We start from the raw sequence: 57,671 nt of genomic DNA, 5'->3' as shown, positions 1-57,671 counted from the left end.
GCTTGCAACAAAAGGAATCCGTACAGCATTTGTTATCTTTGGAGTATTGGCAGTTATCGTAGGAATTATCACATTTTTCTGGGCGAAAAATGAACCGGCAGATGTGAACTGTCTTCCGGACAATATGGAACTGGATGAGACAGTTTCCACGCAGGAGCTGGTACTGGATAACGAGAAATATTCTATTAAAAATATTTTGAAAAACAAAAACACCTGGTTGATCGTATTTGGTTATGGATTTTTATGGATGGTTCTGGTTGGAATCATTTCACAGTTTGTACCACGTATGATGTCCGTAGGATATACAAATGCAGAGGCACTGACCTTTATGTCAATTACTTCTATTATTGCAATCCCGGGAAGTTATCTCTGGGGATGGCTGGATTCCAAATTCGGAACAAAGAGCATTTCCATTGTATTTGCATTTTCCTATGTGGCTGCACTGGTATTGCTGATCACATCCTTTAACATTGTATGTGTATGGCTTGGATGTATTTTTGCCGGACTTGGAATCGGAGGACTTCTGAACCTTCTGGCTTCTATGATCATTTCCGTATTCGGAAGAGATGGGTTTATGTCGGCCAACAGTATCATTTACCCGCTGGCAAACGTTGTGCGTACACTGGCATTTATCCTGATGGCTATGCTGCTGAAAGTTTCCGGAGGAAGTTTTACACTGCCATATGTTGTATTTATTGTAATTGACATTATCGGAGCAGGACTGATCATGTTGATTCCATATAAGAAAGCATAAAGATACATAATAGAACAATATTGCAAAACACTTAATTTTTAATATACCTAAAGTCAGAGAAAAACCGTCGCGAATGTGGCGGTTTTTCTGCATTTTGAACGCAGGTTGCAAAGCGACTGCGTTCATGAGCAAGCAGCGAAAGCGGATTGCGAATGTCAGTTTTAATTCAAAAGAGAGAATAGAAAAATCTTTCTATACTAGTGTAGAAAAATGACAATTTTTTTCAACAGAATACTATGAGATACTGGCAGTTAAAACACTCTATACTAAAGGTATCAAAAAAAGAAAAAGGAGATTTGGTATGGAGGCAAAAAAACACAGTTGGCACGGTCCAAAACAGATTGGTATGATGATCTACACAGCAATCCTGTTCCTGATCGGAACAAGTATTATCGGAGGAAATAACAATACGGTATTTCCAATGTTTTCAGAAATCAGAGGATGGGATGTCAATGTAATCAACGTAGTATCCGGCTTAGCCTGTATCGCAAAGGCAATCGGTGTATTGGTTCTGGCAAGAGTTGTAAGAAAGACAGGGGCTAAGAATCTTACGACAGTGACATTGATTCTTTCTGCTTTGTTACTGATCGTATTTGGAACGACAAAGAGCTTACCGTTATTCCTGATTGTCATTTTGATTATCGGATTCTTGGGCGGCGGTTATGAGAAGAACGGTGGCATGACACTGACAGCAAGCTGGTGGCCGACAAAGAAAGGTATCGTACTTGGATTTACAACGATGGGTATTGTGGCAATGAACTTCCTGTATGTACCGATGATGCCGAAACTGCTTGGCAAGCTTGGTCTTGGCGGAGGAATGACAGTTATCGCAGTGATTCTGATTATTGTGGCAATTATTACCGCAATATGTGTAAAAAATAACCCGGAGGAAGCCGGAGAATATCCGGATGGAGATCCTACCTATGCAGTAAACGGAGCTGAGATCGCACAGATGATGAAAGAATACAAGAGTCCGTTTACAATTGGAAAAGTATTAAAAGATAAAAATACATGGTTTATCGGTCTTGGCTCAGCACTCGCATTTTTGGCTGTTATGAGTTATATTGCATCCGCAATTCCGGCAATGCTGGCCATTGGATACGCATATACACAGGCAGCTGCAATTTTCGCCGTTGGTGGAATCATGGGAATTGTCGGAAGTTTTATCTTTGGTATTATAGATCAGAAAATCGGAACAAAAAAAGCATTCGTAGCATATTTCGTATTTATTATTATCGGATTTGTGGCATTACTCGGTATGCCAAAAGGTTTGACATTCTGCTGGATTTCCGGTGTTGTTATTTTTGCTGCACAGGGTGCGTTATGTAATTTGCTGCCATCTTATGTAGCCAGCAAATATGGACGCTGGGATTATACGGCAGGTTACCAGGTAATTGGAACAATTTTTGAAATCGGAGCTGGTATCGGCGTTATGATGACAGGTTTCTTTGCCGGCAATATTATGGGTATGTATATCTTTGATATTGTAGTACTGGTGATCGGATTGATCTTTATGGCACTTTCCAGTGATAAATTTATCGGAAAACGATAGGAAACAGAAAAATGGAGGAAAAACGAATGATTGTTGAAAACAGGGGACAGCAGCAGAGTATCCGCTATGTAATAGATACAGACCGTTGCTGTGGATGTAAAAAATGTATCCGCCGTTGTATGGAAAATGTATGGCAGTGGGATGAAGAAAAAAAATATGCTTATCCGAAATATCCGGATGAATGTGTATTGTGTTATCAGTGTGAGATGGATTGTCTGAACAATGTCATTGATATTCAGGTTATTTCCGCTCTTCAGGTGGATCCGTTGGAATACAGTGCGGAACTGATGAAGAAGCAGGGCGAGTAGGAGGTAGAGATAATGGCAGATATCAAAGATTATGGTGAATTATATACTTCGGATATACTCGTTGTTGGCGGCGGTATGGCAGGCCTTGTAACGGCCATCCGTGCAAAGGAAAATGACCCGACACTTGATATCCTTGTAATTGATAAAGGTATTATCGGATGGAATGGACAGGCTACAAAAGCAGGAAACGGAATCCGTTCCACATCCAAACATCCGAATGGTGTAAAAAATGCACTGGAATATCTGGTGCATGCACATACCCCGTTCTTAAACGACCAGGAGTTCCTGAGAGATTATCTCGTATATCACAGAGATAATATTGATTATATGAAACACTGTGGTGTTATCACATCTTGTAATGAAGATGGCGAAGCTACTCCGCTTCCGTTTATCCCGGATGCACTGGATATGGGCGGTGTTTCCATCAATGTATGTGCACAGTTGCGTCAGATGGCATTGAAATTAGGCATTCGTTTATTAAGCAGAGTGAATATTTTTGAACTTCTGACCAACAAAAAAGGAAAAGTTATCGGAGCCATCGGTTTTGATATGGATCATATGGAATGCAAGATCTTCCATGCAAAAGCAGTGGCAATGGCAACACAGGGATGTCACTTTAAGAAAATCGGTCTGGAATTTATGGGATATGGAACCGGTGTCGGTGCTATGTACCGTGTTGGCGCATTAATGCGAAACGTAGAATTTTCTACACAGGTAGACGTTGTATTTAAGAAAACAAATACACCGATTTATGGTGGATTTAACATGATCTGCAATAAAAATGGTGAGAACCTGACAGATAAATATATCGGTCATAAAGAGTGGGAAGTAACACCTGCACTGGTTGACGCCATGGTAAAAGAAGTAGCGGCTGGAAATGGTCCGCTGACAGTAGATCTGGCGCATCCGGATGAAGTCCGCATGATGATCGGCGGAACAGATATGGATGAGTCTACCCAGCGAATGTTCCGTGACAAAATGGCATGGGAACATCTGGTATTCAGTAAAACACAGGAAAATCTGGGTGTTATGGGCGAAGTAGTAGATACTACAATCAAGACAGTTATTCAGGTGGAACCGATCAAAGTAGATAAAGAAATAAAAACAGATGTAGAAGGACTTTGGGCACCTGGAAAAGTAACCACACAGGGAAATGCATATTTTGGCTGGACCCGCGGTGACGGACTTGGAAATGCTTCCACTACTGGTATGATGGCTGGCGACAGCATTGCACCATATGCGGCAAAAGCAGAGTGGGATGAACTGGATCTGGAGCAGGTGGCAGCTTTAAAAGAAAAAATTTATGCTCCATTACACAGAGAAGATACCCATCATTTCAAAGAGATTTACGATATGATCGAGACGTATATTTTCGATGTACATAAATGTATTCTGAAAGATGAGGCTGAGATTCAGAAAGTGTATGCTGATATCGAGAAGATGAAAGCAATCGTACCGCATCTGACTGCTGATGATCCGCATTCTCTGTCAAAATGTCTGGAAGCAGCAGATACGATCCTTTGTCTGGAAATGATCTTCCGTTCTGCGGAAATGAGAAAAGAAACCCGTGGTATCATGTATCCGCATTACCGCGCGGACTATCCTCAGACAGATAATCAGAACTGGCTGAAATGGATCAATATCCGTCAGGGAGCAGATGGTGAGATGGAATTATTTACCGAAGATATTCCGATGTGGAGATATCCGGTGCGTCCGCAGGGCTATATCATTCCGGAAGGACATACGGATGAATATGATGAAGCAGAATTTTATGCAAATTGTTAAGAGGAGGTTCGAAGAGTGAGTACAGTGAATATCAAGATCAACGGGTATGATTATACCATGAAAAAAGGAATCACCATTCTCGATGCTTCCTTTGAAACATTAAAAATGCAGCGTGAGTTTATGCAGCAGTCAATTCCGACACTTTACTATCTGAAAGGCGTGCAGGATGTGGATCAGTCCGGTGTCTGTATTGCAGAGGTGGATGGGGAGATTGTAAATGCATCTACCACCAGAATCAAAGAGGGCATGGAGATCCAGACAAGAACCCCGACTGTTATGGAAGCCAGAAAGAAAGCACTGGCAGCAATTCTGGAGCAGCACAACAAATCCTGTCTGTATTGTTTCCGTTCCACAAGCTGTGAACTGCAGGACTTATTGAAAGAATATGGATTTACCGATGAGCCGGATCTGCCAAAGACCAATCTGGAACAGCTGGATCTGAGTTCGAAAGTATTAATTCGTGATAATAATAAATGTATCAAATGCAAACGATGCATCAACGTGTGTGCAAAAATGCAGGCTGTATCTGCCATTGTATGTACCGGTGACGGTCTGGACGCAAAAATTGAACCGGCTTCTCCGGCCGGACTGGCAGCTGCAAGCTGTGTGAACTGTGGACAGTGTGTGGCAGTCTGCCCGGTTGGAGCACTGACAGAGAAGACACAGATGGATGAGGTAAAAGAAGCACTGAATGATCCGGAAAAATACGTGGTTGTTCAGGTGGCGCCGGCTGTCAGAGCGGCACTTGGCGAAGCTTTCGAATTCCCGATCGGTGTAGACGTAGAAGGCAGAATGGCTGAGGCACTTCGACGTCTTGGATTTGACAAAGTATTTGATACAAAATTTGGTGCGGATCTGACCATCATGGAGGAGTCCAATGAGCTGATCGAGCGTCTGAACAACGATGGAGAACTTCCGTTGATTACTTCCTGCTGTCCGGGCTGGATCAAATATGCAGAGCATTTTTATCCGGATATGCTGGAGAATATTTCTTCCTGTAAATCCCCGCATCAGATGCAGGGAGCAATTGTAAAAACATACCTTGCAAACCAGGAACACATTGCGAAAGAAAATATCGTTATGGTATCTGTAATGCCGTGTACCGCAAAGAAATTTGAGATTACCCGTGAGGATGAGTGCGGAGCTGGTGTTCCGGATGTAGATATTGTCATCACAACAAATGAACTGGCTCAGATGCTCAAAGATGCAGAAATCCAGTTGGAGGCTATGAATCCGAATTCTAAATTTGATCTTCCGCTTGGATTTGGTACCGGAGCGGCTGTTATCTTTGGTGTGACCGGTGGTGTTATGGAAGCTGCACTGAGAACTGCAGTGGAGAAACTGACAGGAAAAGATACTGTTTTAGAGTACACAGATGTGCGTGGCATGAATGGAATCAAAGAGGCATCCGTGGACGTAAATGGAACAACTGTAAAAGTAGCTGTTGTATCCGGCCTGGCAAATGCAAACCAGCTGCTGACAGCAATTAAAAACGGTACCGCAGATTATCAGTTTGTGGAAGTGATGGCCTGCCCGGGTGGCTGTGTAAACGGTGGTGGACAGCCACATCAGAACGCAGCAACCAGAGTACTGAATGATGTGCCGAAAATGCGTGGCGCTGCGTTATACCAGAATGATGCAGGTAGTGCCATCAGAAAATCACATGAGAATCCGGTAGTGAAAGAAGTTTATGAATCATTCTTGGGTGAACCGGGATCTGAAAAAGCGCATGAATTGCTGCATACAAGCTATCAGATGAGATAGCAGAGTCTTATTGTTGAACAGTAAGAGATAGAAATTACAAAAGAGAAATAGAACAGGATGCTGTTACTTTGTAGAAACGAAGTGATGGTATCCTGTTTTTTTGTCCGAAATAATAGTATAATACTAGAAGAAATACAAGAAGACGAGGACATATACGTTGGAAAAGAATGATTTCAGGACAGAATTGAATCCTTTTGAAATGCTGGAAGAACTGCTCTGGCAGGATCAGTTTGAATTGATTTTTCCAGAAAAATCAGATAATGAAAATTGTGGTGCACAGGAAAAAGGAGAAGCAGACAGAGCGGAAAATAAAAATGAAAGCATAATACAGAAAGATACATATACAGGTAAGAACGGCGTAAAATCAGAACTCCGTCTTGTCTATCTGATGAACGACGCAGTGGAAAGTTTTTTGGTCTTTGTTAATGCCAGAATGACCGGGCACTATCAGCCGGATTATGAGGGCGAACTGGAAGCAGAATTAAGCAGGGAAGATACGGATGACAGCTGTATTTATGTACTTGTAGTTCACCAGGGTGACAGTGTCGTGACAATTTTTTTTGAAAATTTAAAAGTGGAGATACACCTGTACCGTTACGGAGATCTTGGACATTTTTGGGTGAAGGGCTATGAATATCTGCGGCAGTTGGAGTACCGAATTGCGATTCTGCATACAAAATGTGAGTATCTGGGAGCGGATGCAGCCAGTGAGGAAGAACGGAAGCTGTCAGAATTGGTACATTTTCCACCGTTGAATTATGCCTGTTATCCGGCAGTCCCAGCGAAATATATCGTGCCAATGGCGGATGTGTGGGAGCCGACGGAACAGGCCATTTCAATCATGGAAGAACTGTCATCGGAAGCCGGAGATTACAGCCTGCTTCGGTGGCTGGCATTTTATCGGAAGCATCATGGAAAAACAATGAGCAGATTACTTGCATGGATGCTCCACAAGGTTAGTCATGGAGTCGTGGTGGATCTGCTGATGGAAAAACTGATGCTGGCAAGCGAAGGTTACCCGGTGCGTACCTATAAAACAGAAAAGCTTAAATCAGAAGACTCCAAATTCAAGAAGGAAGAAATTGGAAAAAGAGAAGTATATGATACAAAAGCATCAGAGCAGAGAACGGTATCTGCAGTCGGAGGAATATCACAGCAGTTATATGAGAAAATTCTGATGCAGGCAGCACAGCGTAAAATGGAGCTGGAAGCTCAGGGAAAGCAGGTCACACTGGTGAGGGAAGAACCTTTCACAACAGCGCAGGATTCCGTGGAATATAACGTATATCTGATGATCTGGAAGAAAAAGTGGGGAAATCGAATCGTAGAAGTAGAACATATTTTTTGACAGACAATAAAAATCCGACCTAAAAAAATGTATAAAAATAATTAATATTTGTTCGTTGTTGGAAAAAGATTATCCATCATTAAATCATACTATTCCGATAGGAGTGAAAACGTTTTCACAATCTTGGTTTGAAAACTGGAAGAAATTTCTGTATAACTGTAGGAAAGAAAGGACAGGAACATGAATTTTAATACACAACTATTACACGGAAAATCGGTGGGAGCGTATTCCTTTGGAGCAACCTTACCATCCATCAGTCAGGTGAGTGCTTATACCTACGAGACATCAGAACAATTGGAAAAGGTCTGTCAGAACAGGGCAGCAGGTTTTGCTTATACCAGAATCGGAAATCCGACGGTGGCAGCGTTTGAACGGCGCATCTGTGAGATGGAAGGCGGCTTTTCAGCAACAGCTTGTGCATCGGGTTTAAGTGCAGTGGTATTTTCTTTATTAAATATTTTGCAGAGTGGAGATGAGATCATTGCCAGCAGCGGAGTGTTTGGCGGAACGATCGACGTATTCCGGGATCTGCAGAATTTTGGTATTCAGGTGCATTACATCCCTTATCTGTCAGAAGAAAATATTACTCCGTTATTGAATGACAAGACGAGAGCCGTGTTTGGTGAAGTTATCAGCAATCCGGGACTGGATGTAATAGATGTGTCAGCGGTAGCCGCTTTTGTACATACGCATCAGGTTCCTTTGATTTTAGACAGCACGACAGCGACACCGTTGCTGATCCGGCCATTAAAACTGGGAGCGGATGTTGTGGTTCATTCCAGTTCAAAATACATCAACGGAAGCGGCAATTCCATCGGTGGTGTGATCGTGGATGGTGGAAAATTCCGATGGAATCCTCAGCGTTATCCGGTGCTGGCAGAGTACAAAAAGTTCGGTCCGGCAGCGTATACCGCACGGTTGAAAAATGATACGTTACGAAATTTTGGTTCCTGTATGGCTCCGATGAATGCTTATCTGAATACCGTAGGTCTGGAGACTATGGGACTTCGGGTACAGAAGGAATGTGAAAACGCATACGCGCTGGTAAAAGCGTTAGAACAGCTGCCAGATGTAACTGTTAATTATCCACTGCTTGAGACTTCTCCTTATCAGAAGCTGGCAACAGAGCAGCTTGGCGGTTATGGCGGTGCGATCTTAAGTCTTCGGGTTGGCAGCAAGGAACGGGCATATCGTCTGATGAATCATTTGAAATTTGCACATATTGCGACAAATATCGGAGATCTGCGGACGCTGGTTATTCATCCGGCTTCTACGATCTACATTCACAGTACCGAAGAAATGATGCATGCCGCAGGTGTATACGATGATCTGATCCGTGTCAGTGTCGGAATTGAAGACGCCAAAGATCTGATCGCAGATTTTACCGAAGCAATCGCACATGCGGATGAAGAAGCAGAGTAACAATCGATATAAGAAACGGATAATTTTACAAAAAACGATTGTGCAGAGAACTCTGAACAGATAGTATAGAAAATGACAAAAGAAAAACGGTTCGACTTGAATAAAAAGGAGAAATGTCATGGCAGTTGATTACGCAACCTTAAAAAAAGGCGGTTTTATGCGCCAGAAACAGAAAAATAATTTTTCCCTGAGAATCCGTGTCGTTGGCGGAACCCTGACGGCAAAACAGCTGGCAGTGGTTTCAGAAGTTGCAGAGACTTACGGAAAAGGATATGTACATCTCACCTCCCGTCAGGGAGTGGAGATTCCATTTATCAAATTAGAGCAGATTGACGAAGTAAAAGACGCACTGGCAAAAGGTGGCGTTGTTCCGGGTGTCTGCGGACCGCGTGTCCGTACCGTAACAGCCTGTCAGGGCGCTGCGGTCTGTCCGAGCGGATGTATCGATACCTACGCGCTGGCACAGGAGCTGGATGCGAGATATTTTGGTCACGATCTGCCGCATAAATTCAAATTCGGTGTCACCGGATGTCAGAACAACTGCTTAAAAGCAGAAGAAAACGATGTGGGAATCAAAGGTGCGATTCGCGTAAACTGGATTCCGGATGCATGTATTCAGTGTGGCGTCTGTGTGAAAGCCTGTCGTACTGAGGCAATTACGTTAGAGGACGGCAAGATTACGGTAGATGAATCCAAATGTAATTATTGTGGACGATGTACAAAATCATGTCCGACCAGTGCATACGAGGAGACACACGGATATATCGTATCTTTCGGTGGAACCTTCGGAAATCACGTCCATAAAGGAAATGTGATCATTCCGTTTATCGAAGATCATGACAAATTAATGAAAGTCTGTGACGCAGCCATCGATTTCTTCGCAGACCATGCAAATGCAGGGGAGCGTTTTAAATTCACCATTGACCGCGTCGGCGCAGACAAATTTGAACAGGCAATCAGGGAGGCATATGAAAATGAGTGAGATACAGTTTGATGATCAGGTAGATATCACAGATGTGGTATGCCCGGTAACATTTGTAAAAGCAAAAGTAGCATTAGAGGAACTGGACGACGGAGAAATTCTTGCAGTCCGCATGAATGACGGCGAGCCGGTGCAGAATGTGCCACGCAGCATCAAAGAGGAAGGACATCAGATCCTGAAATTGCTGGATAACGAAGATGGCACTTATACACTTTTTGTGAAAAAAGTGGAGGAGTAAGAAAATGGCAGAACGAATCAGTCAGGATAATTTTGATACAAAGATTTTGCAGGCAGAAGGTGTGGCCGTCGCAGATTTTTATTCCGACAGCTGTGTTCCGTGCAAACGGATTTCACCATTGCTTGCAGATCTGGAAGAAGCACACGACAATGTGTATGTGGGAAAAGTAAACATTGCTTATGACAGAGATCTGGCAGAAAAATACCAGGTGGCATCTACACCGACGCTTATCTTTTTCAAAAATGGAGCAGAAGTGAAACGGCTACACGGTATAGTGAAAAAAGCAGAGTTGGAAGAAGCAGTTGCAGAAGCTGCTGAAAAATAGAAGCACATAAGCGGTAAAATTCAAGTCGAACGCACGTGAGACTTGGTGCGTGATTCTGGTCAGCGAAAGCTGACATATTCTTCTCAGAATCACTGCACTCTACACTCCGTTCCGGTCGGCGCAAAACCATTGTCTCCCAGACAATGGGCGCCCCCGCGGAGCGTTTATCTCAGTCGGAGATTGTACTCCCACTGAGAAAGACTTGTTATTACTCACCACTTGCAGAAGTGGGAGTCTTCTCGACTGAGATAAAAGCTATCCAAAAAGCAGCAGTTGAACTGTAAAGATAAAAGCTATAAAAATAACAACAGTTGAGCTATAAAAATAAAGTTGTGAAAAGTGAGGACAAAAACATGAAATTAAACGTAGCAGGAGAAAACAAAGAATACAAAGAGGGACTGACTGTCAAAGAACTGATCGCACTGGAAAACGTAGAGACACCAGAGTATGTAACAGTTTCTCTGAACGATGAATTTGTAGATCAGGGCGCTTTTGAGTCTACTACATTAAAAGATGGCGATGTTGTTGAGTTCATCTACTTCATGGGAGGTGGAAAATAATGGCATTCAGTAACGAGCAGCTTGAGCGTTACTCCCGTCATATCATTTTGAAGGAAGTAGGCGCCAAAGGACAGAAAAAACTGCTGAACGCAAAGGTTCTGATCATCGGAGCCGGCGGACTTGGTGCACCTTGTGCCATGTATCTGGCAGCAGCCGGTGTGGGAACCATTGGTATCGCAGATGCGGATGAGGTAGATCTCTCCAACCTGCAGAGACAGATCATCCACAGTACCGATGATCTGGGAAAAGCAAAAGTACAGTCTGCAAAAGAGACTATGAATCATCTGAACCCGGATGTAAACGTGATTACTTATCGTACTTTTGTTACTTCTGAGAACATTATGGATCTGATCAAGGATTATGATTTTATCATTGACGGAACAGATAACTTCCCGGCAAAATTTCTGATCAATGATGCCTGTGTTATGGCGAAAAAACCATTTTGCCATGCAGGAATCATCCGTTTCAAAGGTCAGCTTATGACCTATGTACCGGGAGAAGGTCCGTGTTACCGTTGTGTATTCAAAAATCCACCGCCAAAGGATGCTGTTCCGACCTGTAAACAGGCAGGTGTCATCGGAGCCATGGGCGGTGTCATCGGAAGCCTGCAGGCTATGGAAGCCATCAAGTACATTCTGGGACAGGGCAAACTCCTGATCGGAAGTCTTCTGACTTACGATGCGTTGGATATGGAATTCCGCAAGATAAAATTACCGAAAAATACATGCAACTGTCCGGTTTGCGGTGATCATCCGACCATCACAAAATTAATTGATTACGAACAGGCAGAATGTGAGGGAATTTAAATGCAGATCAAATTAGCACAGAGTGATTTTGATACGATGGTGGACTGGGCAAAAGAACATCTGCCGGAGGAGAGCTGTGGACTGCTGGGCGGTACAAAAGACGGTGATGTCCGTACCGTAAAAAAAGTGTACTATCTGACAAATATTGATCACACCAACGAGCATTTTTCCATGGATCCGAAGGAACAGTTGAAAGCCATCAAGGACATGCGTGTCAACGGACTGACACCGCTTGGGAACTGGCATTCTCATCCGGAGACACCGGCGCGTCCGTCTCAGGAAGATATCCGTCTGGCTTATGACAGTACAGCGTCTTACCTGATCTTGTCTTTGATGGATGCTGAGCATCCGGTGTTACATGCATTTACAATTGTGGACGGCACACCGACAAAGGACGAGATCGTATACGAAGCATAATTTTATAGTTACAGTTCACTCATCACATGTATTCAGGTAATGATCATGCTTGCATGAGGAATTAGCTGGATACATAGTGATGAAGGGAGCGCCTTTTTATGAGCAAAAGTAGTAGCGAAGCTGCGGGGGAGCCCGAAAGGGCGTTTTGCGAATGGCGCGTGTGAACTGTAACAGTTTATAAATTAGGGTGTAAAATTACAATAACAGGTAGTTTTACACCCTGTTTGTATATCAGATGGGAGCTAATCCCCCATCTGATATAGCCTCCGGCAGGATTACAGAGGTGCGCAGTTGAAGTATGTCATGCAATTGCATGACGCGCACCTCGCAACAAGAATGCCGGAGCATTCTTGAATATACTTGGTAAAAATAAGTTGTTGTAGTAAAATCCAAAGATACAGAAGGAATCATATCATGTATATTGGAACGAATAATGAGGAATAAATGATATGTCAATCAAAGAAATTGCAAAACGGGCAAATGTTTCTCCGGCGACGGTATCCCGTGTCTTGAACAATCCGGATTATAACTGTTCTTCCCCGGAAGTGCGTGAGCGCATACGAAAAGCTGCCATGGAGCTGAATTATGTGCCGAACGAGGCAGCCCGTCGTTTGAAACAGGGAAAAAATGAAAAGACAGAGAAAACATATTACATTAATGTACTGATCACACGTACCGATGGTGCAAACGTGGATCCGTTTTTTGATGCACTGCTGCGTGTGATTGAGACAGAAATCCACAGAAGTAACTGCATTTTGTCAAATATCTGGTATCGTTCCATTTTCTCTGATGACAAGCGTTGTGCACGGGAGAGCATCAAAACAATTGTGGAACAGATGCAGCAAGAGGCGGTACAAAAAGCAGACGGTCTGATTGTGATTGGAAAATGCAATAAAGAAGCTCTGCTGGAGATGAAGCAGCACTATCACAGTGTTGTGTGCGTGAATCGCAATGCTACAAGCGGGATTACGGATGAGGTGGTCTGTGATGGGCGCAAAATCGCGCAGATGGCAGTGGAATATCTGATCGGTCTGGGACATCAGAAAATCGGGTATGTGGGCGCCTGTGGAACCAATGCACGTTATCAGGGGTATTTACAGACATTGCGGGAGCATGACATTGAAGTAGAACCGGAATTTATCATGAAGACAAGACAGACAGAAGTGGAAGGCTTCAAAATGATGGAGCGTCTGCTGGAGTCAGAGGAACGTCCAACTGCTATTTACTGTGCCAATGATATTTCCGCGGTGGGTATGCTAAAATGCATGGCAAATAATAAAAAGTGCGGATATACGCCATCCATTATCGGAAATGACGATATTGAGGCGGCGCAGGATACAAAGCCGATGCTGACAACCGTGCGTCTGCCAAGAGATGAGATGGGAAAATTTGCCATGTACCTGTTATTAGATCATTTGCGGGGCGGACATCGTTCCGCGGTGAAAATGGAACTGGAAGGACAGCTTCTGATTCGAAACAGCTGTATCCGGGTGAACGACAGCAGTTGGAGTGACTACTGCATTTAGCCCACAGTTAATCTGTGTAGAATTTTTCTATTCTATATACGAGCATGTTTAGGTAAACAGGAGTATTGGCACGAAAGAACGTGGATTTCACAATTCTTTCACAATATCAACAAAATTTTACTACAATTATCAGATATGATATACTCATCAAAGATGAGGAGGCAGAAAGAAATGCTTGAGAATGAAGAAAATAAAATGAACACAGAAAATAATGAATCAGAAGTAAAAAATGATAGTAATATAGAAAATACAGAAAGTAAAAAAACAACAGAGGAGATGTTTGAGGAATCCGATTTCGTGACACCGCCACAGGAGAGCGAACCGGAGCGGTCAGCATCTTCTGCACAGGAGACTGTTACAGCAGAGACAGCAAAGGCAGAGAACAGTTCCTCCGCTGCTCAGGAAACAGGAGCAACAGAGAGCACTTCTGACAGTCATATCAAAGGAACAGAAGGTGCTTCCCAGTACCGTTATTCCTACATCCAGAATCATAAAAAACAGGATCAGGTGAATGGTGATCAGCATAACGATCATCAGGAGACATCAAAGCAGAAAAGAAAACACAAACGCAGCATGAACCTGTATGCAAAAGTAATCTGCTGTGCAATTCTGTTCGGTGCAATTTCCGGTGGTATGGTACTGGGATCTTTCATGATCGGAAAAAATGCAGTAAAGACAACTGCTTCTTCTACCACATTAGAAACGAACGCTGCAAAACTGAGCACAAGCTCCGGCAGCAAGAACGGTTCATCCAGTTCTTCTGGAGATACTTATACTGTAGCTCAGATTGCAGAACAGTGTAAATCTTCTGTTGTAGCAATTACCAACCAGAGTGTACAGGAAGTACAGACTATGTTTGGAACGATGCAGCAGCAGAGTACAGGAAGTGGTTCCGGTGTTATTATCGGAAAGAATGATACAGAACTTCTGATCGCGACAAACAATCATGTAGTATCCGGTGCGGAGTCTCTGACCGTATGCTTTAACGATGATAAAGACGCTGTATTTGATGCAAAAATTAAAGGAACAGACGCAGATAATGATCTGGCAGTCATTGCAATCAAGCTCTCTGATATCAGTGAGGATGTATTAAACAGCATTTCCGTCGCAACACTTGGTGATTCCACCCAGATGGAGGTCGGTGATCAGGTCGTTGCTATCGGTAACGCACTTGGTTTTGGTCAGTCCGTTACTTCCGGTGTTATCAGCGCATTAGACCGTGAGGTTACGATTGATGATACAACTGCAACACTGATGCAGACAGATGCAGCCATCAACCCAGGTAACAGTGGCGGAGCTCTGTTTAACATGAAAGGTGAGGTCATCGGTATCAACAGTGCAAAATATGCCAGCGATCAAGTAGAGGGCATGGGATTTGCAATTCCGATGGCAAAAGCACAGGGTATCATTGAAAACCTGATGAATCAGGAGACCAGAGATAAACTGACCAGTGATTATGGTTTCTTAAATATTACCGGACAGGATGTATCTTCCGATGTTGCTGAGATGTATGGCATTCCAGAGGGTGTTTATGTCAGCGGAACCACAGACGGTGGTGCAGCAGCCAATGCCGGTATCCAGAAAGGCGATATCATCACAAAACTGGGTAACACAACCATTACTTCTATTTCACAGTTAAAAGAAGAATTACAGTATTATAAAGCCGGAGAAACCGTTGAGATTACACTTCAGAGAAATACCGACAACAAGGGATATCAGGAGCAGACCGTAAAAGTTACACTGGATAACGCTTCTGAACAGTCCAATACAACAAGCCAGAGCGACAGCAGTCAGTCCCAGTCCGGTACACAGACCGTTCCGGGTTATGGCAGTGACGGCAGCAGCAACGGAAACAGCAGTATCGAGGACTTCTTTAACAGCATGAGATAAAATTGTAAGAGAAAGACGATGATTCAGACACAGTTCTGAATGATTGGGAAATTCTGTAGAACAGAACGCATTGTGGGTGTAGAATCCCCCAATGCGTTTTTTCATTTTTGCTTTACGCTGTCTTTATCTTGTGATAAAATGAACAAAACAGACTTTTACAAAGTATTGGAGGCAGTTGAGATGAAGAAAAAAAGAATTGCAATTGCACTTGGACATGACGCACTGGGAACAACGCTTCCAGAGCAGAAAGAAGCAACCCGCCGCGCAGCAAAGGCGATTGCCGATCTGATACAGGACGATTGTCAGGTAGTAATTACACACAGTAACGGACCACAGGTTGGAATGATCCATACCGCGATGTCTGAGTTCCACAGACTGTATACAGACTATACCGCGACACCAATGTCTGTATGCTCAGCCATGAGTCAGGGATATATCGGATACGATCTGCAGAATGCAATCCGCACAGAATTAATGAACCGCGGCGTATATCGTACCGTTTCCACACTTCTGACACAGGTAGTGGTAGATCCTTACGATGAAGCTTTTTACAAACCGAGCAAGATCATCGGTCGTGTCATGACAGAGGAAGAAGCAGAGGAAGAAGAGAAGAAAGGTAACCATGTCGTTAAAACTGAGGACGGTTACCGCAGAATCGTTGCTGCACCGAATCCAATGCAGATTGTAGAGCTTGATGCTGTCAATGCTTTGATGGATGCTGATCAGGTAGTCATTGCTGCCGGCGGTGGCGGAATCCCGGTACTGGAGCAGGGCACAACCTTAAAAGGTGCCAGCGCAGTCATTGAGAAAGATTTGATCGCAGGTCTTCTGGCAGATGGTGTAGAGGCAGACATGCTGATCATCCTGACCGGAGAAGAATGTGTATACAAAAACTATGGCACGGACAAGCAGGAGCCAATCCGTGAAATGACCTGTGCACAGGCACAGAAATATATGGCAGAGAGAGAATTTGGTGAGGGAACCATGCAGCCGAAGATTGAGACGGCACTCTTTTATATTGGCGATTATGCGACACGCCAGGTGCTGATTACGAAATTGGGGAGTATCGAAGCAGCCATGGCAGGTCAGACAGGCACAATTATAAAGAAATAAAAACGAGAAAAAGGGGATAATGCATGATAAAGAGTGTATTATCCCTTTTACAATTTGTATTATGCATGAAAAATCATTTGATTTTCAGAAGTTACAGGAAAGGAATCGTGTATTTATGAAAGAAATCCGTAAAACCAAAATTGTCTGCACACTTGGACCATCTACAGATAAAGGTGATGTACTTCGCCAGTTAATGCTGGAAGGAATGAACGTTGCGCGTTTCAATTTCTCCCATGGTTCTCATGAGGAACAGAAAGGTCGTTTGGAAAAATTGGTTGCATTGCGAAAGGAGTTAAATCTTCCGGTAGCAGCACTGTTAGACACCAAAGGACCAGAGATCCGTTTAAAAGAGCTGAAAGGTGGCAAAGCAGAACTGAAAGAAGGACAGCTTTTTACCCTGGCACTTGGTGATTTCGTGGGCGATGCAAGCCGCGTTGCCATTACTTACGAAGATCTGCATAATGATGTGCACGTTGGCGATCGTATTCTGATTGATGACGGTCTGATCGAGATGAAAGTCATTCGTCTGGATGGAACCGATATTGTGTGTGAAGTTGTAAATGGTGGTATGATTTCCAATAAAAAAGGTGTCAATGTACCGAATGTAGAGCTGTCCATGCCGTTTATCAGTGAGACAGATTATAACGATATCGTGTTTGGTATTGAAAATGGCTTTGATTTTATCGCAGCTTCCTTTACAAGAACCGCAGATGATATTCTCCAGATCCGTAAAATTCTGGATGAGCATGACTGCAAGAGCATCAATATCATTGCAAAAATTGAGAACAAACAGGGTGTGGATAACATTGATGAGATCATCCGCGTATCCGACGGTATCATGGTAGCCCGTGGTGACATGGGTGTTGAGATTCCGATGGAGGATGTTCCGGTTATTCAGAAAATCCTGATCGAAAAAGTATACAAAGCAGGAAAACAGGTTATCACAGCAACACAGATGCTGGATTCCATGATGAAACATCCGCGCCCAACCCGTGCAGAGGCTACAGACGTTGCAAATGCTGTTTATGACGGAACCAGTGCGATCATGCTTTCCGGTGAGACCGCTGCCGGCGATTATCCGGTAGAAGCATTACAGACTATGGTAAAAATCGCATCCCGTACCGAGCAGGATATCAACTATATGTCCCGCCTGAAAAAACGTGGCATTCTGACCAATCCGGATATTACAAATGCGATCGCACATGCAACCTGCACTACAGCGATGGATCTGAATGCATCTGCGATCATTACCGTATCCAATTCCGGACGTACGGCACGTATGGTATCCAAATACCGCCCGGCTTGCCCAATCATTGGATGCTCCGTAAACGAAGACGTATGCAGAAAACTGAATATGTCCTGGGGTGTGACTCCATTATTGGTAGAATTAAAACATAATTCCGATGAATTATTTGACCATGCGGTAGATAAAGCAGAAGAAATGGGACTGATCGAGCAGGGCGAGATCGTTGTTCTGACAGCAGGTGTACCGCTTGGTATTTCCGGAACAACTAATATGATCAAAGTGCATGTGGCAGGTCATATTCTGATGCAGGGAAAAGGTCTGACAGATAAAAGTGCAGCTGCAAACCTCTGTGTTATCTCATCTCCGGAGGAATTAAAAGAGAAATTTAAAGAGGGTGACATCATTGTTGCCAGAGATACTTCCAATGAGATGATGGAACAGATCCGTCTGGCATCCGGTCTGATCATTGAAAATGATAGTGCGGATTGCCATGGGGCGATTGCTGGATTGAGCCTTGATCTTCCGGTATTGATCGGGGCAGAAAATGCAACACAGATTTTGAAATCCGGTGCGTTTGTGACATTGGATGGTAAAAAAGGAATCGTAAGCTGTAACAATTAGTTTCCTTTGTGGCTGAAATTTAGGGTAATGAAAGGGGTCTGGGTTTATTTTGTCTCCGCAGCTAACAATCGCTTGCTGAGAAAAAATAAACCCAGACCCCATTTACGATTGAGGCATAACCTTAAATTGGTTTCAACCAGGACACGGCAAAAACTAAGCAAAAAACTAATTTAAAATTTCACAGCGTAAATTGAGAACCCAGCCAATTTTTTCTTGGCGAGCGATTGTTAGCCGCAAAGAAAAAATTGGCTGGGTTCGTATTATAAAATGAAAAATTAAACATATTTGCGCACGACTAGCGATTGCGGAAGGAGTCTTTGATTTCGTTTTATATGTTTAAAATTTATTTAGAATACTTGGATACGATATTATTCATTTCTGACCAGCATGCCTCCATGTCGCGCACAAGTTTAAACTGTGTCCGTGCACGATCCAGATTCTGTCCCGGGCGATGAATCGCAAAATAATGATCGCCTTCCAGATAATCGGTCAGAAAGCGCATACCACATTCCAGTGTCATGAGTTTTGCACCCCATGGCAGTGTCTCAATTTCCAACGGAGTCAGGGCATTTCCGGCAACTTCCAGAAATCCCTTTGTATATGCTTCAAATAATTCCAGTGAGAAATTTACCTTGCTAAGATCCGGTTCGTCTTCTGCACTGTGATTTGCACCAAAACGAATAGAATCGCCGTAATCGTTGGCTGCAAGTCCCGGCATAACGGTATCCAGATCGATGATACAAAGTGCATCATTCGTATCCGCATCCAGAAGGATGTTATTGAGCTTGGTATCGTTGTGGGTAACGCGCAGTGGCAGTTTTCCGGCAGCAAGCAGATCGGTCATATAGGAGCAGTCTGCTTCGTGATCCAGTACAAATGCAATATCATCAGAAATATCAGCTGCACGGTGCAGCACATCTGCTTTCAATGCTTCCTTGAATTTGCGCAGACGATCCGGTGTATTATGAAAATTCGGAATTGTCTCATGCAGGCTGGAGGCATCGTAGTCTGCCAGATTTTTCTGGAACTGACCAAATGCACGGGCAGAAGTATAGAAATCTTCGGTATTTCTACACTGTTGCAGACAGATTGTATTTTCTACAAAATTGTATACACGCCATGCACCACCGGTGGAATCAGTATAATAAGAACTGCCGGTTTTGGTCGGAACGATGGACATTGTCTCACGGGAGACATCACCGCCGCGTTTGCTGATCAGATCTCTCAGATAAGAAGTAACGCCACAGATGTTTTCCATCAGTGATTTCGGATCTGTAAAAATGTCCGTGTTGATCCGTTGCAGGATATATCTGGTCACGGTTTTTCCATTGACAGTAACTAAATATGTATTATTGATATGACCTTCGCCATATGAATTATAGGATAAAGTACCTTCCCCCCAAGCGTAGGCAGAAAGGACTTCCTGAAAAATTTCAGGTGAAATAGTTGCCATAATTGTTTCTCCTTTATATGAATTTAACGGATAAGATGCAGCCAGAACAAACAGTATTTTATCCGACAGCAATCTTTTAGATTAAATATGCAGATGAAAGAAAAGTGCTTAGTTCCATAATGGTGATGGATATAAGCCTTCCTCTGCTTTCTGAGCCAGAGCTTTTACAATTCCAGGTTTGTCTTCACGATAAGTTACACCATACCATTTGTCCGGGCTTTTCAGAACTTTGACAGTTGCTTTGCCTTCATCCAGAAGCTGACTGACAACAGATGGAAGGAAGTACTCACCTTTTAATGGATTGGAAACCATTGCGTCATCTAAAAATGCAGGGAAGCGCAGTTTTGCCTCTTTGATAAAGCTCTCACTGAATCCCCATAAGTTCATGGAAACGGTGGTATCGCCGTCGATATCATGCCAGGTTTCCCCTTTGTCCTCTGTGAAACGAATGCCATTTTCGTACTGTTCGATCTGTGTGTGCTCTACAACACTGACCAGATTGGAATCAGCATCTGTAGTGCAGACACCGCGGGCAACAGAACCATTTTCGGTAACGGTATTTTTTAACTGGTAGCCTACCATGCAGTAACGATATTTGTCATCATCAGCATGTGTGGATAAGTAATCATAGATGATCTGGAAACAGGTTGTTCCATAGTAATCGTCTGCGTTGATAACTGCAAATGGAGCATCGATCAGATCACGGGCTGCAAGAATTGCATGGCAGGTTCCCCACGGTTTTTCACGTCCTTCCGGAACAGTATAGCCCTCCGGCAGATCATCCAGATCCTGGTATGCATAAGCAACTTCCATATATTTGGAAACATGATTTCCAATAGTCTCTTTAAATGGGTCTTCTATAGAATGCTTGATGATGAAAATAACTTTTTCAAAACCGGCACGACGTGCATCGTAGAGAGAATAGTCCATAATGACTTCACCATGGCTTCCGACAGGATCCATCTGTTTTAATCCACCATAGCGGCTTCCCATTCCGGCTGCCATTACAACTAATACAGGCTTTTTCATCTTAATCTCCTCCTTATATAAAAACAAAAAATATAAATATAGTTTACATCTTATTTATTATACGGTTTCAGGATGAGAAAAGCAACGGTAAATACGGAAGAAATGAAAGTGAAATGTGGTTAAATCAGAAGAAAAAAAGGCTTGTATTTGGCTGCAAAAAGAGGGAAAATATTCATGTCGGGATGAAATAGAAATCAGCCGATGATGAAGAAATAGTGGATGAAATTGGAATAAATTGAGATAGAGAATGATGGCACAGGAGATGATTGTTTATGAAACTTATAAATGGAAGTGTATTTCTGCCGGATGGCAAATTTTCCAATGCAGATGTGGTCTGTTCAGAAAAGATTCTGGATGTGACAGAGAGAGCAGGTTGTGATATAAGAACTGATATCCAACAGGAAAATGGTGCAGATACAGACTGTGGATCAGTTTTGGATGTTTCTGGAAAATATGTGATTCCGGGACTGGTGGATATTCATTCCCATGGTGCAGTAAATGCCGATGCCAGTGACGGAGACGCAGAAGGATTACGGAAAATGTCCCGTTACTATGCGCAGAAAGGTGTGACAAGCTGGTGCCCGACAACGATGACACTGTCGGAGGAGCAGCTGTTGACCGCAATGCATGCCATCCGGGATTTTACATCAGATGGGGCAAACTGTGTGGGTGTGCACTTGGAAGGACCTTTTGTTTCTTATGAAAAAAGAGGTGCACAGAATGCAGCTTATTTGCAGAAACCGAACATAGAAGAACTGAAAAAATTAAATGATGCCAGTGGCGGACAGGTGCGGATGATCACGATTGCACCGGAGGAAGATGAAAACAATGCATTTATCCGGGAAGCAAGTCAGATCTGCACGGTGTCTCTGGGACATTCTGTGGCAGATTATGAACAGGCAAAGGCGGCATTTGAGGCGGGAGCGACACATGTAACCCATATGTTTAATGGCATGAATGGTCTGCATCACCGCAAGCCGGGCATTATCGGAGCCGCTTTTGATGCAGGTGCAACGGTGGAGCTGATCTGTGACGGTTTTCACATTGATCCGTCGGTGATTCGCATGACAGCAGCATTATTTGGCGATAAGCTGAATCTGATTTCTGATTCCATGCGCTGCGCAGGAATGCCGGAGGGTGAATATTCTTTAGGTGGACAGCCAGTGTGGATGAAAGCTGGAAAAGCGACATTGGCAGATGGAACGCTGGCAGGTTCTTCCATTCATCTGATGGATGCGGTGAGAAATGTGGTTCGTTTTGGAGTTCCGCTGGAGCAGGCGATTCGGGCAGCGACACTGACACCGGCAGAATCCATCGGACTGGCACAGGAGATCGGATGTATCCGACGGGGAGCCAGAGCGGATCTGCTGATTCTGGATAAAGAGCTGAATCTGGAAAACGTAATCATTGGCGGACAGATCTGGCAGTAACAGCTAAAACAAAAAGATAGTGTCAAATGACCTAACAAAAAGAGGAGGGTATTACAATGAAAATAATCAGAGCAAAAGACTATGATCAGATGAGCAGAAAGGCAGCAAATATTATTTCAGCACAGGTAATTATGAAACCGGATTGTGTACTTGGACTGGCAACCGGAAGCAGTCCACTTGGTATTTATCGCCAGCTCATTGATTGGTACAACAAAGGAGATGTAGATTTTTCGGAATGTTATTCTGTTAATCTGGATGAATATGTGGGACTGGATATTACCAGCGATCAGAGTTATGTGTACTTTATGCACCACAATTTCTTTGATTCCATCAATATCCGCGCGGATCATACGTTTATCCCGAATGGAAAAAATACAGACATTGCGGCAGAATGCGAGCGTTATGACAAACAGATCGCATCTTTAGGTGGTATTGATCTGCAGCTTCTTGGCATCGGACGCAACGGTCATATCGGATTTAATGAGCCGGATCGTGTATTTACAAAAGGAACACACTGTGTCAGTCTGGCAGAGTCAACCATCGAAGCAAATAAGCGTTTCTTTGACAGTATTGACGATGTACCGCGCCAGGCACTGACCATGGGAATCTGTGACATCATTCAGGCGAAAAAAGTTGTGCTGGTGGCATCCGGAGAGGACAAAGCGGATGCGGTTCAGAAAGCTTTCTTCGGACCGGTAACACCGGAAGTACCTGCATCGATCCTGCAGTTACATCCGAACTTCACACTGGTGGCAGATGAGGAAGCATTAAAAAAAGTACTTGCATGAGCGCAAAGAACGTGATATAGTAAACAGCGGAATGAGCACTGATTGTTCGTTTCGCTAAATGGGTGGATTCCCGAGTGGCCAAAGGGGACAGACTGTAAATCTGCTGGCGATGCCTTCGAAGGTTCGAATCCTTCTCCGCCCATTACCTAAGGACTTCTTAATGGAGTCCTTTTTTCGTGCAAAGATATAAAGCAGAGAAATCTTCGGTGAGAAACCAAAACGGTTCGAATCCTTCTCCGCCCATTGTATTAAGGACTTCTTAGAAAAAGAGAAGTCCTTTTTTTGCGTCCTTTTTTGAAAAATACGGGGGCACTATGTCGTTCATGTCGAAATAATGTCATTTCATGTCAAAGCTGTGTTTTTTGAATTTTTTTGTTGTAAAATGAGGTCAGAATGTAATGCTTTTCGTAATGGTTTGGCAACATGAATACAACAGGAGGAGAAAGAGCATATGAAAAAGATTATGACAGCAAACAAAAAAGTGTTGAGCCTGATTCTTGCGTTGACGATGTGTGTGACGATGCTGATGCCGTTATCTGCGACAGCTGTGGCAGCAGATAATACATCAACCAGTAATGATACGTCAGCACAAAGTACAGCAGCAGTCAGCACAACGACAGCTGACAGAAAGGCAATCAACCTTGGATCAGATGTCATTCATGGCTATGACAGTACAAACAATAGCTATGACCATGTATATTATGGAGTCCGGGACGGCAAAGGGGTGAAATGGCGCGTTCTGGATGATGAAACGCTGGATGAAAAAGATGGATTTTTCTTACTGGCAGAAAACAGTATAGCAGTAATTCCGTTTATCAACTATTGTACGGTAGGATCGTTGAATAACAGAAAAAATAACTGCTGGGTTTATGCGAATACAAAACGCCACAATGAGTGGATGAACAGTAGTGCACGGGTATGGTGCCGTTCTTTTACAGAACAGATCACATCCGGTACGACACTGGGGTTCCCATCCGATCTTCATACGATTACGGCAAATTCTTATAACAGAAATAAGGCAGCCTACGATGCGAACTATAATACGTTTTCTGACCGGGAAAAAGCAACGATTCTGTCAACAACGAAGTCAGATAAGAATTACCTGCCCGCTGGACAGTCATGGTTTTTCCGTAGCATTAATCTAAGTGGTGAAAAAGTATTTTTCCTGTCTGCATCGGAAGCTACAGATGCAAAGTATGGTTTTGATCAGGATGCAAACCGGAAAGATGCGAAAAAGAGATGGATGACACGTTCCCCTGCTACACAGGATCTTGTTTATAACAGTGATATGGGAAATTCCAATTTGGGATTCCATGGATTGAACGATTCGTCACTGGCTGTTATTTTCCAGGATGGATACATTTCTGACGGTCGTATCTATTCAGCAGTCCTTGACCGCTTAGGTCAGGAAAATCATGTTGTTGTGGAATATTATACAATGTATACCAATGATTTTGATGCGCGTCCGGCAATGAATATCAGCAAAGACAATATCCTGTTTACCTCTGTTGCAGATGGCAGTCTGGAAACAGGATTCAGCCCGATTGCAGATTACAGTGGCAGTGACTGGAAACTGACATTGAAAACAAATGATGCGTTTGATGCAGAACTGAGCAATACCAATCTTTCAGAGGATGGTATTACAGTTACACATCCGGCATTGAACAGTTTCAGTACTGCTTATAATAAAGTGACAGCGATGCTGACAAACAGCAATGGTGAAATTGTGGCTTATGGAGCATTGGATACGGCAGATACTTCTGCTACGACCAGCACACTTCCTTTTCCGGATGGCTTGAGAGAAGGAAAATATACATTGACACTCCAGGCAGAACAGTGGAATGGTGCAAACAAGACAAACTATGCTTCTGATTGTGTGACAAAAGAAATCAGTGTGGCAAAAGCACATAGTCATGATGGACATAAGTTTACCATGATTTCTTCGGAAGAAGAACTGGCAGCTATGACAGAGGACAGTTATGGCTTCCTGATCGCAGATGTGACTGTAGATCCGGACAAAGTTTATATCGGTCATCTGTGCCTGAATGGATTTGATGTAAAAGGAACGATGAAGGTACAGAATTTTGCATTGTATGATGACGATGCAGACAGTTTCGGTACATTGGAAAACGGACTGCATGTTGTGGATGGTACATTGACTCTGCATGGTGGCAACATAAACGGAGATGAGAATGGTTATGCTGTGACGGCGGAAGATCAAACAACGATCGCACTTCCTGGAGTTATGAACTTGAATGGAACAATGGCAGCTGTTTATCTGAAAGATGGCGCACAGATCAGTGCAAAGGGAATTGCCCGACCAACAAACCGCTATACGGTGAAACTGGAAAGTGAAACCGGAGTTTTCTGCACGGACTGGAATGAGGAACTGGATGCAAAACGTTATTTTTCCGGTGCAGATGGTACGCATGTTGTACAGAATGATGATACACTGACATTGGCAGAAAATGTACATAATACTTCTGCACATCCGGTATGTGGTGCCGTGTGCACAGATGAGGACAGCCATCCGGTTATCACAGAATGGACAAAATTTACCGGAAAAGAAACAGAGCTTACCAGTGGAAATTATTATCTGGATGATGATATTATACTGGATCATGCGATTGCAATCAGAGGCGATGTAAACCTCTGCCTGAATGGAAAAATGCTCCTTGTGGAAGAACAGCCGGGACAGTTTTATAAGGATGCGATGTATGTACATCGCGGGATGAGTTTGAATATCTGTGACTGCAGTCAGGACCAGACAGGAAAAATCTGTGGTGCGGAGAACGTTGGAAATGTTCGCTGTGTTGCAATTGGAAATAATGCGGAATGCAACCTGTATGGTGGAACTTTAAGTAACGCAAACTGGGTAGTAAACCCTGAGCAGGATGCTGTATTTCGTATGTACGGTGGAACAATCAGTGACGCTGATTTGGGTGTGTACAATTTTGGAAATATGTACATGTATGGTGGTACGATTAAAAGATGTAGAATCGGTATCTTAGGTTATGCACAAACAGAATTGTATCCAGATAGTTTGATTACAGATTGTACATATGGTACAGATTTGGGAGGATCAAACAGGAGTGCAAAACTGGGAGGTACGATCCGAAATTGTGATATTGGTTTTACCAGTGGTACTTTGCAGGAGACCGGTGTGGTAGAAAACTGTAGAATTGGTGGCGAACGTTATGTTGAGCTTCTTCCGGGCAGTATCATTCGTAACTGTACCGAATATGGTTTGTATGCAAGAGGAGCTGTCATGAGCGGTGGAACGATTACCGGCTGTGGTGTTGGTATCTATCTGGATCCTAACAAATACGGTGCCGAACAGTCATTACTTGTTTCAGGTTCTCCGGTGATTTCTGGAAATAAACAGGCAAACGTAGCTGTTTATTCTAAATTGAACAGCGAAGGTAAGTCAGAGAAAAATGTACAGGCAATCTATGTTGATGAGGACGGATTATCGGAGGCAGCAGAGATTCCGGTTCGTGTCATTACAAAAGATGGTGATTTTGATAGTTATGCTACAGATAGCTCAGCAGTATATACATTTTCCGGAAAATATCCTGCAAAGGATTACAGTAAATATTTCCAGAGTGATGTAGACAGCAGCATTGTTGTGTATGATAAGGAGACACAGCAGCTTGCAATTGCACCGTTAAATATCGGAACACCGGCGACAGATCGTGATCTGTGTCTGCTTCGTTACGATGCAAATGGTGGCAGTGGTTCCATGAATCTGGATCAGCTGGAAGACAGTCAGCTGATTGACGGTGAATGGTATGTTCATTTTAATACTGCAACCAATGGAGATGGACGTCTGCATGCAAATCAGTTTACTGCGCCGGAAGGAAAGAAATTTGTCGGATGGAATACAGAGGCGGACGGTAGTGGAATTACTTATACAGACCAGGCCGTATTCCGTATGATTTCTACCGCATCAGATGATGTAAATGGCAGCGATAAACAGATGGTACTGTATGCACAGTGGGAAGATCTTCCAAGAGTCACTGTTTCCTTGGATGCAAATGGTGGTGCAGTTGAACCGAATGATAAAACTGTGATTTATACAGGTACCTACGGTGAATTACCGGTTCCGACACGGGAAGGCTATGATTTCGAAGGTTGGTTTACACAGAAAGAGGATGGCGAAAAAGTCGAAGATACAACCGTAGTTGCTACAACAGAAGAACATACACTTTATGCACATTGGACGATTCAGGTATACGATGTGACATTATCTTCCGGTGAGGGTTATACTGCAACAGGTGCTACATCAGCAGAATATAGCAGCAATTATGAGTTTGAAGTTCAGATTGCAAAAGGATATTCCAGAACACAGAATTACAGGGTGCTTGTCAATGGCAGTGAAGTGACAGCAGCATCCAGTAAAGATGATTGTGATAAGTTCCAGATTCAGAATGTAAAAGGTGCCATGAGTATCGTGGTAGAAGGCGTGGCAGATATTACCCCGCCGGAAGCAGAACTTACAATTGGAACCAGCAAATATAACGCTTTTATGAATCGTGTAACGTTTGGTTTGTTCTTTAAAAAGACACAGACTGTTCATGTGACGGCAAGTGATCTGGGCAGCGGTCTGAAGTCTGTGGAATACCTTTTAGCTGACCAGGCATTTGAGGAGAAAGATGCAGTCAGTGGTGATTGGTCAAAACTGAATGTTCAGAACGGAAATACAAGTTTTAACATCGATGCAAATAAGAAAGCATTTGTTTATGTTCGGGTGAGTGACGAGAGTGGCAATGTACAGATCATTAATTCTGACGGTGTGGTTGTATATACGGATGCAGAAGCAATCACAGAGGCGATGAATTTTACAAGACTGAGTCAGGATGATGTACAGTTTGCGGTTCAGTTGAATGGCAATGAGGTAAAAAATCTGTATCTTGGAGATCAGTTGATCGACAGTCAGTATTATTCTGTATCAAAAGATGGTGAGATTACACTGAAAAACAGCTATTTGTCCGGACTGGCAGCAGGTGAATACACCGTTCGTGTGACTTATGATCCGTTGGGAGAAACTTATACAGCGGGTGATGAGCCGGCAATGACATCTGCAAAATTAGTAGTTGCAAAGGCAGAACGGACGATTGATTATAAAGCTGTTGATACAACTTATAACGGAAAAACGTATGCAGGTCTGACTTATGAGAACAGACCGCAGGCAACTGTGATCGAATACAAGGTGAAAGGTGCAGCAGACGATACTTATACGAAAGATGTACCGATGAATGCAGGTTCCTATACGGTGCGCATTTCCACACCTGAGGATGCAGATTATAATGCAAAACAGGTGAGCGGTGCCTTTACGATCAAACCGAAACAGGTAACGATTAACGGAACCACTGTTGAGACAACAAAAGTTTATGATGGAACAACGGAAGCGCGTCTTGTAGAAACAGGTACGTTATCAGACAATTATGATGGTAAAAATCTTGTGATTGTGGCAGGAAAGGCTTCTTATGAGAACAAAAACGTTGGTCCGGATAAGCAGGTAACGTTTACCGGATTTGCACTGGATGGTTCCGCGGCAGCAAACTATGTATTGAATGGTCAGCCGGAGAGTACCACGGCAGATATTACCGCAAAAGAGCTGACGATCACTGGACTGAAAGTAAAGGATAAACAGTACGATGGCAAAAAGAATGCTGAAATCGATAGAATGCCGGCATTGGCAGGTGTTGTAACTGGTGACAATGTACAGCTTGTAAATGGTATCCCAACTTTTGACAGTGAGAAAGCGGGCAAAGATATCGCAATTCATTTTACAGACTTTGTTCTATTTGGAGATGATGAGGTAGTCGCTAATTACAGACTGACGCAGCCGTCCGGTATGACAGCATCCATTCTGGAGTATGTGAGTGATGGCAGTGAATACAGTGTAAATTCCAATGACTGGATCAATACAGAGTTTGTTGTGACAGCAAAAGAAGGTTATGCACTGAGCCGTACAGATCTGGCAGATGGCGAATGGACCGATCAGTTAAGCGAACAGGAAGAGACCCAAAATGGAACCATTACTTTCTATGTAAAAAATACAGTGACAGGTGTGATCTCTACAGCTGTAACAGAAAATTATAAAATTGATAAAACCATTCCGGTAGGTGAGGCAAAATTGAATGGACGAAATGCGTTCCAGACGATCTTAAGCAAAATTACCTTTGGTTTATTCTTTAATGAAGATGTAACAGTAGAATTGAGTGCCAGCGATGATGCTTCCGGTATAAAATCTGTTATGTATTACAAAGCAGATCATCAGCTTACAGAGGAAGAAGTTCAGGCAATTGCTGACTGGACGGAATACAGTGAACTGAAGATGGAAGCAAAGGATATGGAACAGTTTATCATCTATGTTCGTATGGAAGACAATGCTGGTAATGTATCCTATATCGGTTCCGATGGTGCGATCTTTGATACAACAGCACCTGAGATTACTGGTGTGGAGAATGGAAAAACATACTATGTGACAAAGAAATTTACGATAAGTGATCAGAATCTTGCATCAATTACTGTAAATGGTGAAACTGTGGACGGAACTGTTACATTAGAGGGTGATACAGAGACTACTTATGTGATCTGCGCAACAGATAAAGCCGGAAATGTAACAGAGTATACAATCGTGATGAAACCGATTTCTTCTATTACAGATACAATTACAGAGATCACAGTGGATAATGCAAAGTCCAGTGATACAGAAGTGATTAGAGATGTGAGAGATCAGCTTCGTGATGTTACAGAAGCATTTGATGAGGAGGAATCTACAGAGGCAGAGTGGGATAAATTACAGGATGCTCTGACAAACTGTGAGGAATTGGAAAATCGAATTGCAGCGGCAAAAGATGCGTCAGAAAAATCTGAAATTACAGAGGTAAAAGAGATTACCGATGAGACTGTAAAAGTGGAAGATGAAGATGCACTGAAAGATGCAGAAAAAGCATTAGAGGAAGCGTTAAAAGATTATGATGGCAATTATACAGAGAGCGAGCGCGAGGAACTTGAGAAACAGCTTGAGAACGTAAAGGATGCGCTGACTGCAATTGACAATGCAAAGAAAGCTACAGAAGAGATCGAACAGCTTCCAAATGTGGATGATCTGAAACACAGCGACAAGGAAAGCGTAGACCGTGTGAAAGAGATTTACGACAATCTGACTGAAAATGAAAAGTCTATGCTGGAGGAAGATACACGCAGTAAGATGAACAGTCTTGTAAAACAGATGGAAGAACTTGAGAAAATTTCCTATGCACCGTCTATTATTGAAGGCGCAGGACAGATCTGGAAAGCAGGATCTGATACAAATGCAAAATTCCGCAGCAATGCTGAATTTGAAGAATTTGTAAAAGTACTGGTGGATGGTAAAGTATTAGATGCCAGCAAGTATACTGTTTCGGCAGGAAGTACCGTTGTGGAACTGAAGGCAGATTATCTGAATACTCTCTCCGCAGGAGAGCATACCCTCAGTATCGTATCCGAAAATGGAACGGCGTCGACGATGTTTACTATTGAGAAGAAAGCTGCGTTGGATAATGCGAAAAATACATCTGTAAACAGTCCGAAGACCGGTGACAGCAATGGCTTTATCTGGTGGTTTGTGGTACTCTTTGCGGGTGTTGGCATGATGATCATCACACTGGCAGTACATGAAAAAAAGAAAAGATCTATGAAATAAAGTGAATTGTTAAAACGAGGCAGTGGAACAGTCGATTTATCCGACTGTTCCACTTTTTTTTCTGCGAAAAAGATGATAGAATAGAATTTATCAAAAGGGATAGGAGTATCAGCAATGGGAATTATTAAAGGGATATGTATCAGTGAAAAAAGAGGAACACAAAAGCATGAAGTTTCTGAGGCAAAGCTGATTGCCGACTGGGGCATCGAAAATGATGCACATGCCGGACACTGGCATCGTCAGGTGAGCCTGCTTTCACTGGAAAAAATAGAGGCATTCCGTGCCAGAGGCGTGGAGGTGGAGTTTGGAGCATTCGGAGAGAATCTGATCGTGGATGGTTATGATTTCCGCAATCTTCCGGTAGGAACCAGATTCCGCTGCAATGACGTTCTGCTGGAGATGACGCAGATCGGAAAGGAATGTCACAGCCACTGTGAGATCTACAAAGTAGTAGGAGACTGTATCATGCCGCGGGAAGGCGTGTTTGCAAAAGTATTACAGGGCGGAACCATCAAAGTTGGGGATGAACTGGTGATGGAAGAAACTGGAGAGTAAAGCGTATCACAGAAATTGTTATCTGTATGCACAAGGCAGTTGTGATATGGGAATTTTACGTCGATTTTACATGAAATTTATACGCTGATGATAGTGGCAGAGTCCAAAAAGAAATAGTATAAAAGATACGCAGGGATTTTGCAGAGCATAAGTGGAAGCACAAGAGGATAAAATAAGATATGAGTAGAATTTCAAATATAATACGGGGGTTATTTGGAAGAAAGCCCGTACATCAACAGAATAAGAGCACTGCCTCACAGATGGGACGTGCAACCGCACCGAAATCTGAAAAAATGATTCAAAAGATGCCTGTGAAAACAATGAGAAAAGAGGAATCAGCTATGAAGACACAGGACACGCAAGTACAGGTAACAGAAGCACAGACAATGAGGAGTGGGGAACATATGGTACATTCATGTTATGACAACCGAGAGTTATCCTGGTTAAAATTTAATACCAGAGTATTGGAGGAAGCAGAAGATCTGGCGAACCCGTTTTGTGAGCGGTTATCGTTTGCATCGATTTTTCAGAGCAATCTGGACGAATTTTTCATGGTTCGTGTCGGTTCTCTGTATGATCAGATGCTGGTGTCAAAGGACATTCGGGACAATAAGACAAATATGACCTGTCAGGAGCAGCTGAATGCGATCTTTGAACAGATAAAACTGCTGACACAGCGTAAGGATGCAGCCTATGCGAATCTGAAAGAAGGTCTGGAGACTTATGGCGTAGAGATCTGCAGTTATGCAGAACTGGAAAAACAGGATGTGGAATTTCTGGATGCTTATTTTGAGCATGAAGTGCGTCCGTTATTATCTCCGCAGATCATCGGAAAGAAACAACCGTTTCCGTTTTTGAAAAGTAAAGATATTTATGCAGTCGTTGTATTAGAGAAAAAGAAACGGGACAAGCTTGGAATCGTTCCATGTAATGTAGACGTATTTCCACGCCTGATCCGGATTCCGGGACATGAGAACCGTTTTATGCTGCGGGAAGAAGTGATCCTTCATTACATGCCGCTTATTTTTGACCGGTATCATATCAAAAGTAAATCACTGATCCGTATTATCCGAAACGCAGACATCGATCCGGATGAGGAAATGTACGATGATGATACCGATTTCCGTCAGGTTATGGAGCAGCTGGTCAGCCGTAGGCGTAAATTATGTCCGATCAAACTGGAGTATACCCGTCTGATGGATGAGTCTGTGCTGGATACGTTGTGTGGTTATCTGGATCTGAAGAAAAAACATATCTTCCATTCGGAGGCACCGTTGGATCTGTCTTTCTTCTCCAAGATCCGCGATCTTCTGAGAAACAAAAAAGAGCTGTTTTATCCGAAATATACACCACAGCTCCCGGCAGATATCAATATGTCTGAGAGTATTATGAAGCAGATTGAGGAAAAAGACCGTTTCCTGTTTTTTCCATACGACAGTATACAGCCGTTTTTGCGTATGCTGAATGAGGCAGCGGAAGATCCGGAAGTTGTTTCTATTAAAATGACGTTGTATCGTGTGGCAAATGACAGTAAGGTCGTTGAGGCGCTGATCAATGCGGCAGAAAATGGCAAGGAAGTAGTTGCTTTGGTCGAGTTGCGTGCACGATTTGATGAAGAAAATAACATTGAGTGGTCCAGACGCCTGGAAGATGCAGGATGCCGGATTTTATACGGATTGGATAAGCTGAAAGTTCATTCGAAATTATGTCTGATCACGAAAAAGACTGAGGGACATATTTCCTATATCACACAGATCGGAACCGGAAACTATAACGAGAAGACCGCAAAATTGTATACGGATTTCTCTTTGATGACAGCACACCAGGGAATTGGTGAGGAATCGAACGAAGTGTTCCGGAAATTGTGTCTTGGTCAGGTGATGAAAGAGACAAAATATCTGATGGTAGCACCGAAGTGCCTGCGTAACAAGATCCTTGATAAGATGGATATCCAGATTGCCCGGGCAAAACGCGGAGAGGCGGCTTACATCGGTGCCAAGATGAATTCTCTGACAGATAAACGTATTATTGAAAAATTAATGGAAGCATCGCAGGCGGGTGTGGACGTTGAACTGGTGGTACGTGGAAGCTGCTGCCTGATCGCAGGTGTTCCGGGTGTTACAGACAATATCACGGTTCGGAGTATCGTAGGTCGTTACTTAGAGCATTCCAGAATTTATATCTTCGGAAATGATGATGTCTATATTGCTTCTGCAGATTTCATGACAAGAAATACGACACGTCGTGTTGAGGTAGCGACACCGATCTATGATGAAGATATCAAGAAACGTGTCCTGCATATTTTCAATGTGTTGATGTCTGATAATGTAAAAGCAAGAGTACAGATGGCAGATGGACAGTATGTACATGCTGTTCAGACCGGCGAACCGGTGAATGCACAGAAATGCTTTGAATCAGCGGAAAATCGCTAGAATAAGGTGGAATTGGTTAACGCAAAATCTATGATATAAATGGATTCCGGCAATACATGTGCAATGACACGAATAATTTTCTGTTTGCATATGTATTGGCAGGAATCTCATTGATAAGTGGTAGATTTTATGAATATACGGGAGAACTATAGCTTGACAGAAATAAAAAAGTAAGATAGAATAAACAAGTCAATTGCCCAGTTAGCTCAGTTGGTAGAGCAGAGGACTGAAAATCCTCGTGTCTCTGGTTCGATTCCGGAACTGGGCATTGAAAAATAAAAAAGTTGTTGACATCGATATGTGATTGTGATAATATACTACCTGTCGATGAGATGACGCAACAAAATATTGTACATGCGGGTGTAGTTCAATGGTAGAACACCAGCCTTCCAAGCTGGATACGTGGGTTCGATTCCCATCACCCGCTTTTTTGTTACCCAAAAATAAATTCAGGGTGAACGTATGCGGGAATGGAAGTGTGGATTTCGTTTGTGTAAGCGGATGATTTTTGAGAAGAAGTTATATCAGATGGGAGATGACTCCCACCTCTATAGGTGGTGAGAAACAAGCTAGTATCAGTGGTGGGAGCCAATCCGCCATCTGATATAGCCTCCGGCAGGATTACAGAGGTGCGCAGTTGAAGTATGTCATGCAATTGCATGACGCGCACCTCGCAACAAGAATGCCGGAGCATTCTTGAATTATACTTTTGTGGGGGAAATCAATATGAATGATGGGCAGAAAATATCAGTGGATGCAGCGTTGGCGCAGAGTTTCAAGCAGCTGGCTTGCGAACATCCGGTGGAAAAGATTACGATCAAGCAGATCACAGATGGGGCAGGGGTGATCCGCCCGACATTTTATCATCATTTCAGCGATAAGTATGGCTTGCTGGAGTGGATTCTGGTGCAGGAGATTCTGCTTCCGATCCAGCCTCTGGTGGAAAATGGAATGATCAACGAGGCGATGTTGATCATTTTTGCCAAAATGCAGAAGGAAAAAGAGTTCTATATGTGCGTTGGCAGAATGGAAGGGCAGAATTCCTTTCGTGAGATGGTAGAAACTGGCATCCGTTCGCTTCTTACCGGTATGATCGAGGAGAAGATGAAAGGAAAAACGGTAAAAAATCAGTGGTTGACGCCGGAACGGATCGCGGCTTATTATTCCCAGACGATGACGTATATCATTATGACGTGGATCGAGAGTGGTATGGAGATCTCACCGGAAGAACTGGTGGAAGTATATGGTTTTATGATCACCCGTTCTCTGGCAGATGTACTTGCGGATATGTAAGGAACAGGTATGAGCGGTATTAACGGAGCTGATCCGGACAAAATGCTATTTGGAAGATCAGTGAGAGACGTTTCCTTTGTATTATGATACGATACAAAAATAGGCAAACGTAGCATTTACGGATACAAAATGTGAAATGTGTCTATAAAATAGAAACATATTATCTAAAAAGAATTTAATGCAGATACACACAAAAAAGATTGGATATTCTATTATCCAGTCTTTTTTTCTATTCTATTACAACGAACAGACGCCTGTTACGGGGCGTTCAGCTAATTGCAGAATATAGAGTAGAAAGAGATGAGAAGAGATGCTGAAATTTGGAAAAGGCGTAGTCAAGTCGCGGTTTATCATTTTCATTGCAGCGATCCTGCTGCTGATCCCGTCCGTATTTGGCTATCTGCACACGAGAGTGAATTATGATATCCTTTCCTATTTGCCGGAGGATATCGAGACAATGAAGGGACAGGATATTCTGGTAGACGAATTTGGTACGGGAGCGTTTTCTACCTTCGTCGTTGACGGAATGTCGAATAAGGATGTCAGTACCTTAAAGGCAAAAATTGAACAGGTTGATCACGTAAAATCTGTTCTGTGGTACGACAGTGTGGCGGACATCAGTATCCCGACAGATATGTTGCCGGAAAAATTGCAGAAGGTATTTTTAAGTGACGAAGGCACATTAATGTTTATTTTGTATGATACAACGATGTCGGCAGATGAGACCATGGAAGCGGTAGAACAGATCCGTGCAATTTCAAATGAGCAGTGTTTTTTAAGTGGAATGTCAGCGGTTGTTACGGATATCAGGGATCTTTCTGATAAGGAAGTTCCGGTCTATGTTGTGCTGGCAGTTATTTTATCATTGATTGTATTATCCCTGACGATGGATTCTTTCCTGATACCGATCTTTTTCCTGCTCAGTATCGGAATGGCGATCATCTATAACTTGGGTACGAATGTTTTCATGGGAGAGATCTCCTATGTGACAAAGGCGCTGAGTGCAGTGCTGCAGCTTGGCGTGACGATGGATTATTCGATTTTCCTGTGGCACAGTTATGAAGATCAGAAAAAAATCTATGAGAATGACCATAAAAATGCTATGGCGCATGCGATTTCACAGACCGTTACTTCTGTTGTGGGAAGTTCCATCACGACGGTTGCCGGATTTATTGCATTGTGTTTCATGAGTTTTACCCTGGGTAAAGATCTTGGAATCGTTATGGCAAAAGGCGTGGTATTTGGTGTTATTGGATGTGTAACCATACTTCCGTCTATGATCCTGATTTTTGACAAACCGCTGGAAAAAACAAGACATAAAGCAATTTTGCCGGATCTTGGAAGAATTTCCGGTTTCGTGACAAAGCGGTTTCCGATTTTTCTGCTGATTTTTGCGGTACTTCTGGTTCCGGCAATTTACGGACAGAAACATGCAGAAGTTTACTATGATTTGGCAGGAACGCTGCCGGAAGATCTGCAGAGTTTTATGGCAAATGAAAAACTGAATGAGGAGTTTGACATGAACTCCACGCATATTTTGCTGGCAGACAGTCATATGAAGGCAAAGGATGCAGAGAAAATGCTGGAGCGTATCGATCAGGTAGATGGAGTCAAAGTTGCCATCGGAATCGACAGTATTATCGGACCTTCTGTTCCGAAGGATATGATTCCACAGTCCATTCGAGATATTCTGGAAGATGATAAATATCAGATGATTCTGATCAGTTCCGAATACAAGACAGCATCCGATGAGGTAAATGCCCAGATCGATGAGATCAACGACATTGTAGCGGCTTATGATGAAAACGGCATGCTGATCGGTGAGGCACCGTGTACCAAGGATCTGATCACCATTACGGACACCGATTTTAAAGTGGTCAGTGCGATTTCCATTGTGGCAATCTTTGTGATCATTGCGCTGGTATTTCGTTCCATTACACTTCCGGTCATTCTGGTTGCTGTTATTGAGTTTGCAATTTTTGTAAATATGTGTATTCCATTTTACACGCATACACAGATCCCGTTTATTGCATCCATCGTAATCGGAACGATTCAGCTTGGTGCGACCGTCGATTATGCAATTCTTATGACGAACAATTATAAGGGTGCGCGCATGGCGGGACTGGAGAAAAAAGAAGCGGTACAGCGGGCCGTTGCATCTTCGGCACAGTCCATTGTAGTCAGTGCATTGAGCTTTTTCGCATCTACGTTTGGTGTAGGTGTTTACTCTAATATTGATATGATCAGTTCTCTGTGTATTCTGATGGCGCGTGGAGCACTGATCAGTATGGTAGTCGTTATTTTTGTACTGCCGGCGATGTATATGGTATTTGACAAAGTCATCTGTGCAACAAGTGCAGGATTCAGATCTGGAACAAAGGGAAAGGAGAGCAAAACAAATGAAATTCTCAAAAGTAAAACAGTTTCTTAAATCAAAAAAAGTTGTTCGCGTGGGAGCCTGCGTTCTGGCAGCGATCATTGTAGCAGGTGGCACAGGCGCTTATCATGTATATGGTCAGAAAGCGGCAGCTGTGCAGGATAGCACACAGAAAACCACGGATGAGAGCGAAAACGATACAGATAAAGAAGAAAATATTTTAAAACAGGTATTAAAGAGTCAGACTGATGGAGAGGAAACTACCGTTGACAAGGAAGAAACCGTTTATGTGGTCGCAGATCCGGATGGTACACCGAATGAAGTGATCGTCAGTGACTGGTTGAAAAATCACAGCGGAGCAGCAACATTAGAGGATGTCAGTGACCTGAAAGATATTGAAAACGTAAAAGGCGATGAGACTTTTACGCAGGGGGCTGACGGCGCGTTGACCTGGCAGGCAGATGGAAACGACATTTATTATCAGGGAACAACCGATAAGGAACTTCCAATCGATATGAAGATGACTTACTATCTGGATGGAAAGGAAATCTCCCCGGAGGATCTGGCAGGAAAGAGTGGAAAAGTAACCATCCGCATGGATTACACCAACAAAGAAAAAACAGAAGATGGCGTGTATGTGCCATTTACAGCGGTTACCGGCATGATGCTCAATAAAAATTTCACAAATGTGGAAGTGACAAACGGTAAAGTGGTCAGCGATGGCAATAATCAGGTCGTTGTCGGATTTGCTTTTCCGGGATTATCCGAAAGTCTGGATCTGGACAGCAAAGACCTAGAAGATATTGAGATTCCGGATTACGTGGAAGTGACTGCGGATGTGGAAGATTTTTCACTTGATATGACTATGACATTCGTGATGAGCGATATTTTGCAGGAGCTGGATGTGGATCAGGATATTGATCTGTCTGGTATTGAGGATGCAATTGATTCCCTGAGTGATGCTTCAAATCAGTTGGTAGATGGAAGCAAAGAACTTGCAGACGGAACCGGAAGTCTGGTGGATGGCGTGAAAGCCTATACAAACGGTGTGTCTACGTTAAAGAGCGGCATTGGTGCCTATACGGATGGTGTGTCTCAGGTGAAATCCGGTGTGGATGCCTATACCGATGGAGTCGCACAGGTGGCAGGCGGAACAAAACAGCTTGCAGATAAATCCGGTGATCTCAAAGACGGTATCACACAGCTGGTAGGCGGTGCAATGCAGATTCAGACGTATTTTGCAGGCGATGACGGAATCGTGAATGGTGCAAAGAAACTGTCAGATGGTGTCAACCAGTTGGATGTTGCATTGAATGCAGGTGTGACGGATGAGGAAGCTGCACAGGCAGAAACAGCAGCAAAGCAGACCGTAGAGCAGATGTTTGGACAGGATACAGATGCTTATAAGGGTGTGGCTCAGCAGGCAGTAGCTGTTTATAGTAATGGTGTGAAAAATTCAACAGATTTGTCTGATAGTGTAACGGCTGCGTTAAAAGATACCTTTAAACAGATTAATCCTACGCTGACAGATGAACAGGCAGCAGATTATGCACAGGCAATGTCACAGCAGTTGATCAACAGTATCGCAGATAATACATCAGCTTCCGTTGGTCAGATCGCTGCAGAATCTGCCAAGAGTGGTGCTGAACAGGGTGCCATTGCAGGTGCAAAGAGCGGAATTGCTTCTACAAAATCAGCGATTGCTGCTCAGATCGAGCAGGGCGGACTGGTATCCGGAGCACAGACATTAAGTGCCGGTGTTCAGAAGCTGTATAATGAAGGAATTGAGCCGCTGGCAGTTGGTATGCAGAGCCTCAATAACAGTGTCCCAGAGCTGATGAAAGGCATTCAGACGTTGAATAATGGTGCTGCAACTTTGAATGATAACAGTGCGGCATTAAAATCAGGTGTCAATACATTGAACAGTAAAGGCAGTGAATTAAATGCCGGAGCTGCAACACTGGATAATAACAGCGGAATGTTGAATGATGGTGCGGCTAAACTGAACGATGGTGCGAAAAAACTCAGTGATGGTATGATTCAGTTTGATGAGGAAGGAATCCAGAAGCTGAGTGATGCGTACCATGGTGATGTGGAAGAATTGTTAGACCGCGTCGATCAGGTACTGGATGCCGGAGCTTCTTATCATACATTTTCTGGTTTGAAGGATGATATGAGTGGAAGTGTGAAATTTGTGATTCGGACCGAGGCTATTGAAACTAAATAATATACAAAAATGAAGGATAGTTTTAAGTTAAAGTAGAAAAGAAAAAAAGTCTGATGTACATAGGCAGAGCGTATGAGAAGATTGTACCTACGCGGGATCGTTATAAGCGTGGGTTAGTGAAATTACCAAAGCCAGAGTTTTATACTTTTTATAATGGTACTTCGAAGATGGAAGCGGAAAGGACATTGTATTTATCTGATGCTTATAAGATAAAGGATGGTGATCCAATGTTGGAGTTGAAGGTTCGTGTGATTAATATCAATTCCGCAGCGCATCATGAGATATTGGAAAAGTGTCAGGTATTGAACGAATACAGTATGTTCAACTCAGACTGAGATAAAGTGATTTTGTAACATAAATGTGCCCCAAATTGATTTTTTATTGATGTGCGGTTGGTAGCCGGAAAGATAAAATCAATCTGGGGTGCTTTCAAAAAATATGCGTTATTAGACAAAGTGTTTTAGTCACAAAAGTGTTCTGTATGAAATTTATTTAAATAATCGCAGACCTCTGTCAGACCATCATCAGTAAATGGATAACTGGCAGATGTTTTCTGTTCATCCGGTGTGGTATCAAAATTATACGGTCCCGGCCACACGGTCACCCGCAGTACGGTGTCGCCTTCTTCCGGTGCATATTTTTCAATGCGGTAATGCATGCCTTTGTAGCTGCCGTGAAAACGTTCTTTTTTATAGAAGTTAATATTAAAAATGTCTGTTCTTGCAATCATGAAAAATTTCCTTTCTATGTCCTGATATTTCTGCAAATATTTATGTAAATCCTGGGAATGAATCATTGTATGAAATACAATTCGATAAAATATTGCTATGTATATGCAAACTATCTTTATTTTAGCTTTTGCAGGAAAAATATGCAAGGGCACAGATAAAAGCGGTGCAGATCATCCAGAAATAAGATTTCTGTAAGAAAATCGTAAGTTTTTGGACAGGTTATATTTAAATATCTTCAATATAGATGTGCTTTACTAAAAGAAAGAGAAAGAATCTTATTATGAATTACAGTAAGACACAAAGAAGATATATGCAAAAAGTGACTTTGTATACATTCGACACAGGGAGAAGGATGAGAGATGAAAAAATCGGATGAGTATGAATATGACCTGATTTATTACGATAATAAAAGACTGGAGCAGACCGATGCGTATGGATACACACGGAACGAAAGCAAGCAGGACTACGGATATGGGCAGTGGGATGATGGAAGCAGGAGTGGACGGCAGACATCCCGGGCACGAATGAGTAAAAAGCAGCAGAAGAGACGGCGCAGAGCCAGAAGAAGAAAACAGTTTCTGGCAATTGTTCTGGTGATCCTGGCAGTTGTAGTATGTGGAAAAACGGGAATGATCGACAGGATTAGGGCATCTGTCGGCGTGATTTCTACCTCAGAACTTCAGTCGGAAGGTTACCCGGACAGTTTGATCCGTTTGTATGAGAAACATCCTGAGGCAAGAGAAATTGTCCTGGATTATAAAAATTATATAAATGATGATGCGAGTGAGGAAAGCATAGATATTTCCGGGGATGTGACGGATGGAAAGATACCGCTTTTTATTCAGTGGGATGAACGTTGGGGATATAAAACCTATGGTGATGATTTTCTGGCAGTGACCGGTTGCGGACCGACCGCACTTTCTATGGTTTGCGTGGGATTGACCGGAAATCTGAATATGAATCCTTACGCGGTAGCAAAAATGGCGCAGGCGGATGGCTACTATGTCAATGGCAGCGGTTCTTCTTGGAATATGATGACAGGACTTGCCGGTGACCTTGGTTTGTCTGCAAAGGAACTGGGACTGGATGCAGATACGATTCGCAGTAAACTGAGGGACGGTCATCCGATCATCTGCATTATGGGACCGGGGGATTTTACCAGTACCGGACATTTTATTGTGCTGACCGGGGTGAAATCCAATGGAGATGTCACGGTAAATGATCCGAACAGTCGGAAAAACAGTGATAAAAGCTGGGATCTGGAAGAAATTATGTCACAGATGCGAAATTTGTGGGTATACAGCAAGGCATAATAAAATCAGGGATAATTTTTCCTTTCGCTGTGTCAAGTAATAGGTAAGAAATGTAACCAGATTGTAAATATCCATTTTGGTTTCTGGCGGAATATATATGAAAAGTATGCAGTTATAAGACCTTTGAAATGAGGTTTTGTAGCTGCATTTTTCCTTTTCTTTTTTTTCGGTTTGTGGTATCGTATGAAATACTTAAGACGTAAGAAAATAAAAGAATAACGATAGAGAAAAGAGAGATGGAGCATTTCAGATGAAAATTTTATTGACAGCAATCAATGCAAAATATATTCATTCAAATCTGGCAGTGTATTCGCTGCAGGCATATGCAGCGGCGCACGGACATAAAATTGAGCGGGCAGAGTATACGATCAATAATCAGTTAGAGGATATTCTGGAAAAAATATATTGTCAGAAGCCGGATATACTGCTTTTTTCCTGTTATATCTGGAATGTTGAGTATGTAAAGGAACTGGTGTCGGAATTTCATAAACTGCGCCCGGAAGTACCTATCTGGGTGGGCGGTCCGGAAGTATCTTTTGAGACGGAACGATTTTTGAAGGAAAATCCTGCCATCACCGGAATTATGATGGGCGAGGGTGAGCGGACACTGACGGAATTGTGTGAGTATTTTGAACAATGCGAACAGGATGCGCACTCCTTGTCCCAGAATAGAGATGAGGCACGGAATGAGACAGCGGGGGCAGGAATGGAATATGAGAAGAAGTCAGGTGCTTTCACAGAGTTAAATGAGGAAATGTTGAAAAAAATCGATGGTATTTCCTATCGCAGATCCGATGGAACAGTGGCAATTCAGCCGCTGCGCAATCTGCTTCCGATGGATGAACTTCCGTTTTGTTATGCGAATCTGAAGGACTTTGAACACCGGATCATTTATTATGAATCCAGCCGTGGATGTCCGTTTAACTGCAGTTACTGTCTGTCCTCCGTGGACAAAAAGCTGCGGTTTCGCAGTCTGCCGCTTGTATACAAAGAATTGCAGTTTTTTATTGATGCAAAAGTGCCGCAGGTAAAATTTGTAGATCGTACTTTTAACTGTCAGCATGAGCATGCCATGGGAATCTGGAAATATATTAAGGAACATGATAACGGCATTACGAATTTTCATTTTGAGATTTCTGCGGATCTGCTCAGAGAAGACGAACTGGAGCTGATCTCTGATATGCGTCCGGGACTGATCCAGCTTGAGATCGGGGTGCAGTCCACCAACGGAGATACGATTCGTGAGATTCATCGTACCATGCGTCTGGAGGAAGTGTACCGGGCAGTGAATCGGGTAAAAGCCGGTAAAAATATTCATCAGCATCTGGATCTGATCGCGGGACTGCCGTTTGAAGATTATCAGAGATTTCAGAAGTCCTTTAATGATATTTATGCACTGCATCCGCAGCAGCTACAGCTTGGATTTTTGAAAGTATTAAAGGGCTCTTATATGTATGAACATGCACAGGAGTACGGTCTTGTGTACCGCAGCCGTCCGCCATATGAGGTGATGGCAAGTAAATGGGTTTCTTATGATGAAATGCTGGAGATCCGTCTGGTGGAAGAAATGCTGGAACTTCATTATAACAGTGGACAGTTCCTGACGTATCTGGCAGTTCTGGAGTGGAAGTATGACAGTACTTTTCAGATGTTTCTGGATATGGGACATTTTTATCGGGAACATGGTTATCTGGATTGCAGTCACAGCCGTGTACGGCGGACAGAGATTGTACAGGAGTTTGCAGAGATCGTTGATCCGGAGCGCAGGGATATATACCGTGAGGCACTGATTTTTGACTTGTATAAGATTGAAAAATCCAAAAGCCGTCCGTTCTGGGCTAAGAATGTGCAGCAGGACAAACGGCAGACCGGAAAATATCTGCGGGAACATGGTATGGAGAAAAAATACTGCCATTTTGAGTATTTTGAGCATATCAACGAAAAGGGCGAGATTACAGAGGAGAAAGATCCGTTATGGTTGCTTTTTGATTATGAGAACAGGGATTCTCTGACGAATGAGGCGGCACTTTTCAGAATTGATGAGATGGGATTACAATCGGGATGCGGAGGTGTGCAATGATTCCGAAAAATGAAAATGACCTGATCGTGGTTGATCTGGAAATGACCGGTCTGCAGGTGAAAACGGACCGGATTCTGGAAATCGGTGCTGTCAGAATCCATGAGGATCAGATTACAGATTCGTTCCAGACGTTTGTCAATCCACACCGCAGACTGGAGGAACGGATCATAGAGCTGACGGGTATTACCGATGATATGGTGGCAGATGCACCGGAGGCAGATGCGGCACTGGAAGCGTTTCTGGCATTTGCGGAAGATTGTCCATTGTTAGGACATAATATCCGGTTTGATTATGGATTTTTAAAACAGTGTGCGATAAATAACGGGCGTAAGTTTGAGCGGAAAGCACTGGATACGTTAAAAATTGCCCGGAAAGTATTAAAGGAACCGGAAAAGAAATCATTGGATGCGCTGTGCGGCTATTTTTCCATTGTGCGGGATCATGCACATCGGGCAGTGGACGATGCGCGGGCAACAGCAGAACTGTATCTGCTTTTGAAAGCGCAATATCAGGAGCAGGAACCGGGTCTGTTCTGCCCCAAAGAGGTTCATCTTCATATAAAGAAGCAGGGATCACTGACACCGGCACAAAAAAGAGACTTGAATCATTTGATGATTTATCATAGAATAGAGTCTGATATCGAAATTGACAGCTTGACAAAAAGTGAGGCTTCGCGTATGATTGACAAAATTTATGCGAAGTATGGACGGATTCCGAAACAGGAGGTTTCAGACAATGTATAAGAAGTCAAAGAAAAAAAGAATACTGGCATCTATTGTGGTATTGATCGTGTTAGTTGCCATGGTAGTGACCGGAATATTATCTGCACTGTTAATATAGTACAGAAAACAGAAAGGTGAACATATATGAAAAAATGGATCAGGGTGTTACCGATCCTTGGTGTTGCTGTGCTGGCAGCCGGTATCGGACATCAGAGTGCACTTGCAAAGAAAAGTGAAGATTCAGTGATCGCAGACCGTATTTTTATCGGAGATGTGGCAGTGGGCGGCATGACAGATGACGAAGCGACAGCAGCTGTGGAAAAATATGTCGACGATCTGGCAGATGAGAAGATTACATTGACGATCAATGATGTGTCTGTAGAGGCGACAGCCGCAGATCTGGGATTGAGCTGGCAGGACACCGAGAGCGTACAGAATGCGGTGGCTTATGGCAAAAGCGGTAATCTGATCGCACGTTATAAAGCAAAAAAAGATCTGGAAAATGAAGATAAAGTATTTCCAATGCCGCTGGTTGTAGACCAGGAAAAGACAACGGCATATCTGGAGGAGCATGAAGGTGAGCTGAACCGTGATGCGGTAGATTACGGTCTGACCAGAGAAAACGGTGAGTTTAAAATTATCGAAGGTCAGGATGGTATCGTGGTAGATGTGGCAAAATCTGTGGATACCATTGATGAAAGTTTTCAGGCAGGATGGAAAGCGGACAGCACCATTGAACTGGCAGCAGAAGTCAGTAAACCAAAAGGATCTGAGGAAGAACTTCAGAAAGTAAAAGATGTTCTGGGAACATTTTCTACCAAATATGCATCCTCTGCCTCTGGAAGAAAAGCAAATATTGCAAATGGTTCTAAGAAAATCGATGGAACGGTGATTTATCCAGGGGATGAATTTTCCGTATATCAGACGGTAGCACCGTTTAATGCGGATAATGGTTATAAACTTGCCGGAGCCTATGAGAATGGTACAACGGTAGACGCTTACGGTGGTGGAATCTGTCAGGTTTCCACGACGTTATACAATGCGGTGATCCGTGCGGAACTGGAAGTGACAGAGCGATCCGGTCATTCTATGATCGTTAATTATGTAGATCCGTCGGCGGATGCAGCGATCGCCGGAGAATATAAAGATTTTAAATTTAAAAACAGTACAGAAGCACCGATTTATATAGAAAGCTATGCAAATGGTACGACGATTTCCTTTACCATTTACGGACAGGAAACACGTCCGGCAAACCGAAGCATTTCTTTTGTGAGTGAGACGCTCAGTACCACAGATCCGGGTGTGAAATTTCAGGAATCTTCGGATGCCGTTGGTACGATCAGTAAGACACAGAGCTCTCATGTAGGAAAATCTGCCCGTTTATGGAAGGTTGTTACCGTAGACGGAGTGGAGGAGAGCCGTGAAGTATTTAACAAAACGACTTATAAAGCATCACCGACAATTTATGCGGTAGGCGTATCTTCGGAAAATCCGGAGGCAGTATCTGCGATGAAAGCAGCGATTGCCACCCAGGATGAGGGTACGATCCGTGCGGCAGCAGCACAGTGGAAGAATGCAGTGCAGCAGCCGGAGCAGACAACAGATCCAACGCAGGATCCGAATGCAAGTCAGACACAGCCGGCAGATGGAACGAATCAGGCTGGACAGACCGATAATTCTGCCCAGCAGACACAACCGGCAGATAACCAGTCTGCAGATCAGGGAACGACAGCACAATAAAAGATCAAGTCGAACGCAAGTGAGACTTGGTGCGTGATTCTGGTCAGCGTAAGCTGACATATTCTTCTCAGAATCACTGCACTCTACACTCCGTTCCGGTCGGCGCAAAACCATTGTCTCCCAGACAATGTGCGCCCTCGCGGAGTGTTTATCTCAGTCGGAGATTGAACTCCCACTGAGAAAGATTTGTTATTACTCATCACTTACAGAAGTGGGGGTATCAACTCAGACTGAGATAAAAGAATGAGGCTGTCCTGAGTGACAGCCTCTCTGTGTCTTTTTGCAAAAATATTTTGTAAGGGATGCACTTTTTTGAAAAATAGTGGAAGGAACAAAACAGAGATGAAACAGGGAAAATTACCGGAAAACGTGTTGAAACGTTCGGTATTCAAACAATTGCATACAAAGCGTAAAGATGTATTGCTTTCCGCAGGTGTAGGGGAAGATTGCGCTGCTTTCACTCTGAAGGAAGATGAAGTGGCAGTCCTTTCCACAGATCCGGTGATCTGGGAAAATTCTCTGGATGGAAGATATGCGGTGCATGCGAATCTGAATGATCTGGCAACCAGTGGCGCAGAACCAATCGGACTGATGCTGACTGCCATGCTGCCAGCGGATATCGAAGAAGCACAGATCCGCGAAATGGTAAAAACCATTGCGGCGGAATGCGAACCGTTACAGGTGCAGATCCTTGGTGGACATACAGAGATTACCGATGCAGTGAACCGCCCAATCATTTCTGTGACAGCGGTTGGAAAAACAAAAAAAGGACAGATCCTGTCTACATCTGGAGCAAAACCGGGAGATGATATCGTGATCACAAAATGGATCGGTCTGGAGGGAACCGCAAAGCTGGCGCATGCGCGTCGTGAGGAGCTGCTTTCCCGATATCCGGCTCATCTGATTGATGAAGCAGAAGCGTTTGAACAGTATTTTTCTGTTATCCCGGAGGCCGCTACCGCCATGAAGTCTGGCGTGAGAGCAATGCACGATGTGACTACAGGAGGCATTTTTGGTGCGCTGTGGGAGCTGGCAGAAGCCTCTGGCGTCGGACTTGACATAACATTGAAAAAAATACCGATCCGGCAGGAAACCGTAGAAATCTGTGAATTTTTTGACATCAATCCGTATCAGATTGCTTCCGGAGGAAGTCTGCTGATGGCAGCGGAGGATGGCAACCGATTGGTTATGGATCTGGCGAAAGAGGGGATTCCGGCAGTCGTTGTGGGAAAAGCAACAGCCGGAAACGACAGAGTCCTGATCAATGAGGAAGAACGCAGATTTTTGGAGCCGCCACGAGCGGGACTGCAGGTAAGTGACCTGCATATTTAATCAGGAATTGATAAATTTTAGAACAAGATCCTGAAGTTGAGTGGAGAGATGATTTTGCACATCTCCAAATTATTACAGAAAAAAGTTTTGTAATTAGAGTTGTAAGGGAGGAACCGAACATGCGTGAAAAGATTTTGACATTTATAGAGAAGAATAGCCGCATTGCTATCAAAGAATTAGCGATTATTCTTGGGGAAGATGAAATCAGCGTAGCAAATGAACTGGCAGCAATGGAAGCAGAGCACATTATCTGCGGATATCATACACTGATCAACTGGGATAAGACAGATATTGAAAAAGTAACTGCTCTGATCGAGGTAAGCGTTACCCCGCAGAGAGGACAGGGATTTGATAAGATCGCAGAGCGTATCTACAACTACCCGGAGGTAAATGCAGTTTACCTGATCTCCGGAAGTTATGATCTGCTTGTAACTATCGAGGGACGTACCCTGCGTGAAGCAGCACAGTTCGTATCAGACAAACTTTCACCACTGGATTCCGTACTGAGTACCAAGACAAACTTCATTTTGAAGAAGTACAAAGACCACGGAACCATTATGGCAGAAAAAGAAAAAGATGAAAGGATGCTGATGACACCATGAGAAACCCATTATCAAAAGTAATTACAGAAATTGAGCCATCCGGTATCCGTAAGTTTTTTGACATTGTAAGTGAAATGAAGGATGCAATTTCTCTTGGTGTTGGTGAGCCGGATTTTGACACACCATGGCATATCCGTGATGAGGGTATCTATTCTCTGGAAAAGGGAAGAACTTTCTACACATCAAATGCCGGTTTAAAAGAATTAAAAATTGAGATCGCTAATTTCCTGGAGCGGAAATACGGTCTGGAATATGATTATAACCATGAAATTATGGTTACTGTCGGTGGAAGCGAGGCCATTGATATCGCAATGCGTGCCATGCTGGATCCGGGCGACGAAGTGCTGATCCCGCAGCCGAGTTATGTATCCTATCTGCCATGCGCAAAGCTGGCAGGCGGTGTGCCGGTTGTCATTGAACTGAAAGCAGAAAATCAGTTCCGTCTGACCAGAGAAGAACTGGAAGCTGCAATCACACCGAAGACAAAGATTTTAGTACTTCCATTCCCGAACAACCCGACCGGTGCTGTTATGGAGAAAAGTGATCTGGAAGCGTTGGTGGATCTTATCGTTGCAAATGATCTCTATGTTATTACCGATGAGATTTATTCTGAACTGACTTATACCGATGACGGACATGTGTCTATTGCATCCCTTCCGGGAATGAGAGATCGTACCATTTATATCAATGGATTATCAAAATCTCATGCAATGACAGGATGGCGTATCGGATATGCATGTGGACCAGAGGTGATCTTACAGCAGATGCTGAAAATTCATCAGTTTGCAATTATGTGTGCACCGACTACCAGCCAGTATGCAGGTGTTTCTGCACTGAAAAACGGCGATGAAGACGTGGCACATATGCGTGACGAGTATAACGGACGTCGTCGTTATCTTATGCATCGTTTTAAAGAGATGGGACTGGAATGTTTTGAGCCGTTTGGTGCATTTTACGCATTCCCGTGTATCAAAGAATTTGGCATGACTTCCGACGAGTTTGCAACCAGATTTTTGCAGGAGGAGAAAGTAGCAGTTGTTCCGGGAACCGCATTTGGTGCCTGTGGCGAAGGCTTTTTACGAATTTCCTATGCATATTCACTGGAAGCATTGAAAGAAGCATTAGACCGTATGGAGCACTTTGTACAGAAACTCCGTGCAGAGAAAAAGGAAGCATAGATTATGGCAAAATTGAACATTGTTCTGTATGAGCCGGAGATCCCGGCAAATACAGGAAATATCGGGCGTACCTGTGTAGCAACAGGTACACGCCTGCATCTGATCGAGCCTCTTGGATTCCGTCTGAATGAAAAACAGATCAAGCGGGCAGGTATGGATTACTGGAAAGATCTTGATGTGACAACTTATGTAAATTATCAGGAGTTCCTGGAGAAAAATCCGGGAGCGAAGATTTATATGGCAACCACAAAAGGACAAAATGTGTATACAGAAGTGTCCTATGAAGAAGACTGCTATATTATGTTTGGAAAAGAAAGTGCCGGAATCCCGGAAGATATTCTTGCACATAACAAAGACAGATGCGTGCGGATTCCAATGTTAAGTGACATCCGTTCCCTGAATCTGTCCAATTCTGTGGCAGTTGTGCTGTACGAGGCACTGCGCCAGAATAATTTTTCTCAGATGCAGCTGATGGGACATCTGACAAAATTTGACGATTATATTGAGTAACGTGCCTGGCTGGACATTTTATGTAGAAAAGTGATGTTTCGCAGAGAATGAGACAGATAAGCATGAAAGAGGATTCTTACACATGGCATTTATTAAGGCAGAAAAATTAAAACATAAATTTGTGCGCCGGGATGAACAGGGCGAAGTGCAGGATGTGACACTGGCGCTGGATGATGTGAATATCGAAGTGGAAGAAGGGCAGTTTATTGCTGTGCTGGGACATAACGGTTCCGGTAAATCTACGTTTGCAAAACATCTGAATGCATTGCTGACACCGAGTGAGGGAACCGTCTGGGTAGATGGAAAAGACACGGCAAAGGATGAAAATATTCTGGATATCCGCAAGGAAGCAGGTATGATCTTTCAGAATCCGGACAACCAGATCGTTGCGGGTGTGGTAGAAGAAGACGTGGCGTTTGGACCGGAAAATATCGGCGTGCCTACAGAAGAAATCTGGGAGCGTGTCGGACACAGTCTGGAGGCAGTCGGCATGACAGCATACCGTTATCATTCTCCGAACCGTTTGTCCGGTGGTCAGAAACAGCGCGTTGCCATTGCAGGTGTTGTGGCAATGGAGCCCAAATGCATCATTATGGATGAGCCGACTGCCATGCTGGATCCGAATGGTCGAAAAGAAGTATTAAACACGGTACATCGTTTGAACCGGCAAAAAGATGTAACGGTTATTCTGATCACACATTATATGGAAGAAGTTATCGATGCGGATTATGTGTTTGTCATGGATGACGGTCGTGTGGTGATGCAGGGAACACCCCGTGAGATTTTTTCACAGGTAGAAACACTGTTAAGTTATGGCTTAGATGTACCACAGATCACCCGGCTTGCATGGGAACTGAAAAAGGAAAGTCTGCCAATCCCGGACGGGATTTTAAGCAGACAGGAACTGGTGGAGGCAATATGTCAATTAAAATCGAAAACCTGAGTTACACCTATGCACCGGGCAGTGCATACGAGATACATGCATTGAAAAATCTGAATCTGGAAATCGAAGAAGGACAGTTTGTCGGAATCATCGGTCATACCGGCTCTGGAAAATCTACATTGATCCAGCTGTTGGATGGACTGATCAAGGCAGATGAGGGGCATATTTATTACAACGGTGAGGATATTTATGCACCGGGATATTCCCTGCGTTCCCTGAGAGGAAAAGTGGGACTGGTGTTTCAGTATCCGGAGTACCAGCTTTTTGAGATAACAGTATTAAAAGATGCCGCTTATGGTCCACAAAATCAGGGATTTTCCGCGGAAGAAGCACTGGAGAAAGCAAAAGAAGCGCTTATTAGAGTAAAACTTCCGGAAAAATACTGGGAAATGTCACCGTTTGAACTTTCCGGTGGGCAGAAACGCCGTGCAGCCATTGCCGGTGTCATTGCCATGAATCCGAAAGTACTGATTTTGGATGAGCCGACTGCCGGTTTGGATCCGAAGGGACGGGATGAATTATTTGACCTGATCCGCGAGCTGCATGAGAATATGAAAATGACCGTGCTTTTGGTGTCTCACAGTATGGAAGACGTTGCCAACTATGTAGATCGTATTATCGTGTTGAATCATGGAAGCCTGATGCTGGATGGAACGCCGGCGGAAGTTTTTTCCCATGTGGAAGAACTGGAACGGGTATCGCTGGCAGTGCCACAGGTTACGTATCTGATGAAGGATCTGAAAAAAGCAGGTCTGGATGTCAATACTTCGGTAACCACGATAGAGGAAGCTAAGAAAGAGATTATGAAGTTATGTTAAAGGATATTACACTTGGACAATATTATCCGACCGAGTCGATCATACACAGACTGGATCCCCGTGTGAAACTGCTGGCAACACTGATGTATCTTGTGTCTTTGTTCCTGTTTCACGATTTTGTGGGATTTGTTGTAGTCACTCTGTTTTTGCTTGTGATTATAAAACTGTCAAGGGTTCCGTTTTCGTTTATGTTGAAAGGTGTCCGGGCAATTTGGGTGCTTGTCGTTATTACAGCAGTATGTAACCTGTTTTTTACACAGGGAGACAATACTTATTTTGCATGGAAATTTATCCATATCACAGATCAGGGTGTCAGCAATACGGTATATTTTACAATCCGACTGATCTATCTGGTTGTAGGTACTTCTGTGATGACGCTGACAACGACACCGAACAAGCTGACGGATGGTCTGGAAGAAGGCTTAAAACCATTGTCAAAAATCGGAGTTCCGGTGCATGAAATCGCTATGATGATGTCGATCGCCATGCGTTTTATCCCGATTCTGGCAGAGGAAGCGGATAAGATCAAAAAAGCACAGATGGCAAGAGGCGCGAATTTTGAAGAGGGTAATATCATTCAGAGAGCCAAAGCGATGGTGCCGATCCTGGTGCCGCTGTTTGTATCTGCATTCCGACGTGCCAATGATCTGGCGACGGCTATGGAAGCGCGCTGTTATCACGGTGGTGAGGGCAGAACCAAGATGAAACCGCTGCGTTATATTTCGGCGGATTATAAGGCATATGCGGTGATGGTCGTGTATCTGGCGGTGATTATTGTGATACGGATCTTTTTATAAAGTTTTGAAAAGCGATAATAGTAAATTTTATAGAATGAAATTGAAATAATGAGGAAACTGTATGGATTCAGTGAGAAGAATATATCGGGTGAGAGAGGATGAAAAACTCTGTGGGAGAATAAAGTCATTCTTGAATCATACGCAGGAAAATCTGTGAGATATGTGGTATGTTTGTCTACTTGAATTTATGCAGTTTTTTGTAGGTTGTTTTAAAGTTTTTATATCAGATGGGAGATGACTCCCACCTCTATAGGTGGTGAGAAACAAGTTAGTATCAGTGGTGGGAGTCAATCCCCCATCTGATATAGCCTCCGGGAGGATTACAGAAGTGCGCAGTTGAAGTATGTCATGCAATTGCATGACGCGCACCTCGCAACAAGAATGCCGGAGCATTCTTGAATTGAAAAAAATGTTAGTAAAAATTGTTAGGTAGAAATAAATTATATTTTTACATGAAAAGGGAGGTGTTTGGGTGTGAAACGAGTGAAACTTGTGGTTGCCTATGACGGGACTAATTATTGCGGATGGCAGGTGCAGCCAAACGGAATTACGATAGAAGGTGTCCTGAACCGGGAACTGAGCAAATTATTGAAGGAAGATATCGTGGTCATCGGCGCGAGTCGTACGGATTCCGGAGTACATTCTTATGGAAACGTGGCAGTGTTTGACACAAATGCACGGATGCCGGCGGAAAAGATTTCCTATGCGCTGAACCAGCGTTTGCCGGATGATATTGTGGTGCAGAATTCCAGTGAAATTCCGTTAGACTGGCATCCGCGTCACTGCAACAGTCGCAAGACCTATGAATATCGTATTTTAAACCGTGAATTTCCGATGCCGCAGAGACGTCTGGATACCTGGTTTGTTTACCGAAAACTGAATATTCCGGCGATGTGTGAGGCGGCAGAACAGTTCGAGGGAACACATGATTTTAAAAGTTTCTGTTCAGTAAATACTGCAGTGGAGGATACGACCCGCACGATTTATTCCTGTGAGTTAAAACAGGATGGTGAATTATTAACGATTCGGATTACCGGAAGTGGCTTCCTCTATAATATGGTGCGGATCATTGCGGGAACGCTTTTTGATGTGGGAATCGGTAAGATCGCACCGGAGGATATTCCGGTGATATTAGAAAAAAAGGATCGGAAAGCGGCAGGACCGACGGCTCCGGCGCATGGGCTGACGATGATTGGGATTGAGTACGAGATTCCGCCGGAAAGCCTGATGGAGGTTCAAGTCGAACGCACGTGAGACTTGGTGCGTGATTCTGGTCAGCGTAAGCTGACATCATCTTTTCAGAATCACTGCACTCTACACTCCGTTCCGGTCGGCGCAAAACCATTGTCTCCCAGACAATGTGCGCCCTCGCGGAGCATTTATCTCAGTCGGAGATTGAACTCCCACTGAGAAATACTTGTTACTACTCACCACTTGCAGAAGTGGGAGTCTCAACTCAGACTGAGATGAACAGAAGGATTAATCGGTCTAGAATGTAGATGATTCAATTGTTTGAAATCAGATGAGAATGAATACAAATAGCATTATTTTTCAACTGAAAGAATTATAAAAGTAAATGTATGTATCTGAAAGCTAAAGAACGTCAGAATAAAATTGAGGTATGAAAATGAGTAAAAATAAGAAATGTGTATATTTTACGCGTCATGGACAGACATTCTGGAATATGGAAGATAAAATCTGTGGTTCCACGGACATTGCATTGACGGAATATGGACAGGAGCAGGCAATTGCACTTGGACAGAAAATTTTGGAAGAAGGATTGCAGATTGATGAGATTTTGTATTCACCATTAATACGTGCAGCAGATACCGCCAGACATATTTCTGAGATCACAGGAATTCCGGCAATCGAAGAACCGCGTTTGAAAGAGCAGAATTTTGGAAAATACGAAGGTACTTCACCAAGAAATGCACCGGAGTTTCAGAAAGCAAAAACAAATTTTATCTGCAGCTATGAGGGCGGTGAGACGATGCTGCATCTCTGCCAGAGAATTTACAACTTGCTGGACGACCTTAAAGAGCGGAACGATGGAAAGACATATCTGTTGGTGGCGCACAATGGTATTTCAAGAGTGATCGAATCTTATTTCCATGATATGACCAACGAAGAGTTTGCAAAATTTGGAATTAAAAACTGCGAACTGAAAAAATATGAGTGGGTAGAGTGAACAAAACATGTGAATGAGTTTGCAAAGTACGGAATTAGAAATCATAAGTTGAAAACATAGGAGAGGAAATCAGCAAAAACATGAAAAATGCACTTGCTCATCATATGTTTTTTACCACATTTTCAGATAAGCAGGAACGTTATTTGAATATATATGATAAATGAAATGAATAGCATAATTTTATGGAAAAAATCGTTGACACAGGGAGCACGCTGTACTATAATATACAAGTCTGACAAAGAGTGTTTTTGTGTGCAAAAAAGCATTTCATATATAGGCGGTCGGTTGGGACCCGACAGCAGGGCAGAGTTTTTGATGATTCTCCACAAGTCAGAGAAAACAAAACCCGGATAATGCAGACACATTATTCAAAATTAACAGGCAGGAAGCAGATGTGTCCGGACATTCACATTTGTGGAAGCCGCAAATTTATTCAAGGAGGAAAAATCAATGAATAACACATTCATGGCCAACCCGGACAAAGTTGAAAGAAAATGGTATGTAGTTGATGCTACAGGATATACATTAGGACGTTTATCTTCTGAAATCGCTAAGGTTTTAAGAGGTAAAAACAAAGCTGTCTTCACACCGCACATCGATACAGGTGATTATGTAATCGTTGTAAACGCTGAGAAGATCAAAGTTACAGGTAAAAAATTAGATCAGAAGATTTACTATCATCACTCTGATTATGTAGGCGGAATGAAAGAGACTACATTAAAAGAGATGCTGGCTAAACATCCGGAAAGAGTTATTGAGTTTGCTGTTAAAGGCATGCTCCCGAAAGGACCTCTTGGACGTCAGATGTACAAAAAATTATTTGTATACGCTGGACCAGATCACAAACATGCAGCTCAGAAACCAGAAGTTCTGACATTTTAATCGGTGAAGGAGGTAAATAATCATGGCTAATACTAAATATTACGGAACAGGAAGAAGAAAAAAATCTATCGCAAGAGTTTACCTTGTACCGGGTACAGGTAAAATCACAATCAATAAAAGAGATATCGATGAGTATCTTGGTCTTGAGACATTAAAAGTTATCGTTCGTCAGCCGTTAGTAGCTACAGAGAACGTTGACAAATTTGATGTACTGGTAAACGTTAAAGGTGGCGGTTACACAGGACAGGCTGGTGCTATCAGACATGGTATCGCACGTGCATTACTTACAGTAGACGCTGACTACAGACCAGTTCTGAAGAAAGCCGGATACTTAACACGTGACCCGAGAATGAAAGAGCGTAAAAAGCCAGGTCTCAAATCTGCTCGTCGTGCACCACAGTTCTCAAAGAGATAATTTTCTCGGAAGAGATTTTTCAAAAGAGTTTATATCCCGGAAGTACATTGCTTCCGGGATTTTTTCTATTTGGTCAAAACATGACCAGAAATCTTTAATTCTGTAATTCAATTAATTAGATTATGAGAAAAATGTCTGATTTATTCTGAATAAATCGTGAAATGCAACTTACCCGCTGATTTTTACAACTTACAGTTTCCAGTATAGATATGGAAAACATTCTATGCTATATTATTATTTCAGAACCATCATCATATTTTTGTGTATTCTGTTGTTGCGGGATGGTGTAATAGTGCTGTATTCTGTAGCGAGCATTATAACAGGGTTAATCGCATGGGCAATACCAATTATAGATAGAGTATTTTTGAAAACGTATCATGCTGAAAGGTCGATGTTAGTAAGTGTTGGATTCGCATTTTTGTCTGTGTGGATATAGTTTTTGGATATAAAAAATTTGACATATACTGGTAATTGGTCAGCAATCCATGATACAATTATTGAAAGCTTGCAGTAAAGCGTCTTATTGTGTTTATGATCAGGGATATCGCAAAGAAGGCGAGTGGGCGTTGAACATTCGCAGTGTAGTGGTTTTTGGGCAGATCAGCGTTGTGAAAGAGGCAGAGAAGACAAAATATATTTGCACAAATCTGTGTCGAAAATTTACGGATGATGCCGCTTATCTGGAACATGAACTGACACATTCCCTGGTGCGCGTGCTTTGTCTGGAGTTGAGCCCTGAGCATATGACCGGCAAACTGGTGAACGAATCATAAAAAGCAAAGATAATAAAATAAATCACCCTGAAATTGCGTGTGGAGCAAACTTCAAATAATTTATCGAATTCATCTCAGTCTGAGTTGAGACTCCCACTTCTGCAAGTGGTGAGTAGTAACAAGTATTTCTCAGTGGGAGTTCAATCTCCGACTGAGATAAATGCTCCGCGAGGGCGCACATTGTCTGGGAGACAATGGTTTTGCGCCGACCGGAACGGAGTGTAGAGTGCAGTGATTCTGAAAAGAAGATGTCAGCTTGCGCTGACCAGAATCACGCACCAAGTCTCACGTGCGTTCGACTTGAATCTTGTATCGTTTTTTACAATACAAATCCATATTGAGTGATTATGATAAGTGCAAATAAAAAAAGCAAACAAAATATAGAAAATGAAACCAGTCAAGGATGTCTGCAGCCGCAGGCGTCTTTTTTGTTTACCAGAACATAAGAGATGGCATTTTCTTAGTTTTAAAGTGCCCTTCGGACCGGTGCTTCCAATTGTTGGTATTGCAGGAATTATTTATATGATTCTGAATATTTCCACAGATCCGGTGGAGCGCAATATGATCTGGCTGGTAACGGGAATTACTTTTGCGATATTGGCGGTTTATTCCTTCTTCTGGATCAAGTTCAAGATGAAAATGCCGGTGTTCAAGAGCGTTCCATTGGAAAAAGTTATGGTGATGGAAAACAGTATGTATTATAAAATACG

Annotated in this window: 45 protein-coding genes, 3 tRNA genes and 1 pseudogene (2 of these 49 cut by a window edge); 46 read left to right on the top strand and 3 right to left on the bottom strand. The window is 43.1% G+C overall.

The window, feature by feature from the left end:
* The 17 genes from DXB15_RS06660 to pyk all read left to right on the top strand — a co-directional run.
* Window positions 1–754: the 3' portion of an MFS transporter gene (locus DXB15_RS06660; RefSeq protein WP_109215464.1), read on the top strand. The gene continues 506 nt to the left of window position 1, outside the view; the window shows 754 of its 1,260 coding nt (coding positions 507–1,260); its start codon lies beyond the left edge, outside the window; its stop codon occupies window positions 752–754.
* A gap of 301 nt (window positions 755–1,055) precedes the next feature.
* A complete protein-coding gene (locus DXB15_RS06655; RefSeq protein ID WP_109215463.1) occupies window positions 1,056–2,306 on the top strand; it encodes an MFS transporter in 1,251 nt (416 codons plus the stop codon).
* A gap of 11 nt (window positions 2,307–2,317) precedes the next feature.
* Entirely contained in the window at window positions 2,318–2,614 is a 297-nt protein-coding gene (locus tag DXB15_RS06650) for a 4Fe-4S dicluster domain-containing protein (RefSeq protein WP_109215462.1), read from the top strand.
* A 12-nt stretch (window positions 2,615–2,626) separates the two neighbouring features.
* Entirely contained in the window at window positions 2,627–4,399 is a 1,773-nt protein-coding gene (locus tag DXB15_RS06645) for an FAD-binding protein (RefSeq protein ID WP_118702390.1), read from the top strand.
* 15 nt (window positions 4,400–4,414) lie between these two features.
* Window positions 4,415–6,163 carry a [FeFe] hydrogenase, group A gene (locus DXB15_RS06640; RefSeq protein ID WP_118702389.1) on the top strand — a complete coding sequence of 583 codons (1,749 nt, stop codon included), beginning with the start codon at window positions 4,415–4,417 and terminating at the stop codon, window positions 6,161–6,163.
* A 157-nt stretch (window positions 6,164–6,320) separates the two neighbouring features.
* The gene (locus tag DXB15_RS06635; RefSeq protein ID WP_243115604.1) at window positions 6,321–7,511 is read left to right on the top strand and encodes a DUF3878 family protein; all 1,191 of its coding nucleotides are present in this window, start codon (window positions 6,321–6,323) and stop codon (window positions 7,509–7,511) included.
* A 180-nt stretch (window positions 7,512–7,691) separates the two neighbouring features.
* Window positions 7,692–8,933: a PLP-dependent transferase gene (locus DXB15_RS06630; protein WP_109215459.1), complete on the top strand. Its 1,242-nt coding sequence runs from the start codon at window positions 7,692–7,694 to the stop codon at window positions 8,931–8,933.
* Window positions 8,934–9,051: 118 nt separating this feature from the next.
* Entirely contained in the window at window positions 9,052–9,915 is an 864-nt protein-coding gene (locus DXB15_RS06625) for a 4Fe-4S binding protein (protein WP_109215458.1), read from the top strand.
* Window positions 9,908–10,153 (top strand): sulfurtransferase TusA family protein, encoded by a 246-nt coding sequence (locus DXB15_RS06620; protein WP_109215457.1) that lies wholly within the window; start codon window positions 9,908–9,910, stop codon window positions 10,151–10,153. The genes DXB15_RS06625 and DXB15_RS06620 overlap by 8 nt, the downstream gene beginning before the upstream one ends.
* A 4-nt stretch (window positions 10,154–10,157) precedes the next feature.
* A complete protein-coding gene (locus DXB15_RS06615) occupies window positions 10,158–10,478 on the top strand; it encodes a thioredoxin family protein (protein ID WP_118702388.1) in 321 nt (106 codons plus the stop codon).
* 353 nt (window positions 10,479–10,831) lie between these two features.
* Entirely contained in the window at window positions 10,832–11,038 is a 207-nt protein-coding gene (thiS, locus tag DXB15_RS06610) for a sulfur carrier protein ThiS (protein ID WP_109217007.1), read from the top strand.
* The gene (locus tag DXB15_RS06605) at window positions 11,038–11,844 is read left to right on the top strand and encodes a HesA/MoeB/ThiF family protein (RefSeq protein ID WP_118702387.1); all 807 of its coding nucleotides are present in this window, start codon (window positions 11,038–11,040) and stop codon (window positions 11,842–11,844) included. Before thiS ends, DXB15_RS06605 begins: the two co-directional genes overlap by 1 nt.
* A complete protein-coding gene (locus tag DXB15_RS06600) occupies window positions 11,845–12,261 on the top strand; it encodes a M67 family metallopeptidase (protein WP_109217009.1) in 417 nt (138 codons plus the stop codon). It abuts the gene before it with no gap.
* A gap of 449 nt (window positions 12,262–12,710) precedes the next feature.
* On the top strand, window positions 12,711–13,787 hold the full coding sequence (locus DXB15_RS06595) for a LacI family DNA-binding transcriptional regulator (RefSeq protein ID WP_118702386.1): 1,077 nt from the start codon (window positions 12,711–12,713) through the stop codon (window positions 13,785–13,787).
* Between the two features lie 171 nt (window positions 13,788–13,958).
* Window positions 13,959–15,677: a S1C family serine protease gene (locus DXB15_RS06590; RefSeq protein ID WP_158582203.1), complete on the top strand. Its 1,719-nt coding sequence runs from the start codon at window positions 13,959–13,961 to the stop codon at window positions 15,675–15,677.
* 180 nt (window positions 15,678–15,857) lie between these two features.
* Window positions 15,858–16,790 carry a carbamate kinase gene (gene arcC, locus DXB15_RS06585; RefSeq protein ID WP_109216459.1) on the top strand — a complete coding sequence of 311 codons (933 nt, stop codon included), beginning with the start codon at window positions 15,858–15,860 and terminating at the stop codon, window positions 16,788–16,790.
* 115 nt (window positions 16,791–16,905) lie between these two features.
* Complete coding sequence (pyk, locus tag DXB15_RS06580) at window positions 16,906–18,657, top strand: pyruvate kinase (protein ID WP_109216463.1); 1,752 nt, start codon at window positions 16,906–16,908, stop codon at window positions 18,655–18,657.
* 343 nt (window positions 18,658–19,000) lie between these two features.
* On the opposite strand, the gene DXB15_RS06575 is transcribed toward pyk, so the two are convergent.
* Window positions 19,001–20,110 carry a phosphotransferase enzyme family protein gene (locus DXB15_RS06575; protein WP_109216458.1) on the bottom strand — a complete coding sequence of 370 codons (1,110 nt, stop codon included), beginning with the start codon at window positions 20,108–20,110 and terminating at the stop codon, window positions 19,001–19,003.
* Between the two features lie 108 nt (window positions 20,111–20,218).
* Window positions 20,219–21,139, bottom strand: coding sequence for a nucleotidyltransferase family protein (locus DXB15_RS06570; protein ID WP_109216457.1), 921 nt, complete (start codon window positions 21,137–21,139; stop codon window positions 20,219–20,221).
* Between the two features lie 272 nt (window positions 21,140–21,411).
* On the opposite strand from DXB15_RS06570, the gene nagA reads away from it, so the two are divergent.
* The 12 genes and pseudogenes from nagA to DXB15_RS06510 all read left to right on the top strand — a co-directional run.
* Window positions 21,412–22,569, top strand: coding sequence for an N-acetylglucosamine-6-phosphate deacetylase (gene nagA, locus DXB15_RS06565; protein ID WP_118702385.1), 1,158 nt, complete (start codon window positions 21,412–21,414; stop codon window positions 22,567–22,569).
* A 56-nt stretch (window positions 22,570–22,625) separates the two neighbouring features.
* Window positions 22,626–23,357 (top strand): glucosamine-6-phosphate deaminase, encoded by a 732-nt coding sequence (gene nagB, locus DXB15_RS06560; protein WP_109216455.1) that lies wholly within the window; start codon window positions 22,626–22,628, stop codon window positions 23,355–23,357.
* Between the two features lie 60 nt (window positions 23,358–23,417).
* Window positions 23,418–23,499, top strand: a tRNA-Tyr gene (locus DXB15_RS06555).
* A 309-nt stretch (window positions 23,500–23,808) separates the two neighbouring features.
* Window positions 23,809–31,053, top strand: a complete 7,245-nt coding sequence (locus tag DXB15_RS06550; RefSeq protein ID WP_118702384.1) for a YDG domain-containing protein — start codon at window positions 23,809–23,811, stop codon at window positions 31,051–31,053.
* Window positions 31,054–31,167: 114 nt separating this feature from the next.
* Window positions 31,168–31,608 carry an MOSC domain-containing protein gene (locus DXB15_RS06545; RefSeq protein WP_109216453.1) on the top strand — a complete coding sequence of 147 codons (441 nt, stop codon included), beginning with the start codon at window positions 31,168–31,170 and terminating at the stop codon, window positions 31,606–31,608.
* Window positions 31,609–31,994: 386 nt separating this feature from the next.
* On the top strand, window positions 31,995–34,040 hold the full coding sequence (gene ppk1, locus DXB15_RS06540) for a polyphosphate kinase 1 (RefSeq protein WP_109216462.1): 2,046 nt from the start codon (window positions 31,995–31,997) through the stop codon (window positions 34,038–34,040).
* 195 nt (window positions 34,041–34,235) lie between these two features.
* Window positions 34,236–34,308: transfer RNA gene (locus DXB15_RS06535), tRNA-Phe, on the top strand.
* Between the two features lie 88 nt (window positions 34,309–34,396).
* Window positions 34,397–34,467, top strand: a tRNA-Gly gene (locus DXB15_RS06530).
* A gap of 299 nt (window positions 34,468–34,766) precedes the next feature.
* Window positions 34,767–35,333 (top strand): TetR/AcrR family transcriptional regulator C-terminal domain-containing protein, encoded by a 567-nt coding sequence (locus DXB15_RS06525; RefSeq protein ID WP_118702383.1) that lies wholly within the window; start codon window positions 34,767–34,769, stop codon window positions 35,331–35,333.
* Window positions 35,334–35,643: 310 nt separating this feature from the next.
* On the top strand, window positions 35,644–37,764 hold the full coding sequence (locus DXB15_RS06520; protein ID WP_118702382.1) for an efflux RND transporter permease subunit: 2,121 nt from the start codon (window positions 35,644–35,646) through the stop codon (window positions 37,762–37,764).
* Window positions 37,733–39,937, top strand: coding sequence for a hypothetical protein (locus tag DXB15_RS06515; RefSeq protein ID WP_118702381.1), 2,205 nt, complete (start codon window positions 37,733–37,735; stop codon window positions 39,935–39,937). The genes DXB15_RS06520 and DXB15_RS06515 overlap by 32 nt, the downstream gene beginning before the upstream one ends.
* Window positions 39,938–39,981: 44 nt before the next feature.
* Window positions 39,982–40,260, top strand: a pseudogene (locus tag DXB15_RS06510) (hypothetical protein); the annotation flags it as partial.
* A 137-nt stretch (window positions 40,261–40,397) separates the two neighbouring features.
* Here the strand turns inward: DXB15_RS06510 and DXB15_RS06505 are convergent.
* Window positions 40,398–40,667: a GNAT family acetyltransferase gene (locus DXB15_RS06505; RefSeq protein ID WP_109216448.1), complete on the bottom strand. Its 270-nt coding sequence runs from the start codon at window positions 40,665–40,667 to the stop codon at window positions 40,398–40,400.
* A 360-nt stretch (window positions 40,668–41,027) separates the two neighbouring features.
* Between DXB15_RS06505 and DXB15_RS06500 the strand changes: the two genes are divergently transcribed.
* The 17 genes from DXB15_RS06500 to DXB15_RS06415 form a co-directional block, all read left to right on the top strand.
* Window positions 41,028–41,981 carry a C39 family peptidase gene (locus DXB15_RS06500; protein ID WP_109216447.1) on the top strand — a complete coding sequence of 318 codons (954 nt, stop codon included), beginning with the start codon at window positions 41,028–41,030 and terminating at the stop codon, window positions 41,979–41,981.
* A gap of 250 nt (window positions 41,982–42,231) precedes the next feature.
* Window positions 42,232–44,061, top strand: coding sequence for a B12-binding domain-containing radical SAM protein (locus DXB15_RS06495; RefSeq protein ID WP_118702380.1), 1,830 nt, complete (start codon window positions 42,232–42,234; stop codon window positions 44,059–44,061).
* Window positions 44,058–44,804, top strand: coding sequence for a 3'-5' exonuclease (locus DXB15_RS06490; protein WP_187119648.1), 747 nt, complete (start codon window positions 44,058–44,060; stop codon window positions 44,802–44,804). Before DXB15_RS06495 ends, DXB15_RS06490 begins: the two co-directional genes overlap by 4 nt.
* 123 nt (window positions 44,805–44,927) lie before the next feature.
* The gene (locus tag DXB15_RS06485; protein ID WP_118702379.1) at window positions 44,928–46,523 is read left to right on the top strand and encodes a VanW family protein; all 1,596 of its coding nucleotides are present in this window, start codon (window positions 44,928–44,930) and stop codon (window positions 46,521–46,523) included.
* 342 nt (window positions 46,524–46,865) lie between these two features.
* The gene (locus DXB15_RS06480) at window positions 46,866–47,855 is read left to right on the top strand and encodes an AIR synthase family protein (protein ID WP_118702378.1); all 990 of its coding nucleotides are present in this window, start codon (window positions 46,866–46,868) and stop codon (window positions 47,853–47,855) included.
* A gap of 119 nt (window positions 47,856–47,974) precedes the next feature.
* A complete protein-coding gene (locus DXB15_RS06475; protein WP_109216440.1) occupies window positions 47,975–48,457 on the top strand; it encodes an Lrp/AsnC family transcriptional regulator in 483 nt (160 codons plus the stop codon).
* On the top strand, window positions 48,454–49,635 hold the full coding sequence (locus DXB15_RS06470; protein WP_109216439.1) for a pyridoxal phosphate-dependent aminotransferase: 1,182 nt from the start codon (window positions 48,454–48,456) through the stop codon (window positions 49,633–49,635). The genes DXB15_RS06475 and DXB15_RS06470 overlap by 4 nt, the downstream gene beginning before the upstream one ends.
* 3 nt (window positions 49,636–49,638) lie before the next feature.
* Window positions 49,639–50,145, top strand: a complete 507-nt coding sequence (gene trmL, locus DXB15_RS06465) for a tRNA (uridine(34)/cytosine(34)/5-carboxymethylaminomethyluridine(34)-2'-O)-methyltransferase TrmL (RefSeq protein WP_109216438.1) — start codon at window positions 49,639–49,641, stop codon at window positions 50,143–50,145.
* Between the two features lie 82 nt (window positions 50,146–50,227).
* Complete coding sequence (locus DXB15_RS06460) at window positions 50,228–51,088, top strand: energy-coupling factor transporter ATPase (protein WP_118702377.1); 861 nt, start codon at window positions 50,228–50,230, stop codon at window positions 51,086–51,088.
* Entirely contained in the window at window positions 51,064–51,906 is an 843-nt protein-coding gene (locus DXB15_RS06455; protein ID WP_118702376.1) for an energy-coupling factor transporter ATPase, read from the top strand. Before DXB15_RS06460 ends, DXB15_RS06455 begins: the two co-directional genes overlap by 25 nt.
* Window positions 51,900–52,703, top strand: a complete 804-nt coding sequence (locus tag DXB15_RS06450) for an energy-coupling factor transporter transmembrane component T family protein (protein ID WP_118702375.1) — start codon at window positions 51,900–51,902, stop codon at window positions 52,701–52,703. Before DXB15_RS06455 ends, DXB15_RS06450 begins: the two co-directional genes overlap by 7 nt.
* Before the next feature lie 474 nt (window positions 52,704–53,177).
* Window positions 53,178–53,957, top strand: a complete 780-nt coding sequence (gene truA / locus DXB15_RS06445) for a tRNA pseudouridine(38-40) synthase TruA (RefSeq protein WP_109216981.1) — start codon at window positions 53,178–53,180, stop codon at window positions 53,955–53,957.
* Window positions 53,958–54,330: 373 nt separating this feature from the next.
* The gene (locus DXB15_RS06440) at window positions 54,331–54,891 is read left to right on the top strand and encodes a histidine phosphatase family protein (protein WP_118702374.1); all 561 of its coding nucleotides are present in this window, start codon (window positions 54,331–54,333) and stop codon (window positions 54,889–54,891) included.
* A gap of 450 nt (window positions 54,892–55,341) precedes the next feature.
* Window positions 55,342–55,773 carry a 50S ribosomal protein L13 gene (rplM, locus tag DXB15_RS06430; protein WP_109216601.1) on the top strand — a complete coding sequence of 144 codons (432 nt, stop codon included), beginning with the start codon at window positions 55,342–55,344 and terminating at the stop codon, window positions 55,771–55,773.
* 22 nt (window positions 55,774–55,795) lie between these two features.
* The gene (rpsI, locus tag DXB15_RS06425; RefSeq protein WP_118702373.1) at window positions 55,796–56,188 is read left to right on the top strand and encodes a 30S ribosomal protein S9; all 393 of its coding nucleotides are present in this window, start codon (window positions 55,796–55,798) and stop codon (window positions 56,186–56,188) included.
* 485 nt (window positions 56,189–56,673) lie between these two features.
* A complete protein-coding gene (locus tag DXB15_RS06420) occupies window positions 56,674–56,961 on the top strand; it encodes a pyridoxamine 5'-phosphate oxidase family protein (protein WP_147404771.1) in 288 nt (95 codons plus the stop codon).
* 522 nt (window positions 56,962–57,483) lie between these two features.
* A protein-coding gene (locus DXB15_RS06415) for a hypothetical protein (protein WP_147404770.1) crosses the window boundary here: on the top strand, window positions 57,484–57,671 show its 5' portion. It continues 25 nt past the right edge of the window; only the first 188 of its 213 coding nucleotides appear in the window; it begins with the start codon at window positions 57,484–57,486; the stop codon falls past the right edge of the window.

Source organism: Roseburia sp. OM02-15 (assembly GCF_003481835.1).
Lineage (GTDB): Bacteria > Bacillota > Clostridia > Lachnospirales > Lachnospiraceae > Eubacterium_I > Eubacterium_I ramulus_A.
The sequence above is the reverse complement of the archived record's forward strand: the minus strand, read 5'-3'. Positions and strand labels throughout refer to the sequence as shown.

Excerpts from the sequence above, each read along its gene's own strand:
- DXB15_RS06655 (WP_109215463.1), top strand. The coding sequence starts at position 1,056 with ATGGAGGCAAAAAAACACAGTTGGCACGGTCCAAAACAGATTGGTATG.
- DXB15_RS06650 (WP_109215462.1), top strand. The coding sequence starts at position 2,318 with ATGGAGGAAAAACGAATGATTGTTGAAAACAGGGGACAGCAGCAGAGT.
- DXB15_RS06645 (WP_118702390.1), top strand. The coding sequence starts at position 2,627 with ATGGCAGATATCAAAGATTATGGTGAATTATATACTTCGGATATACTC.
- DXB15_RS06630 (WP_109215459.1), top strand. The coding sequence starts at position 7,692 with ATGAATTTTAATACACAACTATTACACGGAAAATCGGTGGGAGCGTAT.
- DXB15_RS06625 (WP_109215458.1), top strand. The coding sequence starts at position 9,052 with ATGGCAGTTGATTACGCAACCTTAAAAAAAGGCGGTTTTATGCGCCAG.
- DXB15_RS06620 (WP_109215457.1), top strand. The coding sequence starts at position 9,908 with ATGAGTGAGATACAGTTTGATGATCAGGTAGATATCACAGATGTGGTA.
- DXB15_RS06615 (WP_118702388.1), top strand. The coding sequence starts at position 10,158 with ATGGCAGAACGAATCAGTCAGGATAATTTTGATACAAAGATTTTGCAG.
- thiS (WP_109217007.1), top strand. The coding sequence starts at position 10,832 with ATGAAATTAAACGTAGCAGGAGAAAACAAAGAATACAAAGAGGGACTG.
- DXB15_RS06605 (WP_118702387.1), top strand. The coding sequence starts at position 11,038 with ATGGCATTCAGTAACGAGCAGCTTGAGCGTTACTCCCGTCATATCATT.
- DXB15_RS06600 (WP_109217009.1), top strand. The coding sequence starts at position 11,845 with ATGCAGATCAAATTAGCACAGAGTGATTTTGATACGATGGTGGACTGG.
- DXB15_RS06595 (WP_118702386.1), top strand. The coding sequence starts at position 12,711 with ATGTCAATCAAAGAAATTGCAAAACGGGCAAATGTTTCTCCGGCGACG.
- DXB15_RS06590 (WP_158582203.1), top strand. The coding sequence starts at position 13,959 with ATGCTTGAGAATGAAGAAAATAAAATGAACACAGAAAATAATGAATCA.
- arcC (WP_109216459.1), top strand. The coding sequence starts at position 15,858 with ATGAAGAAAAAAAGAATTGCAATTGCACTTGGACATGACGCACTGGGA.
- pyk (WP_109216463.1), top strand. The coding sequence starts at position 16,906 with ATGAAAGAAATCCGTAAAACCAAAATTGTCTGCACACTTGGACCATCT.
- DXB15_RS06575 (WP_109216458.1), bottom strand. The coding sequence starts at position 20,110 with ATGGCAACTATTTCACCTGAAATTTTTCAGGAAGTCCTTTCTGCCTAC.
- DXB15_RS06570 (WP_109216457.1), bottom strand. The coding sequence starts at position 21,139 with ATGAAAAAGCCTGTATTAGTTGTAATGGCAGCCGGAATGGGAAGCCGC.
- nagA (WP_118702385.1), top strand. The coding sequence starts at position 21,412 with ATGAAACTTATAAATGGAAGTGTATTTCTGCCGGATGGCAAATTTTCC.
- nagB (WP_109216455.1), top strand. The coding sequence starts at position 22,626 with ATGAAAATAATCAGAGCAAAAGACTATGATCAGATGAGCAGAAAGGCA.
- DXB15_RS06550 (WP_118702384.1), top strand. The coding sequence starts at position 23,809 with ATGAAAAAGATTATGACAGCAAACAAAAAAGTGTTGAGCCTGATTCTT.
- DXB15_RS06545 (WP_109216453.1), top strand. The coding sequence starts at position 31,168 with ATGGGAATTATTAAAGGGATATGTATCAGTGAAAAAAGAGGAACACAA.
- ppk1 (WP_109216462.1), top strand. The coding sequence starts at position 31,995 with ATGAGGAGTGGGGAACATATGGTACATTCATGTTATGACAACCGAGAG.
- DXB15_RS06525 (WP_118702383.1), top strand. The coding sequence starts at position 34,767 with ATGAATGATGGGCAGAAAATATCAGTGGATGCAGCGTTGGCGCAGAGT.
- DXB15_RS06520 (WP_118702382.1), top strand. The coding sequence starts at position 35,644 with ATGCTGAAATTTGGAAAAGGCGTAGTCAAGTCGCGGTTTATCATTTTC.
- DXB15_RS06515 (WP_118702381.1), top strand. The coding sequence starts at position 37,733 with ATGAAATTCTCAAAAGTAAAACAGTTTCTTAAATCAAAAAAAGTTGTT.
- DXB15_RS06505 (WP_109216448.1), bottom strand. The coding sequence starts at position 40,667 with ATGATTGCAAGAACAGACATTTTTAATATTAACTTCTATAAAAAAGAA.
- DXB15_RS06500 (WP_109216447.1), top strand. The coding sequence starts at position 41,028 with ATGAAAAAATCGGATGAGTATGAATATGACCTGATTTATTACGATAAT.
- DXB15_RS06495 (WP_118702380.1), top strand. The coding sequence starts at position 42,232 with ATGAAAATTTTATTGACAGCAATCAATGCAAAATATATTCATTCAAAT.
- DXB15_RS06490 (WP_187119648.1), top strand. The coding sequence starts at position 44,058 with ATGATTCCGAAAAATGAAAATGACCTGATCGTGGTTGATCTGGAAATG.
- DXB15_RS06485 (WP_118702379.1), top strand. The coding sequence starts at position 44,928 with ATGAAAAAATGGATCAGGGTGTTACCGATCCTTGGTGTTGCTGTGCTG.
- DXB15_RS06480 (WP_118702378.1), top strand. The coding sequence starts at position 46,866 with ATGAAACAGGGAAAATTACCGGAAAACGTGTTGAAACGTTCGGTATTC.
- DXB15_RS06475 (WP_109216440.1), top strand. The coding sequence starts at position 47,975 with ATGCGTGAAAAGATTTTGACATTTATAGAGAAGAATAGCCGCATTGCT.
- DXB15_RS06470 (WP_109216439.1), top strand. The coding sequence starts at position 48,454 with ATGAGAAACCCATTATCAAAAGTAATTACAGAAATTGAGCCATCCGGT.
- trmL (WP_109216438.1), top strand. The coding sequence starts at position 49,639 with ATGGCAAAATTGAACATTGTTCTGTATGAGCCGGAGATCCCGGCAAAT.
- DXB15_RS06460 (WP_118702377.1), top strand. The coding sequence starts at position 50,228 with ATGGCATTTATTAAGGCAGAAAAATTAAAACATAAATTTGTGCGCCGG.
- DXB15_RS06455 (WP_118702376.1), top strand. The coding sequence starts at position 51,064 with ATGTCAATTAAAATCGAAAACCTGAGTTACACCTATGCACCGGGCAGT.
- DXB15_RS06450 (WP_118702375.1), top strand. The coding sequence starts at position 51,900 with ATGTTAAAGGATATTACACTTGGACAATATTATCCGACCGAGTCGATC.
- DXB15_RS06440 (WP_118702374.1), top strand. The coding sequence starts at position 54,331 with ATGAGTAAAAATAAGAAATGTGTATATTTTACGCGTCATGGACAGACA.
- rplM (WP_109216601.1), top strand. The coding sequence starts at position 55,342 with ATGAATAACACATTCATGGCCAACCCGGACAAAGTTGAAAGAAAATGG.
- rpsI (WP_118702373.1), top strand. The coding sequence starts at position 55,796 with ATGGCTAATACTAAATATTACGGAACAGGAAGAAGAAAAAAATCTATC.
- DXB15_RS06420 (WP_147404771.1), top strand. The coding sequence starts at position 56,674 with ATGATACAATTATTGAAAGCTTGCAGTAAAGCGTCTTATTGTGTTTAT.